The organism is Stenotrophomonas sp. TWI377, assembly GCF_039674525.1.
Classification (GTDB): domain Bacteria; phylum Pseudomonadota; class Gammaproteobacteria; order Xanthomonadales; family Xanthomonadaceae; genus Stenotrophomonas.
Genome location: NZ_JBDJNT010000011.1, coordinates 54353 through 108891 on the forward strand (window position 1 = coordinate 54353; position 54539 = coordinate 108891).

The following is a 54539-nucleotide window of genomic DNA, read 5'->3' on the forward strand; positions in this document are numbered from 1 at the left end:
GCAGAAGGCGTTCGGGGGTCGCCCCGGGTCAGGCGGGGCGTGGGGGTCAGCCGCGGGGCACCGGGGCATCCGAGGCGATCAGCTTCTCCTGCTTGAGCTCGGCCCAGAATGCGGCCGGAATCGCCACGGACATGGAGGCGACATTGGCCAGCACCTGTTCGGGCGTCCGCGCGCCGGGAATGACCGCCGAGACCACCTCCGGCGCATCGGCGAACTGCAGCGCCGCGGTGCGCAGATCCACACCATGGCGCTCGCAGAGGACCTGCACCTTCGCGCGCTTCTCCGGGGCCCACGACGGCACCTTGCCGTCATACAGATAGCGATCACGCCCGGCCAGGTAGCCGGCCAGCAGCGGCGAGCCGACCACGACCGATGCACCGTGTGCGGCGATCCTGGGGAAGGTGTCATGCAACGCCTGCTCGTGGTCCAGCAGCGAGTACTGGCAGGCGAGCAGGAAGATGTCCGGATCCGCCTCGGCCACCGCACGCAGGGCCGGCTCGGGACGGTTCACACCGAAGCCCCACGCCTTGATCAACCCCTCCTCGCGCATGCGGGTCAGCGCCGGCATCGCGCCCTTCGCTGCTTCCGCGAAACGCTGCTCCCAAGGCATGCCCAGGTCTTTCTCGTTGTCCGGCGAGAGGTCATGGATGAAGACCACGTCCAGCTGCGACACACCGAGCCGGTTGAGGCTGTCCTCCACCGAACGCCGCGTGCCGTCGGCGGAGTAGTCGTAACGGTAATGGAATGGCGACGGGTCCTTCCACATCACGTCCTGCAACTCACCGGCGGTCGCCGTCAGCAGGCGCCCGACCTTGGTCGACAGCGTGTACTCGCGCGCCGGGTGGTTGTGCAGATGATGGCCATAACGACGCTCGCTCAGGCCGAGCCCGTACCAGGGTGACGTATCGAAATAGCGCACGCCCGCCGCATAGGCTGCGGCGAGGCTGGCTTCGCTCTGCGCATCGGTCGCGGCCGCAAACCCATTGCCGATCGCGACGCCGCCCAGGCCCAGGCGGGTCTGCGGCCGGTAACGCCCGCCCTGCCGCGCGGGATTGCCGGGCAAGGGCTTCGCTGAAGCCTGGCCGCGGGTGGGCAGGACGCTGCCCGGGCCGGCCGACTGCGCCATCAATGGGGCGGCGGCGAACGCGGCGGTGCCGGCGGCGGCAACGGAAAGGAAGTGGCGACGTGCGTTCACGGCGACTCCTGTTTCTGCGGGGGGGGGAAGCACACACCTTGGCAGAGCAGCGGTGCAGAGCATGCCTGTGCGGCGTCAACGCAGTGGCAACATCCATCCGCCCTGTCCGGTTGCGCGTCGCTCAGCCCGGACGCGCACCCGCTGCCAGAAGCAGCGCCTCCATCTCGCGGTAACCGCGCTGGCGTGCATGCTGCAGCGGGGTCACGCCTTCACCGTCGGGCAGGTTCACATCCGCGCCTGCCGCGATGAGCTGACGGACGATCTCCACATGTCGCGGGCCGCCATCGGCGAGGATGATCGCCTCCAGCAGCGCGGTCCACTGCAGCTTGTTGACGTGATCCACATCGACACCGGCCGCGATCAGCGTCGCCACGGTCTCCACGTGCCCGCGTTCGGCCGCTGGGATGAGTGCGGTGCCGCCGTAGCGGTTGGTGCTCTTGAGGTCGGCGCCAGCACTCAGTGTCGCGCGCAGGATCTCAAGATGCCCTCGCGCACCGGCGTACAGGTAAGGGCTGTCCTGGATCGCATCCTTGGCATTGACGTCAGCACCGGCCTGGATCAGTGCACGTGCGGCCTCCACGTGGTTGTGGTGGGTCGCGACCAGCAACGGTGTCGCCTTCGCCACGCCGCGCGCATCCACGCGGGCGCCCTGCCCCAGCAGCGTACGCACCGCAGTGGCATCGCCCTTCTCCGCCGCCCGATGCAGCCGCTCTTCCAACGAGGCAGCACTGACCGGCATGGCCATGCCCATCAGCATGCTCACGACCACCCAGCCACGCAGTGACCTCCGTCCCATCGACATGTTCCTGCTCCTTCCACGGGGCGCCCGGTGGGACGCCGCAGGACAACGACCGTAGCCGAGCCGCCGCGTCGGCACCAATGATGATTGGGGATCGACTGCATGCGCCATCCGAATGCGTCGGGCGGCGCGCCTTCCGCCTGTTTCATGCGACGCTGCGCGCCACATTCCCCACGGAAGCGCACCACCATGCTGCATCACCTTTCCCTGGGCGTGCGCGATCTCGCGCGTGCCGCCGCCTTCCACGATGCCGCACTCGGTGCGCTGGGCATGCGCCGCGTCTTCGAAGACGACGAGGCGATCGGGTATGGATATGTCGAGGACGAGGATCTGCTGTGCCTGAAACTGCGGGCAGATGCCTCGCCACCCGGCGCCGGATTCCACCTGGCCTTTGGAGCGCCCTCGCGCCAGGCGGTGGACGCGTTCCACCGCGATGCACTGGCGGTTGGCGGCACCTGCAACGGGGCGCCGGGGCTGCGCGAGGATTATGGCGATCACTACTACGCCGCGTTCCTGATCGACCCGGACGGGCATCGGATCGAGGCGGTCTGCAAGTCGGCCATTTGAACCGGATCGCACAAAGAAAAAGGCCTCCGTACTTGCGTACGAAGGCCTTTTCTACAACTGGCGGAGCGGGAGGGATTCGAACCCTCGATAGAGTTTTAAGCCCTATACTCCCTTAGCAGGGGAGCCCCTTCAGCCACTCGGGCACCGCTCCAGTGTTCTTGGTCCGCCGCTGCGATGAATCATCTCAGCGGGGGCGCGAATAATAACGTTTTCCGCGCCCTCAGGTAAAGCCTTAATCCGAAGAATTTTCACTTCCGGATGCATTCGGCTCATCACCGCGCTGGATCCGCTGATAAATCTCTTCGCGGTGCACGGCCACGTCCTTCGGAGCGGTGATACCGATACGCACCTGGTTGCCCTTGACGCCGAGCACGGTCACGCTGACCGAGTCACCGATCATCAGGGTTTCGCCTACACGGCGAGTCAGGATCAACATTTGTTCAAGTCTCCAGGGGAACCGGTGGTGGCATTTCCCCACCGGCTTGGCGCCCCGGCAAGAGCGCCCCACGACAACGGGAAAAGATTCGCCATAGTACCGTCAGGCCTCCCGACCCATCAAGGAGCAGGAGGCTTCAGGCTGTTCAGATACGGGGGGTGACCCAGTCGACGACGGCGGCCAGTGCAGAAGCAAGGGCGGGCCCGTCCTCACCACCACCCTGGGCGAGGTCCGGGCGGCCGCCGCCCTTGCCCCCGATCTGACTGGCGATATGGGCCAACAGTTCCCCGGCCTTGACCTTGCCCATTGCGCTGCCGTTCACACCGGCGACCAGGGCCGCCTTGCCGTCCTGGGTGCCGGCCAGCACGATCACCGCATCGCCGAGCTGCTGCTTGAGCCGGTCGATCGCATCGCGCAGCGCCTTGGCATCGAAGCCTTCCAGACGCGCGGCCAGGATCTTGATGCCGTTGACCTCGACCGCGGCGCCACCAAGATCGGCGGTCGCACCGGCCGCCTGCTTGGCCTTGAGCGCCTCGAGCTCGCGCTCGAGCTTCTTCTGGCGCTCGCCGAGCTGGCGGATCTTGTCGACCACGTCGCCGGCGTTGCCGCCGAGCAGTGCCGCCGCTTCGCTCAGCTGGGCTTCTTCATGGGCCACATAATCCAACGCGCCCTGCCCGGTCACCGCTTCGATACGGCGCACGCCCGAGGACACGCCACCTTCGGACGTGATCTTGAACAGACCAATGTCGCCGGTGCGCGAGACATGCGTACCGCCACACAGTTCGGTGGAGTAGTCGCCCATCTTCAGCACGCGCACGTGCTCGCCGTACTTCTCGCCGAACAGCGCCATCGCGCCGAAGTCGAGCGCTTCCTGCATGCCCATGTTGTGGACTTCAGCGGCGTTGTTGGCGCGCACCTGCTCGTTGACCTTGCGCTCGATGATCGCCAGGTCCTCGGCGCTGATCGGCGCGAAGTGCGAGAAATCGAAGCGCAGGCGATCGGGGGCGACCAGCGAGCCCTTCTGCTGCACATGGGTGCCCAGCACTTCGCGCAGGGCGGCGTGCAGCAGATGGGTGGCCGAGTGGTTGAGGATGGTCGCGCCACGGCGCTGGCCATCGACCTGACCGGACAGCACATCGCCGACCTTCAGGCTGCCCGCGGTGAGCTTGCCCACGTGCCCATGGAACTGGCCCGCGAACTTCTGGGTATCGGTGACGTCCACCTGCACGCCGGCGCCGGACAGGGTGCCGTTGTCACCCACCTGGCCACCGGATTCGGCGTAGAACGGGGTCTGGTGGGTCAGCACGATGACGTCGTCGCCGGCCTTGGCGCTCTCCACCGGGCGGCCGTCCTTGAGGATGGCGACCACGGTGAGATCGTCGGCCTGCAGGCGGTCATACCCGAGGAACACGGTCGGCTTGAGCGTGGCGACCAGATCGGCCGACAGGGTCACGCCGCCGCCGAACTTGCCGGCCGCGCGCGCGGTCTCGCGCTGGGTGTCCATCGCGGCGTTGAAGCCCTCGATGTCCACGATCAGGTCACGCTCGCGCGCGATGTCCTGGGTGAGATCGAGCGGGAAGCCGTAGGTGTCGTAGAGGCGGAACGCATCCACGCCCGGGATCACGCCGTTGCTGACCTTTGCGGCCACGTCGTCGAAGATCTTCATGCCCGAATCCAGCGTTTCCGCGAAACGCTCTTCTTCGGCCTGCAGCGCGCGCACCACCGTGTCTGCCTGCGCCGGCAGTTCCGGATAGGCCACGCCCATCTGCTCGACCAGGGTCGGCACCAGCTTGCTGAAGAACGGCTGGCGCACGCCCAGCATCCAGCCATGGCGCAGGGCGCGGCGGATGATCCGGCGCAGCACGTAGCCGCGGCCTTCGTTGGACGGCAGCACGCCATCGACGATCAGGAACGAGCAGGCGCGGATGTGATCGGCGATCACGCGCAGCGACTTGTTCTCCAGATCGGCCATGCCGGTCAGCTCGCTGGCCTTGCGGATCAGCGCCTGGAACAGGTCGATTTCGTAATTGGTGTGGACGTGCTGCAGGATCGCGGCCAGACGCTCCAGACCCATGCCGGTATCCACGCACGGGGCCGGCAGCGGCACCAGGGTGCCGTCGGGCTGGCGGTCGAACTGCATGAAAACCAGGTTCCAGATCTCGATGAAGCGGTCGCCGTCTTCATCCGGCGAGCCCGGCGGGCCACCGGCGATATGGTCGCCATGGTCATAGAAGATTTCGGTGCACGGGCCGCACGGGCCGGTCTCGGCCATCTGCCAGAAGTTGTCCGAGGCAAACGGCGCGCCCTTGTTGTCGCCGATGCGCACAATCCGCTCTTCCGGAATGCCCACCATGTCGCGCCACAGCGCGTAGGCCTCGTCATCGGTCTGGTAGACGGTGACGAGCAGGCGGTCGGCCGGCAGCTTCCAGACCTGGGTCAGCAGCTCCCAGGCCCAGGCGATGGCGTCCTTCTTGAAGTAATCGCCGAACGACCAGTTGCCCAGCATTTCAAAGAAGGTGTGGTGCCGCGCGGTGTAACCGACCTGGTCCAGATCGTTGTGCTTGCCACCGGCGCGCAGGCAGCGCTGGACGTCGGCCGCGCGCACGTAGCTGCGCTTCTCGGCGCCAAGGAACACGTCCTTGAACTGCACCATGCCGGAGTTGGTGAACAGCAGGGTCGGATCATTGCCCGGCACCAGCGGCGCCGACGGCACGATCGTGTGGCCTTTGCCCTTGAAGAACTCAAGGAAATCGCTGCGGATCTGGGAGGTAGTGAATTTGACGGATGCGTTCATGGGGGGCTGGCTTTGTGCGGGCCGGTCAGTCCCTGGCACGCAGCCCCAATGGCCGGGTGTCAACTGCAGGACCGCCGAAACCACAAAGGGTATCAGGCCCGGGCCGCTCAGTCCTCAGGGTCGTACCGGGTGGCCTGGCGGATGCTGTCGCCGGGGAACCCCCGGCGGGCCAGAAGATCGGCGGCTTTGCGCCGTGCAGGCAGTTCCTGCGGGCCGGCCTCGCCAAAACGGCGGCAGACCAGGTCGCGGGCATTCTCGGTCCAATCACCTTCGAAGGTGTCCATGGCGGCAGCGATCTGGTCGCTGTCCAGGCCATGCGTGCCCAGTTCGGCGCGGATGTGGATCGGGCCGTAGCCAGTGTTGGCCCGGATCCGGACCAGATTCTCGGCAAAGCGGGTGTCATCCTGCCAGCCGGCCTCGGCCAGCTTGCTGACCGCGGCTTCGGCGGCCTCGTTCTCGATGCCGCGGGCCTGCAGTTTGCGGGTCAGCTCTTTACGCGAGTGTTCGCGGCGCACCAGCAGCCCCAACGCCCGCTGGACCGGCGTCTGTTCCTGGACACGGCGCTTGCGCCGGGGTGCGGGGGCTTCGGAGTCTTGCATGGCAGCGGTCCATTACAGTGCGCCGTCCTTGGCGCCATCCCGTCGGGGATTCTTGAAACTGCAGGACAGGGCGAGCGTCACTGACGGCGCTGCCCTGCCCCGCAGGAAACTCACTCGGCGTCGTCTTCAGCCTCGTCGCCGCCTTCACGCACGGCTTCTTCCGGCTGGAACTTCTCGCGCAGCTCGGCTTCCAGACGCTGGGCGATCTGCGGGTTGTCGCGCAGGTAGCCGCGGGCGTTGTCCTTGCCCTGGCCGATGCGCTCTTCGCCGTAGCTGTACCAGGCGCCGGCCTTCTCGACCAGCTTGGCTTCCACGCCCATGTCGATCAGTTCGCCTTCGCGGCTGATGCCTTCGCCGTACAGGATCTCGGTGATGACCTGCTTGAACGGGGGCGCCAGCTTGTTCTTGACCACCTTGATCTTGGTCTGGTTGCCGATGATCTCGTCGCCCTTCTTGATCGCGCCGATACGGCGGATGTCCAGGCGGACCGAGGCGTAGAACTTCAGCGCGTTGCCGCCGGTGGTCACTTCCGGGCTCTGGCCCGGCATCATCACGCCGATCTTGTGGCGCAGCTGGTTGATGAAGACCACCAGGGTGTTGGAGCGCTTGATGTTGCCGGTCAGCTTGCGCAGCGCCTGGCTCATCAGGCGAGCCTGCAGGCCCGGCAGCTGGTCGCCCATTTCGCCTTCGATTTCGGCCTTCGGGGTCAGCGCGGCGACCGAGTCGACCACCACGATGTCCACCGAGCTGGAGCGCACCAGCATGTCGGCGATTTCCAGCGCCTGCTCACCGGTATCGGGCTGCGAGAGCAGCAGGTCGTCCACGTTGACGCCCAGCTTGGCGGCGTAGATCGGATCCAGCGCGTGCTCGGCATCGATGAAGGCCGCGGTACCGCCCTTCTTCTGGCACTCGGCGATCGCCTGCAGGGTCAGGGTGGTCTTGCCCGAGGATTCCGGACCGTAGATCTCCACGACGCGACCCTTGGGCAGGCCACCGATACCGAGGGCGATATCCAGCATCAGCGAACCGGTGGGGATGACCTCGACCGCTTCGACGACGCGGTCACCCATGCGCATCACGGCGCCCTTGCCGAACTGCTTTTCGATCTGGCTCAGCGCGGCGGTGAGGGCGCGCTTTTTGTTTTCGTCCATCGGAGTGGTCCTTGCAGAGGTCGTATCGGTGGAGGTGCTGTCTTTGGAAGTCTTCTTGGCCATGGGTTCACTTTAAGGCTGGCGTATCGCACGGGCTGAGATTCTGCCCGGCGTTCGGAAAAAAATTATCGGACATCCGTACCAACCTCAGCAAAACCAGAGATGTGCCACAAAAGACCGCGCGTGATTCAAGGGGGAACAGGGTCAGCGGTTGGGCCGCAGCAACCCGCAATAGAGGCCTTCGATGGCGAAGTCCTGGTCGGGCAGCACTTCGATCGGCTTGTAATCGGGGTTGCGCGGCAGCAGGCGGATCCGATCCTTCCCCATCTTCAGAAGCTTGACCGTGATCTCGTCATCGATGCGGGCCACCACGATCTGCCCGGAGCGGGCGTCGCGGGTGCGGTGCACACCGATCAGATCGCCGTCGAAGATGCCCTCGTCGATCATCGAGTCGCCCTGCACCTTCAGCAGGTAGTCCGGCGCGGGCGAGAAGAACACCCGGTCCAGCACCACGAAATCATCCGAGCCGATATCCGCGCCGATCGGCAGACCGGCCGCGACCCGGCCCAGCACCGGCAGGCGCAGAACGTGGTCCGGCAACGCCGAGGCAGGCAGTGATTCGGGCAGGCCGTTCTGCAGCGCCGGCGCCTGGACCAGCCGGATGCCGCGGGCCTGGCCCGGGATGCGGCGGATCGCCCCGGCCTGCTCCAGCGCTTCCAGATGGTACTGGGCTGCGCGGACGCCCTTGAAGCCGAACGCGCGGGCGATTTCCGTCTGCGACGGCGGTGCGCCATCGGTCTCTATACGCTCGGCGATCAACTGCAGGATCGCCTGCTGGGTATCGGTCAGGTCCATGGTTAGTAGTATTACTACTAACGATGCGGGCACGCAAGTGCCCGCAGAGGAAGAGCCGATAGAAGAAGGGCTGTCCCGCAACGGCCGAAGCCTCCAGCAATGCCTGTAGCCACCGACCGTTGGTCGGTGACCGCGCGAACGCGCGGCGTTGTCTGACGGCGCGTGTGCGTATCGCTTGCGGCCAGCTCTCCGGCGTTTAGCCTCTGCAATCTGTTGGGTCAGGCATTCGTGGGGGCCGGACGAGGAGCAGCCACGCATGGCGTGGCTCTACCGGTGGGTGCGGCGGCGGGCTGGAGCAGCCACGCATGGCGTGGCTCTACCGGTGGGTGCGGTGACGGGCTGGAGCAGCCACGCATGGCGTGGCTCTACCGGTGGGTGCGGTGACGGGCTGGAGCAGCCACGCGTGGCGTGGCTCTACCGGTGGAAGCGGCGGCGGGCTGGAGCAGCCACGCATGGCGTGGCTCTACCGGTGGGTGCGGCGGCGGGCTGGAGCAGCCACGCATGGCGTGGCTCTACCGGTGGGCAAATAGTGACGGGTCGTCAGGCAGGAGCGTCCGACCAACGGTCGGACCTACACGTAATCCCCCGCTTACGCGGGAGATTCCGGGGATCCTGCGGATCCCAGCGGTAAGAACCCTACGGGTTCTTGCCGCTGCGCCAGATCGAGAACAGTATCCACACGCCGCAGAAGCCGGCACCGATGAACCCGGCTACGCCCAGCGCCAGCAGCCAGCGGCTGGAGATGCCGCCGACACTGTGCATGACGATCGAGGAGCCGATGATCAGCGCGGCGGTCACGATGCCCATCACCAGCCGGTTCGCCGCGCGGTTGACCTGGTCGCCGAAGCCCTGCAGCGCCGTGGTTTCAATCTTGAGCTGGAGCCGGCCGCGGCGCGCCATCTGCAGCAGGCGGCGGACATCGCGCGGCAGATCGCCGACCAGATCCATCACCCCGACCAGGCTGCGCTTGCCGCGCTTGAGCATCGCGCCGGGCGAGTAGCGTTGCCACATCACCCGCTCCAGATACGGGCGCGCGGCGCTGGCCATATCGAACTGCGGGTCCAGCTGGCGGCCCATGCCTTCCAGGGTGAGGAAGGTCTTGATCATCAGCGCCAGATCGGCCGGCAGGGTCAGCGCGTACTGGCGCAGCAGCTGGGTGATGTTGCCCAGCATCAGGCCCATGTGCAGGTCCTTCAGCGGGACCCCGCGGTACTGGTCCACGAAGGTGCTGATGTCCTGCTGCAGGCGCGACTCGTCCACTTCCACGCCACCGGCCCAGTCCAGCAGCACGTCGGCCACCTGCTCCGGCTCCTGGGCGACCAGGCCATGCAGGAGCTGGGCAACCTGGAAGCGGCGCTGCTCGGAGATCGCCCCGACCATGCCGAAATCAATCACGCCGATGCGGCCATCCCGCAGGTAGATGATGTTGCCCGGGTGCGGATCAGCGTGGAAACAGCCGTCCTCCAGCACCATCTTCAGCACGATGCGCGCGCCGGTGCGGGCCAGCTGCACGCGGTCCAGACCGGCCGCATCGACGCCGACCAGATCGCGGCCGGGAATGCCGTCCACGAAGTCCTGCACGTTGAGGCTCTCGCAGGTCCACTGCCAGTGCACGTTGGGGATCAGGATGTCGTCGCGGCCCTGGAAATTGCGCGCGATGCGCTCGGCATTGCGGCATTCGGCGGCAAAATCCAGCTCGCGGCGCAGCGACACCTGGAACTGCTGCACCACCTCGGCCGGGCGATACCGCTGCAGATCGGGCAGGCGCGCCTCCACGATCTCGGCCAGCCGCGCCAGCAGGCGCAGGTCGGCTTCGATGACGTCACGGATGCCCGGACGACGGATCTTCAGCACCACGGCGGTGCCGTCATGCAGCGTTGCGCGATGCGCCTGTGCCAGCGAGGCCGCGGCCATGGGCGTTTCATCGAGCCACGCGAACACCTCGGTGGCCGGTGCGCCGAGATCACGTTCGAGCTGCTCACGCACCTGCGCATACGGCAGCGCGGGCACGGCGTTCTGCAGTTCGGAGAACTCGGCGATCCAATCCGGCGGGAACAGGTCCACGCGGGTGGCCAGCACCTGGCCGAGTTTGACGAAGGTGGGGCCCAGGTCTTCCATCGCGCGGCGCACGCGCACAGGCGCGGTCATCCGCAGCATCTGCTGGGTATCGTTCCAGTGCAGCAGGCGGCCAGCGCGTTCGAGCACATCGGCCAGGCCGATGCGGCGCACGAGGTCGCCGAAGCCATAGCGGATCAGGACCGACGCGATTTCCTGCAATCGCCCCAGGTCACGCACGGTACCCAGCGTTTCCCACATCGGCCCACTCTCCTGTCAGCACACCCGGTCAGGATGTCACAACAGCGGGAAGATTCCCGTCAGCGCCTGCTGCACGGTCTGCCTCCGTATGGCTTCGCGGTCGCCATCGAACTGGAACAGCTGCGCACGCGCGTAGCCGCCACGGCCCTTCCAACCGATCCAGACGCTGCCGACCGGCTTGTCCTCGCTGCCACCGCCCGGCCCGGCAATGCCGGTCACCGCCACGGCGATGCCGGCACCGGAATTGATCAGCGCACCGGAGACCATTTCCAGCACGGTCTCGCGGCTGACCGCGCCGAACTGTTCCAGCGTCTGCGCGCGCACGCCCAGCAGGCGTTGCTTGGCTTCGTAGCTGTAGACCACCATGCCGCAATCGAAGAACGCCGAGGAGCCGGCGATATCGGTCATCGCCTTGGCGATCCAGCCGCCACTGCAGCTTTCGGCAGTCACCAGCTGCAGCGAGGCCTGCTGCAGGCGCTGGCCCACGTCACTGGCGAGGGCGCCCAGCTCGGCGTCGGAAGGAACAGTCATGGGGAGTCCTGGATCAACGGGGGGACGAACGCCCCCTGTTTTAGCCGAAATCGTGAGTGATGTCGTGTGTTGCCGGGTGCGACGGAGGGCGAAGCCCCGCCGGGAGAATCATGGGCGCCAGCCAGCGGCCGGCACCCGCATCACCATTCCGGAAGCTTTTCCGGAAGCATCGCGCGGATCGGTTCGCCGCCCTCGCCAGCCGCCAGCTTCTCGGCCTCGGCGATCGGGATCTCGACCTGCAGCAGCCAACCGTCTTCGTCGGTGGCTTCGCTGCGCACGACCTCCAGCTGATGCAGGCGCGAACGCAGGCGACCGGCACTCGGCGGCAGCCGCAGCTCGCCACTGACGTGCTGCAGGCCCAGGCGCTTGCCCAGCACGGACTGCAGCAGCGGCAGGCCAACGTTGTCGCGGGCGGAAATCCAGACCCGCTCGCGGCGCGCGTTGTCGGGGATGCCGTCCTGGGCATCGTGACGCACGTCGGCCCCGTCGATGCGGTCGATCTTGTTGAACACCAGCAACTGCGGCAGATCGCCCGCGCCGATGGCGGTCAGCACTTCATCCACCTGTGCGATGCGCTCCTCACGGTGCGGATCGGCCGCATCGACGAGGTGCAGCAGGAAGTCCGCTTCGCGGGCTTCGGACAGGGTCGACCGGAACGCGGCCACCAGATCATGCGGCAGGTCGCGGACGAAGCCGACGGTATCGGCGAGCACCACGCTGCCGCCCGGCAGCGCGATGCGGCGCACGGTCGGGTCCAACGTCGCGAACAACTGGTCCGCGGCGAAGGCCTCGGCGCCAGTCAATGCGTTGAACAGGGTCGACTTGCCGGCGTTGGTGTAGCCCACCAGCGCCACGCGCGGCAGCTCGCTGCGCAGGCGGGCACGACGCATCTGGGTGCGCTGCACTTCCACCTTTTCCAGCTTCTTCTGCAGCTGCTCCACCCGCTTCTGCAGCAGGCGGCGATCGGTTTCCAGCTGGGTTTCACCCGGGCCGCGCAGGCCGATGGAACCACCACGCTGGCGCTCCAGATGGGTCCAGCCGCGGATCAGCCGCGTGGACATGTGGCGCAGCTGCGCCAGCTCCACCTGCAGCTTGCCTTCGTGGCTGCGCGCACGCTGGGCGAAGATATCCAGGATCAGCCCGGTGCGGTCGATCACGCGCCGTTCCAGGAACCGCTCCAGGTTGCGCTCCTGCCCCGGCGACAGCGCATGGTTGACCAGGATCAGGTCGGCGCCGGTGGCATCGGCCGCGGCCTTGACCTCGTCCAGCTTGCCGCTGCCGATCAGGATCGACGGATTGGGCCGATCGATGCGCGCGGTCAGCGTGGCCGCGATGCTGGCCCCGGCGGAGCGGGCCAGATCGGTGAACTCTTCAAGCACGTCATCTTCGAGCCGGCCGGCATGCGGCTGGATCAGGAGTGCGTGTTCGCCTCGCTTGGAACGGTCAAACACGCAGTTCTCCAGAATTCTTCACGCAGTCACTCAACGTCGTCATCACCTTGGACGCCATCGGCGCCATCATTGGATTGCACATAACCACCTCCGGGCCCGACCTTCACGTTGCGCGCCGGCACCACGGTCGAGATGGCGTGCTTGTACACCATCTGGCTCACCGTATTGCGCAGCAGCACCACGAACTGGTCGAACGATTCAATCGTTCCCTGCAGCTTGATGCCATTGACCAGATACACCGACACCGGCACGCGTTCGCGCCGAAGTGCATTCAGAAACGGATCCTGCAGCGATTGCCCCTTGGACATTGCACACTCCTGATTATTGTTTTTATGGTCTTCCGGCAGTTACCACGGCCCCCGCCGCCCGCCGGAACCCTTGATGGTACACGGGGTGGGCGGGTGAAGGCGTGGACTCAGCGTGCGACGAAGGTCGACACCGCATCCGCCAGGGAAGCCCTGTCTAGATGGGGATCGAACCAGCGCGCATCAAGCTCCCCGCGCAGCCAGGTCAGCTGGCGCTTGGCGAGCTGGCGGGTGGCCTGGATGCCGCGCTCACGGAACGCCTCGGCCGTGCCCTGCCCGTCCAGATACTCCCAGGCCTGCCGGTAGCCCACCGCCCGCACGGCCGGCAGATCCAACGGCGCGGCCACCTCGGCCATCGCCGGCAGGGCCCGCAGGGCGTGGACTTCGTCCAGGAAGCCGTGATCCAGCATCGCGTCGAAACGGGTTTCGATGCGCTGGTGCAGCACCGTGCGCTCGCGCGGCGCGAGAATCAGTTTGAGCGCCCGTACCGGCAGCCGGTCGACGCCGGGCAGCTTCTGCCATTCGCTGATCGGGGTACCGGTCAGCCGATGGACTTCCAGTGCCCGCTGGATGCGCTGCGGGTCGGTGGCGTGAATGCGCTTTGCCGCGGCCGGATCGATGCCGGCCAGTTGGGCATGCATTGCCGCCCAGCCCTGCTCGGCCGCCTCGGCGGCAATCTGTGCGCGCACCGCCGGATCGGCCTCGGGCATCGGCGACAGGCCCTGTAGCAACGCGCGGAAATACAGCCCGGTGCCACCGGCGAGGATCGGCATGCGACCGCGCGCGATGATGTCGCGGACGGCCCGCGCCGCGTCGCTGGCGAACTCCGCCGCCGAATAGGTCTGCCACGGGTCGCGCACATCGAGCAGATGGTGCGGCGCCTGTGCGCGCTCGGCCGCATCGGGCTTGGCCGAGCCGATATCCAGCCCGCGATAGACCAGCGCCGAATCGACGCTGACGATCTCACCGTCCAGCTGCTGGGCCAGTGCGATCGCGGTGGCGGTCTTGCCTGACGCGGTCGGGCCCATCACCGCGATCGCCAGCGGGCGCTGATCGACGGCCATCAGTCCTCGTCCGGCCAGCGCGGCATCGCCGGGGCGGCGGACACCCGCGGCATCGGCACGGCATCGACCGCGGCCCACACCTTCAGCGCATCGACCGTGGCGGCGACATCGTGCACACGCAGCAGCATCGCGCCACGCTGGGCCGCGATCAGGTGCGCGGCGACCGAACCGGCCACGCGGTCACGCGGCTGCTCACGACCGGTCAGTTCACCGATGCTGCGCTTGCGCGACAGGCCGGCCAGCATTGGCACGCCCAGCTCGAGGAAGCGCTCCGAACGCGCGAGCAGGATCATGTTGTGTTCGGTGGTCTTGCCGAAGCCGAAGCCCAGATCGATGATCAGATGCTTCTTGGCCACGCCGGCCATCTCGGCCTGGAACATGCGCTCGGTCAGGAAGCGATGCACCTCGGCGACCACGTCATCGTAGTGCGGGGTGTCCTGCATGCTGCCCGGCTCGCCCTGCATGTGCATCAGCACCACCGGCACGCCGAGTTCGGCTGCGGCGTCCAGCGCACCGGGCTGGCGCAACGCATGGATGTCATTGATCAGGCCGGCACCGGCCGCGACCGCTGCGCGCATCACCTCGGGCTTGAAGGTGTCGATGCTGATCGGCACGCTGGTTTCGCGTGCCAACCGCTCGATCACCGGGATGACCCGGCGCAGTTCTTCATCCAACGGCACCGGCGCACTGCCTGGCCGGGTCGATTCGCCGCCGATGTCGAGCAGATCCGCGCCCTCGGCCACCAGTTGCAGGCCGTGCGCGACCGCAGCCTCCACGCTGTCGTGGTCACCGCCGTCGGAGAACGAATCCGGGGTGACGTTGACGATGCCCATGACCCGCGGGCGATCCAGCCGCAGCAGCCGGCCGCCGCAATCGAGCTGGGGGGAGATATCGAACATGGGCAGATCCACGAAGTACGCCAGCGCGTAGTTTACGCTGGCGCACCGGACCGGCTGTCAGAGGTCGCCGAGGCGGGCCCCATCGACCGGCTTGGCCAGCCAGATCGCCAGATCGTTGCCGATCGCATTGACGGTGCGTTCAAGCACGTCGCAGGAGCCCTTGAAGCCGGCAAACGCGCCACCGCGCGACACGCGGCGTGCGGTGACCGTGGCCACCTGCTGGCCGTTCTCGAACAGCACGCCGCGCACGGCCGCCGACTTGAAGTGGCCGGTGAACGCATTGCCTGCGCTCTGCGCTTCCACCAGCTCCAGCTTCAACGCGTGCCCGCTGCCGGTGTTCACCGGATCACTGCCGAAGACGATGGTGTTGCCATGCGCCGGGGCATTCTTGCCCAGCGCGGTCGCCAGCTGCGCGCCCATCCGGCACTCGGCCTTGATGTTCTCGGCAATGATCGCCGACTCGTTGAACGGCACCGGATCCTGCACGTGGATCTCGGCCGCCATGACCGGCGTGGCACAGCACAGCAGCGCAGCAACGGCTGCGCGCATCGAATGACGCATGAACATCCCCCTGGAAAGTGTGTCGGCCGATCCCCCGGCCATGCCCGACCGCGGCATGCGGCGCGGGCACGCGCATCGTGCCCACTGCCGGCCGCGCACGCAAGCATTCAGCGCTGGCGGCGCTTGCGCTCCACGTAGACGGTCTTGGCGATGCTCATCAACACGCCAACCGCGATGCCGATGCCGGCGCCGAGCAGGAAGTTGTCGCGGGTCAGGCCGATGGCCACGCCAATGATCGTGGCGATCACCATTTCAGTGGTGTGCGAGATCGGCTGCGGCGGGGGTGCGGACATGACGACTCCAGAACGAGGGGCGAAAACGGACCGTGATTATGACCTGCCCGAAACGACGAAGGCCGGGTTTCCCCGGCCTTCGTCACTTACGTGGGCAACACCCTCAGATCTGCTCGGCAGGACCGGCGATCGGCGACACGGGACGGGCATCGCCCCCCTTGTCGTTGTTGTTGCCGCCATCCTTGTTGCTGGCGGACTTGTCCCAGCCCATCGGCGGCGGCGGATCACGGCCTTCCATCACGGCATTGATCTGCGGCGCATCGATGGTCTCGTACTGCAGCAGCAGCTGCGACATCGTGTGCAGCTTGTCGAGATTGGCCGTCAGCAGTTCGGTGGTACGGGCGTACGCCTTGTCCAGGATGCTGCGGACCACTTCGTCGATGCGGCGCGCGGTGTCATCCGACACGCTCTTGTGCTGCGTCACCGAACGGCCGAGGAACACTTCATCGTCCTCTTCACCGTAGGCGATCGGGCCGAGTTCATCGGACAGGCCCCACTTGGTGACCATGTTGCGGGCCATCTTGGTAGCGCGCTCGATGTCGTTGGAGGCACCGGTGGTGACCTTGTCGGTGCCGAAGATCAGCTCTTCGGCCACACGACCGCCGTACAGCGAGCACAACTGCGATTCGATCGCCACCCGGTTCATCGAGTACTTGTCGCCTTCCGGCAGGTACATCGTCACGCCCAGCGCACGACCGCGGGGAATGATGGTGACCTTGTAGACCGGATCGTGCTCGGGCACCAGGCGACCGACGATGGCGTGGCCAGCTTCGTGATAGGCGGTGAGCGTCTTTTCTTCTTCGCTCATCGCCATTGAACGACGTTCGGCACCCATCAGGATCTTGTCGCGGGCACGGTCGAAGTGGTCCATGCGGACTTCCTTCTCACCGCCGCGCGCGGCGAACAGTGCTGCTTCGTTGGCCAGGTTGGCCAGGTCCGCACCAGAGAAGCCCGGGGTACCGCGCGCGATCACCATCGGCTCGACATCGTCGGCCAGCGGCAGCTTGCGCATATGCACCTTGAGGATCTGCTCGCGGCCCTTGACGTCCGGCAGGCCGACCACGACCTGGCGGTCGAAACGGCCCGGGCGCAGCAGCGCCGGATCCAGCACGTCGGGACGGTTGGTGGCGGCGATGACGATCACGCCCTCGCCTCCCTCGAAGCCGTCCATCTCGACCAGCAGCTGGTTCAGGGTCTGCTCGCGCTCGTCATGACCGCCGCCGAGACCGGCGCCACGGTGGCGACCGACGGCGTCGATTTCATCGATGAAGATGATGCACGGCGCCTGCTTCTTGGCCTGCTCGAACATGTCGCGCACGCGGCTTGCGCCGACGCCGACGAACATTTCCACGAAGTCCGAACCGGAGATCGAGAAGAACGGGACCTTGGCTTCACCGGCGATCGCGCGGGCCAGCAGCGTCTTGCCGGTACCCGGCGGACCCACCATCAGCACGCCGCGCGGAATCTTGCCGCCCAGCTTGGTGAACTTGGTCGGGTCGCGCAGGAAATCGACCAGTTCGCCGACTTCTTCCTTGGCCTCGTCGCACCCGGCAACGTCGGCGAAGGTGACCTTGATCTGGTCCTCGCCCTGCAGCTTGGCCCGCGACTTGCCGAAGGACATTGCGCCCTTGGCCCCGCCGCCACCGCCCTGCATCTGGCGCATGATGAATATCCAGAAGCCGATGATCAGGATCACCGGGAGGAAGTTCATCAGGATCGCGCCCAGCGAGATGCCACTGGAGGGCTCCTCCTGGACGATTTCCACGTTCTTGCCGCGCAGCACGTTGATCAGGTCGCGATCGAACGGGGCGGTGATGGTGGCCGACTGGCCGCCACGGGTGGTGTAGGAAATCTGATTGGTGCCGCCACGCATGTCACCGCTGAAGGTCACCTTCTGGACGTTGCCGCTGTCCACCTGGTCCAGGAACTGCGAGTACGTCGCGCCCTGTGCGCCGGCTCCGCTGCTCTTCGGCGAGAAGCTCTGGAAGACCACCATCAGCACGACGGCGACGACCACCCATAGCAGGAGGTTCTTGGTCAAGTCGTTCATCCTCATTGGCTCCGGTGTTCCTCTAATTCCTGACGCGATTCGTATGGTTGAGCTTACTTGATCTGCGCGCGTTTTCCCTGCCCCAAGGCGTACACCTCGGGCGAGCGCTTCCGGGAGGCTTCAGGCTTGCGGATCACTACTTTGTCGTACCGGCGGCGCATTTCGCGCACGTAGTCGTCAAAGCCCACGCCCTGGAACAGCTTGATCAGGAACGCGCCACCCGGCTTGAGATGGTTGTCGGCAAAATCCAACGCCAACTCCGCCAGGTGCATCATCCGCGGTTGGTCCACCGCATCCATTCCACTCTTATTGGGGGCCATATCCGAGAGCACAAGGTCTACCGGCTGATCCCCCAGCATGGCTTCGAACTCCGATAGGACGGCTTGCTCCCTGAAGTCACCGTGAAGGAACTCCACGCCGGCCAGCGGCGGCATCTCCAGGATGTCCAGCGCCAGCACCCGGCCGGTATCGCCGATCTGGCGGCGGACCTGCTGGGACCAGCCACCCGGGGCGGCGCCCAGATCGACCACGACCATGTGCGGCTTCAGCAGCCGATCGCGCTGCAGCAACTCCTCCAGCTTGTAGGCCGCGCGCGAGCGCATGCCCTCGGCCTGGGCCTTCTTCACGAAGGGGTCGGCGAAGTGCTCTTTCAACCAGCGTTGACTGCTTTTGCTACGGGTTGCCATTGAGATGCAGGTCGGATGGGGAGGTCATGATACCCTGATCGCCCCAGTTAACCGCTTGTTCCTGAATGGCTATCGCCCTGACTTCTTCCCAAACCCGTTTCCTCCGCGGCCACGCGCATGATCTGAAAGCCCTGCTCCAGATCGGCGGCAAGGGGGTGACACCGGCCTTCCTGGCTGAACTGGAAGAGGTGCTGGAGCGCCACGAGCTGATCAAGGTCAAGGTTGCCGCCGAAGACCGCGAGGCCCGCGACGCCCTCATCGCCGAGCTGGTCAGTGCCAGCGAAAGCGCGCTGGTGCAGCGTATCGGCCACGTGGCCGTGCTGTACCGCCCGAGCAAGGAACAGCGCCAGATCGTCCTGCCGCGCGGCTGATCCCGGAACGCCCATGCAGCTGAGCCACGAAATCCCCGACTACGCCTACGCCCTGCGTGCCGCCGATGGCCGCAGTGCGAAAGTGAATGACCGGACCCTGGCCGCGAGTTTCATCCTCGCCCCGGACACGTTGATCGAAGCGTGGCCGGTGGCCGATATCGCCCAGTTGACCCCGGAAGACCTGCAGCCGGTGCTGGCACTGAACCCCGCGCTGGTGGTGCTGGGCACGGGCGATACCCAGGTGTTCCCGCCGGCCGCGGTCATGGCCGCGTGCCTGACCCGCGGGATCGGCCTGGAAGTGATGAACAACCCGGCGGCGGCACGGACTTTCAACATCCTTGCCAGCGAGGGCCGCAAGGTGGCCGCGGCGTTCATCCTGAAGGGGTGAGACCGGGATTTCCGTTCAGAAAAGGCCGCCCTTGAGGCGGCCTTTTTCGTGCTTACTTCGGCGGCAGGTACAGCAGCGGGTCGACCGGCTTGCCGTTGTAGCGGATCTCGAAGTGCAGCATGTCGCGTGCGGCGCCGGTGCGGCCCATCTCCGCGATCTGCTCGCCGGCCTTCACGCTCTGGCCTTCGTTGACCAGGCGCTTGCGGTTGTGACCATACGCTGACAGCCACTGATCGCTGTGCTTGATGATGATCAGCTCACCGAAACCGACCAGGCCGGCACCGGAGTACACCACCACGCCGGCGGCGGTCGCGCGGACCGGCTGGCCACTGGTGCCGGCAATGTCCACGCCCTGCTTGGTCGCTTCACCGGCGACGAAACGGCCGACGATCGCGCCATCGGCCGGCCAGCGCCAGCTGATGTTGCTCTTGATCGCGGTGGTCGGCGACGGGGTGGCGGCCGGCGCGGTGCTGCCCGGCCGCGGCGCGGTGACCACGGTGGTCGGCGCGCGGGCCGGACTGCCACCACTGCCGCCCGGGAACAGCCGCAGCGACTGCCCCGGATAGATCGTGTACGGCTCGGCCAGCCCGTTCCAGGCGGCCAGATCGCGCGGGGTGATGTTGTGGATGCGCGCGAGTGCATACAACGTGTCGCCACGACGGACGACAGCGGTCTGGCCGGGCTTGGCCACCGAGGTCTGCGGGGTGCTGTGGGCCACACCGCCCGAGCCCGAAGGCCGCACCACGGTGGCGGTGCCACAGGCGCTCAGCGCCGACACCACCAGCAGCAGCGCGCCGGTGCGCACTCCCTTGCTCAAACGATCAGCACTCATGCGAACTTCGCTCTCCATACAAGCCAGGCCACCAGCACGACCACCAGCGCGGTCGCGATCCAGCCCAGCGGTTCAATCCAACGGCGCAGCGCAGCTTCCGCGCGCGGCCCGCCAATACGAATGACCGCCGCCAGCACGTACACGCGCTTGCCACGGCCGATCAACATGCTCAGGAAATACTGCGGCAACGGCACGCCGACGATACCCGATGCCCATGTGAAGACCTTCATCGGGATCGGCATGAAGCCGCCCAGCACCAGGAAGGTGAACACCGCCCAGGGCGACTCGGCCATCTTGGCCTGCACGATGGCGATGCCGCCTTCGATGCTGGTCAACATGCCCAGCGCGGCGAACACCGGCTTGAGCGCTTCAAAGGCGAAGTGGCCCAGCGCATAGCCGACCAGCGCACCGGCCATCGAACCGGCCAGGCTGAGCGTGGCGAACCACCAGCCGCGCTTGGGCTGGGCCACGCACATCGGGGCGAGCATCACCTCGGGCATCACCGGGAAGATGATCGCCTCGATGAAGCTCAACACCGTCAGATAGGTCGGCGCGCGCTCGTGCGCGGCCCACTTCATTGCCCGCTCGTACAGCGGACCAAAAATCTTCATGACGCAACGCTCCTTGGAATCAGTCCAGCATGCCAGACAGCAGCGGTACGAACGTGACCGGCGCCAGTACCTGCTGTTCAACACTGCCGTCATCGCGACGGGTCAACTGGATCAGCGACTGCGCGCCCGGGCCGCCGACCGGCGCGACCAGGCGGCCACCCACGGCAAGCTGTTCGACCAGCGCATCGACCAGCGCCGGTGCGGCCGCGGTCACCACGATCGCATCGTAAGGACCGTGCTCGGCCCAGCCGATGCGGCCATCGTCATGTTTGCTGCGGATGTTCATGCCCAGCGCACGGAAGCGCTTGCGCGCCTGGCGCAGCAGATCACCGATACGCTCGACCGTGTAGACCTCCAGCCCGATCGCGCCCAGCACAGCGGCCTGGTAGCCCGAGCCGGTGCCGACTTCCAGCACCTTCTTCGGCGCCGACTGCAGCACCGCTTCGGTCATGCGCGCGACCACCCAGGGCTGGGAAATGGTCTGCCCGTGCCCGATCGGCAGCGCGGTGTCTTCGTAGGCACGCGACGCCAGCGCTTCATCGATGAACAGATGGCGCGGCACCACGCGGATGGCATTGAGGGTGGCTTCGTCGGCGATGCCGGCATCGCGCAGGCGATCCACCAGGCGATCACGGACCCGCTGCGAGGTCATGCCGATGCCGACGGCTTCGGGCTGCAGGCGCAGGCGCGGGGTCATGCCGGCCGGTCCAGCGCGTCGGTCAGCCCCGCCACCCAGCTGGCCACTTTCTCCAAGGCCTGGTAACGGGTGAGATCGACCTGGATCGGGGTGATCGAGATGTAGCCGTTGCGGACCGCGTGGAAATCGGTACCGGGGCCGGAATCCTGCTCGCGCCCGGCCGGGCCGATCCAGAACACCTCATTGCCGCGCGGATCGCGCTGGGCAATGCAGCCTTCGGCGCGGTGGCGGTTGCCCAGGCGGGTCACTTCAAAGCCACGGACCTCGCTCCACGGCAGGTCCGGCACGTTGACGTTGAGGATGGTGTCGGCGGGCAGCGGGTCGGCCTTGAGCCGGGTGACGATCTCGACCGCGGCGCGGGCGGCGGTGTCGAAGTTACGCGGCTCGTGGTTGTGCGTGACCAGTGACATCGCCACGGCGGGCAGGCCGAGGAATCGCCCTTCCATCGCCGCCGAGACGGTGCCGGAGTAGATGACGTCGTCGCCGAGGTTGGCGGCGTTGTTGATACCCGATACCACCATGTCCGGTTCGTACTCGAGCATGCCGGTCAGGGCCAGATGCACGCAATCGGTCGGGGTGCCGGCCACCGAGCAGGTGTAGTGGTCGATGCGCTTCATGCGGATCGGCAGGTCCAGGGTCAGCGAATTGCTGGCGCCTGAGCGATCACGATCGGGGGCGACCACGGTCACTTCATGACCGGCGTCACGTAAAACCGTGGCGAGCATCTTGATGCCCGGTGCATCGACACCGTCATCGTTGCTGACCAGAATCCGCATCTGCGATTTAACCGCTTGATTTTTCAAGACTTCGATTCCATCACTTCCCACTGTTGGCGGCGGTGGCCGTGCCCCCTTGGGAGCATGACGACCGCGCAAGTGCGTCCGCTATTGTGCCGCAAGCGGACAGATCGTCCTACCCCGATAACGGTAGGCATCGCCCTCCCCGCCCATTAGGCTGTACGCATGTCACATCCTGAAGACGAAGATCCTGCCGCGTTGTTCCGCGCCGCTATCGGCGAGGTCAAACCGCTGCGCAAGGTGGTCACCCCGCCGCCGGCCGCGCCGCGGCCGAAGCCGCGTGCACGGATGGCCGAGCAGGATGAACACGACGCACGCGGGGAATTCGCCCGGCTGCTGCGCGACAGCAGCCCCCTGGAGGCTGGCGATACGGCCAGCTACCGGCGCGAGAACCTGCCGCCACGAATGTTCCAGCGACTCAAGCGCGGCCAGTACTCCGTGCAGGACGAACTGGACCTGCATGGAGCGACCGTGGCCCAGGCCGAGGCGCTGGTGCGGCAGTTCCTGGTGGAAGCGCATGCGCATGAGTACGGCTGCGTGCGCATCATCCACGGCAAGGGGCTGCAGTCCGATGGCGGCGCACCGGTGCTGAAGAATCTGGTCGATCGGCTGCTGCGCCTGCGCAACGATGTGCTGGCGTTTCATTCCGCGCCCGCCGGTCAAGGCGGGACGGGTGCGGTACTGGTGCTGCTGGCGAACCGGTAACGACGGGCCCGGAATCACCGCCATGCACCGCGCGCGGTAGAGCCGACCGTTGGTCGGCTGAGGTAGAGCCGACCGTTGGTCGGCTGAGCGGTGCAGGTTTTCCGGTGCAGGGACGGAGGGCAGCCGACCAACGGTCGGCTCTACACGATTTCCGGTGCCGGACGGAAGGCAGCCGACCAACGGTCGGCTCTACACGATTTCCGGTGCCGGACGGAAGGCAGCCGACCAACGGTCGGCTCTACGCGGCTCAGGTATCGGACTGGCTGGCGTCTTCCACCGGTCCAAGCTCATGCAGCACCGCGGTGGCATAGCAGCCCGGCGGCAGCGCGAAGCTCAGTTCCAGCACATCTGCGGCCAGCCACTGATGCTGCAGCATGGCCGGACGCAGGCGCAGCGCACGGCGCTCCTGCTTCAGGCGGGCGCCTTCCAGGCCGGCGCGCAGCGCGAGCGATTGCTCGTCCGCGACCGCGCCCAGTTCCAGTTCGGCGGCGGCACCGGTGCTGCGCAGCTCGCCTTCGCCCCACAACGGGCCGCTGGGGTGGATGTCGAAGCGGCCAAGGCGGTCGGCCAGCAGATCCGTCCACGGCTCCGGGCCGAAGACACTGCGGCTGCCATCGAGCATCCAGACCTCGCCGTCCAGCGGCGTGTCCCAGTTGCCCTGCTCCACGCGCGCCGCCAGCACCTGGTTGAACAGTGCCGAGCGCGCGGCCGAGAGCAGCAGCGAGCGCTGGTCCGGGCGCATGCGGCGGCCGCCGAACATGGCCAGCGCAGCCGGCACGTTGCCGCCGTCGCGGCCGAAGCGCTGCTCACCGAACCAGTTCGGCAGGCCGCGCGAGGCGATATGGGACAGGCGCTCTTCGATGGCCGCGGCATCGCCGCGCACATCGCGCAGTACCAGCTTGAAGCGGTTGCCAGCCAGAGCACCGCGCTGCAGCTTGCGGTTGTGCCAGGTCGACTCGACCACCTCGATCTCGTCCGAGGCCAGCAGCGCCGGATCCGGCGCCACGCGCTTGGGCAGGTGCACGCTGAAGCGCTGCGTGGTGACCGCGTGCCGATCTTTCATGCCCGCGTAGCTGACCGCCATGTCCGGCAGGCCAGCCCACCTGGCCAGCACCTTGGCCACGTGCACGGTGTTCGCCCCGCGCTTGCGGATCGTCAGCAGCAGGTGCTCGCCCTCACCGCTCGGCTCGAACGCCGGCAGTTCGTCGACCTGGAAATCCTCGGGCGTGGTGCGGATCTTCGCGCTGAGCAGCGGCGCACCGAACGCCAGCGGCAACGGGATCACAGGGCCACCAACAGCACGCTGGCCTGGGCGGCGATGCCCTCGCTGCGGCCGGTGAAGCCCAGCTTCTCCGACGTGGTGGCCTTCACGCTCACGCAGTCCAATGCAATGCCGAGCACGCCAGCGATGCGCTCACGCATGGCCAGCGCGTGCGGACCGACCTTGGGCCGCTCGCAGATCACGGTGATGTCGGTATTCCCGACCTGCCAGCCGCGCTCGCGCAGCAGCCCGTTGCAATGATCCAGCAGGTGCGCGCTGTCCGCGCCTTTCCAGCGCATGTCGGTCGGCGGGAAATGCACGCCGATATCGCCCAGTGCCAGCGCACCAAGCATGGCATCGCACAGGGCGTGCAGGATCACATCGCCATCGCTGTGCGCGAGCACGCCGCAGCTGTGCGCGACGCGGATGCCGCCGAGCATGATGTGATCGCCCTCGCCAAAGGCATGGACGTCGTAGCCCTGTCCGATGCGGAAGGGAGGAAACTGGGGGGTGGTCATTGCAAGAACCTGCGGTTGGGTGTGGCGCGTGCGGACGTCAGGGTTCGCGACGCGACAACACGAATTCGAAACGGGACAGATCAGCCGGGGTGGTGACCTTGAAGTTGTCTTCGCTGCCTTCCACCAGCAGCGGGCGCAGCCCCTGGCGCTCCATGGCCATGGCCTCGTCGGTGACCTCCACGCCGGCGTCAGCCGCCTCCTGCAGCGCGCGCGCCAACTGGTGGCGGCGGAACAGCTGCGGGGTCAGCGCACGCCACAGCCGTTCGCGCGGCTCGGTGGCATCGATACCGCCGTCATCGCCGGCACGCTTGAGCGTGTCGCGCACGGGCGCGGCCAGGATCGCGCCGACCGGGTCGGCACGGCCGACTTCCAGCAGGCGACCGAGATCGGCAGCGGCCAGGTTCGGGCGTGCGGCGTCGTGCACCAGCACGAAATCGTCCGCGCGCACGTCATCGGGCAACGCATGCAGGCCGGCCAGCACCGAGCCGGCGCGGGTGGCACCGCCGATGCAGGTCAGAATGGGTTTGTCCGCCAGTGACTGCCAGCCCGGCCAGTCGGCGTCGTTCTCGGCGACCACCACCATCACTCCGGCCACGACCGGGTGCGAGAGCAGCGCCTCAAGGGTATGGGCCAGCAACACGCGGTCGCCGGCCAGCAGATACTGCTTGGGTGTGGGCCCACCGAAGCGGGTGCCACGGCCAGCAGCGGGAACCACCGCCCAGATGCCCGCCATCAGGGCACATCCTGGTGCGGCGCATCCGGATCGGTGACGGCCGTCGGCGCGCGCGGTGGCGGCACCGGCGCGTCTTCGACCACGCGGTAGAACTTCTCGCCGGGCTTGATCATGCCCAGCTCGCTGCGCGCGCGTTCTTCGATGGCGGCCTCGCCTTCCTTGAGGTCCTTGACCTCGGCAGCAAGCGCATCATTGCGCTGCTGCAGGCCGGCGTTGTCCCGCTTCTGGTTCTCGACCTGGGCCTCAAGCATCATCACTTCGCCCGAGTTGCCCGGCCCAAACCAGAAGCGGTACTGCAGCCATCCGAGCAGCAGCGCGAGCACCAGCAGCAGCCAGCGCCAGTCGCGCATGGGATCAGCGCTTCAGCGACACGAACGCGTCACGACCGGCGTAACGCGCGCCGGCACCGAGGGCTTCCTCGATACGCAGCAGCTGGTTGTACTTGGCCACGCGATCACTGCGGCACAGCGAGCCGGTCTTGATCTGGGTGGCGGTGGTGGCCACGGCGATGTCGGCGATGGTGGTGTCTTCGGTTTCGCCCGAACGGTGCGAGACGATCGAGGCATAGTTGGCCGCGTGCGCCATGGCGATCGCTTCCAGGGTCTCGGTCAGGGTGCCGATCTGGTTGACCTTGATCAGGATCGCGTTGGCGGTGCCGGACTCGATGCCTTCCTTGAAGATCTTCGGGTTGGTGACGAACAGATCGTCGCCCACCAGCTGGACCTTGTTGCCGATGCGGTCGGTCAGCAGCTTCCAGCCGGCCCAGTCGTTCTCGGCCAGGCCGTCTTCGATGGTCACGATCGGGTACTGCGCGGCCCAGTCGGCCAGGAAATCGACGAACTGCTCGGAGGTCAGGCGCTTGTTCTCGCCGACCAGGTTGTACTTGCCGTTCTCGTAGAACTCGCTGGAGGCCACGTCCAGGCCCAGCAGCACGTCTTCACCGGCGGTGTAGCCGGCCTTGCCGATGGCTTCCAGGATGGTGTCCAGTGCTTCGACGTTGCTGCGGAAGTCCGGCGCGAAGCCGCCTTCGTCGCCCACCGCCGTGCTCAGGCCGTGGCCCTTGAGCACCGACTTGAGCGAATGGAAGATTTCGGTGCCGGCACGCAGCGACTCGGAGAACGAGGTGAAGCCGACCGGCAGCACCATGAATTCCTGGAAATCGACGTTGTTGTCGGCATGCGCGCCGCCGTTGATGATGTTCATCATCGGCACCGGCAGGGTGACGTCGCGGCCGTTGGCCAGGTGCTGCCACAGCGCCTGCTTCTTCGAGGCGGCCACGGCGTGGGCATTGGCCAGCGAAACCCCCAGCAGCGCGTTCGCGCCCAGGCGGCCCTTGTTCTCGGTGCCGTCCAGATCGATCAGGCGGCGGTCGAGGCCTTCCTGGTCGGCGGCGTCGAAGCCCTTCAGCGCCGTGGCAATCGTGGTGTTGACGTTGGACACGGCGTTGCGCACGCCCTTGCCCAGGTAACGGGTCTTGTCGCCGTCACGCAGTTCCACGGCTTCCTTGGTGCCGGTCGAGGCGCCGGACGGCACCGCGGCACGACCGAACGAGCCGTCCTCGAGGATGACTTCGGCTTCCAGCGTGGGGTTGCCACGGCTGTCGAGGATTTCACGGGCGTGGATGCTGCGGATCGTGGTCATAGCGGGCCGGTTACCAGTCAGAGAGGGGGAGGCGCCGCCAACGCAGCGCCAAAAAAAACATGCCGCGTGATTATCCCTGCACACCCGTCACTTGCCAAATCGGCAGGGTGGCGGGCGGCACCCCGGCCACGCTGGCGTGGCGCGAGGTCAGCGACGGGATCAACAACACCAGCATCAACAACGCCAGCAGGGCCAGCGCCACGCCGCCGCCGGCGGGTTGCCGGCGCAGCCGGAACGCGAGCACGCTGGCGGTCACGCAGGCCAGTGCGGCGGTGCCGGTCAGCGACAGCGTCGCCAACAGCATGGGCATCACCGCGCGCAGTGCGTTGTCGCCATCACCGGGCGAGCCCATGCTGGTGAACATCAGCACCACCAGCAGGAACACCCCGCACCAGGTGGCGATCGCCGCGCCCAGCGCGATCCAGCCCCAGGTCCAGCCGCGCCAGCCGCGGCGCACCGCGGGGGACGCCGGAACGTCGGCCATCATGCGAAGCGCGAGAACCCGTGCTTCTTGGTGACCGCGTCGAGTTCCATCAGGGTTTCGAGCAGTTCTTCCATGCGGTCCAGCGGCCACGCGTTGGGGCCGTCGGACAGCGCCTTGGACGGATCCGGGTGGGTCTCGGCGAACAGGCCCGACACACCGACAGCGACCGCCGCACGCGCCAGCACCGGCACGAACTCGCGCTGGCCGCCGGAGCTGTTGCCCTGCCCGCCCGGCAGCTGCACCGAATGGGTGGCGTCGAACACGACCGGGCACCCGGTATCGCGCATCACCGACAGCGAGCGCATGTCGCTGACCAGGTTGTTGTAGCCGAAGCTGGCACCGCGCTCGCAGACCATGATGTCCTGGTTGCCGGTGGCCTTGGCCTTCTCCACGACAGGTTTCATGTCCCACGGGGACAGGAACTGACCCTTCTTGATGTTGACCGGCTTGCCGGTCGCGCACACCTTGGTGATGAAATCGGTCTGGCGGACCAGGAACGCCGGGGTCTGCAGCACGTCCACCACCGAGGCCACTTCGTCCATCGGGGTGTATTCGTGCACGTCGGTCAGCACCGGCACGCCGATCTGCTTCTTCACTTCGGCCAGGACCTTCAGGCCCTCCTCCATGCCCGGGCCGCGGAAGGCGGTGCCCGAGGTGCGGTTGGCCTTGTCGAAGCTCGACTTGAAGATGAAGTTGATGCCGAGGCGATCAGTGATTTCCTTCAACTTGCCAGCCACGTCCAGCTGCAGCTGCATCGACTCGATCACACACGGGCCGGCGATCAGGAACAGGGGCTGGTCCAGCCCGACGTCGAATCCACACAGTTTCATGGCGTTTCCTTGTTGTCCGGCGAACACTGGCCAGGCCAGCCGCCGTGGGTGATTAGCGCTCTGCAATGGGGGCACGCGGCCCCCACTGCAAGTGCGGCATGCCGATCAGGCGGCTGCGTCCTGTGCCAGCTTGCCACCGGCCTTGCGCTCGCGCGCGGCACGGATGAAGCCGATGAACAGCGGGTGGCCTTCGCGCGGCGTGGACAGGAACTCCGGGTGCGCCTGGCAGGCCAGGAACCACGGGTGCTGGTCACGCGGCAGCTCGATGACTTCCACCAGGGTGTCATCCATCGACTTGCCGGCGATCACCAGGCCCGCATCTTCCAGCTGGGTGCGGTAGCGGTTGTTGAACTCGTAGCGGTGACGGTGACGCTCGGAGACCACGTCCTTGCCGTACAGCTCGCGGGCCAGCGTGCCCGGCTTCAGGCGCTGTTCCTGCAGGCCCAGGCGCATGGTGCCGCCCAGATCGCTCTTGTCGTCGCGCTTTTCCACATCGCCGGTGGCGGTGCGCCATTCGGTGATCAGGCCGATCACCGGGTTCGGCGACTGGCGGTCGTTCTCGGTGCTGTTGGCACCTTCCAGGCCGGCCACATGGCGGGCGAAATCGACCACTGCGGCCTGCATGCCGTAGCAGATGCCGAAGTACGGCACATTCTGCTCACGGGCGAACTGCGAGGTCAGCACCTTGCCTTCGAAGCCACGGTCGCCGAAGCCGCCCGGCACCAGGATGCCGTCGACATCCTTCAGCGCGGCCAGGTCACTGTCTTCCAGCTCCTGCGCTTCGAGCCACTTCAGGTTGACCTTGGTGCGCTGGCGCAGGCCACCGTGCTTGAGCGCCTCGCCGACCGACTTGTAGGCGTCCTGGTGATCGACGTACTTGCCGACCACCGCGATGGTGACCTCGTCCAGCGGGTGCAGCGTGGCATCCACCGCCGCTTCCCACTCGGCCAGATCGACCGGGCCGGCCTTGTCGCCGAGCTTGAGCTGGTTGACCACGATGTCGTCCAGACCCTGCGCGTGCAGGCCCATCGGGATGCGGTACAGCACGTCCACGTCCGGCACGCTGATCACGGCGCGCTCGGAGACGTTGGTGAACTGGGCGATCTTGCGGCGCTCCGAATCCGGCACCACCTGCTCGGAACGGCACAGCAGCACGTCCGGCTGGATGCCGATCGAGCGCAGTTCCTTGACCGAGTGCTGGGTCGGCTTGGTCTTCAGCTCGCCGGCCGCAGCAATGTACGGCACCAGGGTCAGGTGCATGAACAGCGCCTTCTCCGGGCCGCGCTCGGTGCGCACCTGGCGGATCGCCTCCAGGAACGGCAGCGACTCGATATCGCCCACGGTGCCACCGATCTCCACCAGCGCCACGTCGAAGCCTTCGGTGGCCTCGTCCATGCAGCGGCGGATTTCATCGGTGATGTGCGGAATGACCTGCACGGTGGCGCCCAGGTAGTCGCCGCGGCGCTCCTTGCGGATCACGTTCTCGTAGATGCGGCCGGTGGTGACCGAGTTCTTGCGGCTCAGGCGGGTGCGCACGAAGCGCTCGTAATGGCCCAGGTCCAGGTCGGTCTCGGCGCCGTCATCGGTGACGTAGACCTCACCGTGCTGGAACGGGCTCATGGTGCCCGGGTCGACGTTGATGTACGGATCAAGCTTCATCATCGTCACCCGCAGGCCGCGGGCCTCGAGGATGGCGGCAAGCGACGCGGCGGCAATGCCTTTGCCGAGCGAGGACACTACGCCGCCGGTTACGAAGATCAAGGGAGTCATGGCTGGGGGTGTCCTGTCAGGAAGGGGGAAACGGCGCCGGCGCGCAGGGCGACGGACGACGTAAAGGGGGAAATCGAGGCGATCCGGCTGGCGGCGGCGTCTTCACGCGCCAGGACGGGGATCAGGGGGGATGCGGTGCGGGAGTGGGTCAGCGACGTCGGGTCAGCCGTGCCGGCCGCTGTCTGGACCGTCACCTCCTGCCTACCCTGCTGGCGATCGCGCACGATCAGGCCAGTCCATTCGCTGATGGATGACACGCACTACTCCCGGAAAGCCATAGTTTACAGATTGACGGCCTCCAGCCCAAGAGGCGGATGACGGTCTTCACATAAAAAGAAGAGCCCCGGCGCGATACCGGGGCTCATGTTGCGTACTTTTTCAGATCCCCAGGTCTCTCTCGTGGAGAGCCCCCTTGGCGTTCAAGGGGGCGCGCCGACAGGCGCGGGGATGTGGAAGAGAGGGTGAGCGGGGCCCACGGTTTGCCGCGCAAACCGTGGGGAAGCGTCAGCGCGAAGCGCTTATCGCTTCTTCCGCGCTTCTTCTTCCTCTTCCTTCTGCGGGGCCTGCTCGCCCTTGGCCTTCATTTCGGCCGTGGCGGCGGCGCGGCGCTTGGCCTTGGCGTCCGCTTCCGCCTGGGCCCTGTCGGCCTGTTCGCCCTGCTGCGGCGTGGGCTGGCCCTGTCCGGCGTTCTGGGCCAGTGCCATGGGCACGGCCACGACGGCGGCGGCGATGGCAACGATGGTCAGCAACTTCTTCATGGGGTGCTCCTCGCGGTATGGCATGGAATGGGGCGCCGGAGGCTCCGGTTTCCCATCCAGCACAGTCTATCGCGCCCCGGTCGGCCGCCCCCTGAACGTGTGGCGTGCAAAAAACCCGTCCAGACCGCAAACTTCGCCGTCGCATTGCGCTTTATGAAGACAGATGAACGCCCGCTATAACGCCGCCGATATTGAAGTCCTGTCCGGCCTGGACCCGGTCAAGCGCCGCCCCGGCATGTACACCGACACCGCGCGCCCGAACCATCTGGCGCAGGAAGTCATCGACAATGCCGTCGACGAAGCCTTGGCCGGACATGCCCACACGGTCGAAGTCACGCTGTTCAAGGACGGCAGCTGCGAAGTCAGCGATGACGGCCGCGGCATGCCCGTGGACATCCACCCCGAGGAGAAGATCCCCGGCGTCGAACTGATCCTGACCCGCCTGCACGCGGGCGGCAAGTTCAACAACAAGAACTACACCTTCTCCGGCGGCCTGCATGGCGTGGGCGTCAGCGTGGTCAACGCGTTGTCCACCCTGGTCGAAGTGCACATCAAGCGCGAGGGGAGCGAACACCGCATCACCTTCCGCAACGGCGACCGCGCCACCCCGCTGGAAGTGGTCGGCAGCGTCGGCAAGAAGAACACCGGTACCCGCGTGCGCTTCTGGGCCGACCCGAAGTACTTCGATACGCCCAAGTACAACCTGCGTGCGCTGCGCCACCTGCTGCGCGCCAAGGCCGTGCTGTGCCCCGGCCTGACCGTGAAGCTGCACGATGAAGCCACCGGCGAGCAGGACACCTGGTACTACGAAGATGGCCTGAGCGATTACCTCAAGGCCGAGCTCGGCGAGCGCGAGATGCTGCCGGCCGACCTGTTCGTGGGCCACCTGAAGAAAGAAAACGAGATTGTGGACTGGGCCCTGGCCTGGATTCCCGAAGGCGAGCTGGTCCAGGAAAGCTACGTCAACCTGATCCCGACCGCCCAGCACGGCACCCACGCCAACGGCCTGCGCACCGGCCTGACCGAGGCGCTGCGCGAGTTCTGCGACTTCCGCAACCTGCTGCCACGTGGCGTCAAGCTGGCCCCGGAAGACGTCTGGGACCGCGTGTCGTTCGTGCTGTCGCTGAAGATGACCGATCCGCAGTTCAGCGGCCAGACCAAGGAACGCCTGTCTTCGCGCCAGGCCGCAGGCTTCGTCGAGGGCGCAGCGCATGATGCCTTCAGCCTGCTGCTGAACCAGAACGTCGCATTGGGCGAACAGATCGCCCAGCTGGCCATCGAGCGCGCCAGTGCGCGCCTGAAGACCGAGAAGCTGGTGACCCGCAAGAAGGTCACCCAGGGCCCCGCCCTGCCCGGCAAGCTGGCCGACTGCATCAGCCAGGACCTGTCGCGCACCGAGCTGTTCCTGGTCGAAGGCGACTCCGCGGGCGGCAGTGCCAAGCAGGCCCGCGACAAGGACTTCCAGGCGATCCTGCCGCTGCGCGGCAAGATCCTCAACACCTGGGAAGTGTCCTCGGGCAGCGTGCTGGCCTCCGAAGAAGTGCACAACCTGGCCATCGCGATCGGCTGCGACCCTGGCAAGGACGACATCGCCGGCCTGCGCTACGGCAAGGTGGTCATCCTGGCCGACGCCGACTCGGACGGCCTGCACATCGCGACCCTGCTGACCGCGCTGTTCCTCAAGCACTTCCCGGCGCTGGTCGATGCCGGCCACGTGTTCGTGGCGATGCCGCCGCTGTTCCGTGTCGACGTGGGCAAGCAGGTGTTCTACGCCCTGGACGAGGAAGAAAAGCGCACGATGCTGGACAAGATCGAGCGCGAGAAGATCAAGGGCCAGATCAGCGTGACCCGCTTCAAGGGCCTGGGTGAAATGAACCCGCAGCAGCTGCGCGAGTCCACCATCCATCCCGATACCCGCCGTCTGGTACAGCTGACCATCGATGACGGCGAGCAGACCCATTCGCTGATGGACATGCTGCTGGCCAAGAAGCGCGCCAGCGACCGCAAGGGCTGGCTGGAGAAGAAGGGCGATCTGGCCTCGCTGGAAGTCTGATCGGCCGGTCGTGACATTCCGGTCTGTTGTGAAAAACCCGCCTTCGGGCGGGTTTTTTCTTGGGTTGCGCGGTGCGTGATGGCACGCAAGGCGTGCGACACAGCGCGCGAGCCGCTACCTTGGCCGCAGCTCGATCACAGGAACCCACATGCCGTTCGACGCGACCCTGCAGCTGGACAGCGCGCGCCTGGTGCTGAGCCCGATCGGCGCGACGGACGCGCAGGCGATGTTCGCAATCCAGTCCGACCGTGCCGGCATGCGCTACTGGAACCATCCGGCGTGGACCGACCTCAAGCAGGCCTATGTGCAGATCCTCGACGATCTGGCCGCGCTCGATGCGGGCACGCAGTTGAAGCTGGCGATCCGGGAGCGTGTGGACGGGCCGCTGCTGGGGATCGTGGTGGTGTTCGCGATCGACGAGACGTACCGGCGTGCGGAGATCGGGTATCACCTGGCGCCGTCGGCGCAGGGCAAGGGCTACATGCACGAGGCGCTGTCACGGTTCGTGGCGTATCTGTTCGATGTGCTGCGCCTGCGTCGCCTGGAAGCGGAGATTGATCCGCGCAACGTGTCCTCGGCGAAGGTGCTGGCGCGGCTCGGCTTCCAGCGCGAGGGACTGCTGCGGGAGCGCTGGCGGGTCGCCGGCGAAGTATCGGATTCGGCGGTGTATGGGTTGCTGGCACGGGAGTGGCAGAGGCCAGGCAGCGCAGTGTCGGGGTGACCGTCGCACGAAACACCCCCGGCCATTCCGGCCACTGCATCCGCGGTGCCCCACGAAAAAGCCCGCCTTCCGGCGGGCTTTTCGATGTTCAAGCGCGTGGACCGATCAGGCCCAGCCGAACAGTTCGAACAGACGCAGGATCAGGTACGCACAGCCGCCGGCGGCCGGGATCGTCAGGATCCACGCCCACACGATCCGCTCGATCACGCCGAAGCGCAGCGAACGCGGGTTCTTGGCGAAGCCCACGCCCATGATCGCGGTGGAGATGCTGTGGGTGGTCGAGACCGGCATGCCGAAATGTGCCGCCACGGTCAGGATCGTGGCCGAGCTCGTTTCCGCGGCGAAGCCGTGGATCGGGTGCAGCTTGACCATCTTGTGGCCCAGGGTCTTGATGATCTTCCAGCCACCCGAAGCAGTACCGGCCGCCATCACCACGGCGCAGGTCAGTACGATCCACATCGCGATGCCGTCACCGGCGCTTGCGTCCGGGTGCATGAAGGCCAGCCAGGACGGCAGGTCGTTCAGCGCACCGGTCGCCTCGGCACCGATCAGGGTCATGGCAATGATGCCCATGGTCTTCTGCGCATCGTTGTGGCCGTGGGCGAAGCCCATGTAGGCCGCCGATACGATCTGCGCCTTGCCGAAGAACGCATTGACGATGCGCGGGCGGGCCAGGCGGCCCAGGAAGCCGCCGATCTTGGCCATGCCCGCGATCATGCCCCACAGCAGCAGCATCACCGCGATGCCCAGCAGGAAGCCGGCGATCGGCGAGGTGATCATCGGCAGGAACACCTTCCACAGCAGGCCCTTGTTCTGGGCCCAGGTGCCGATGCGCTCGGACCAGATCAGCGCGTCCCAGTTGTTATGGGCCGCGGCCAGGCCGGCGCCGCACAGGCCACCGATCAGGGCGTGCGAGGACGAGGACGGCAGCCCCTTCCACCACGTGATCAGGTTCCAGATGATGCCGCCCAGCAGCGCGCACAGGATCACCTGCGGGGTCACATCGACCACGTTGGTGTTGAGCAGGCCCGAAGCGATGGTCAGCGCGACCGCAGTACCGGTGAGCGCGCCGATGAGGTTCATGAACGCGGCGAGCATCACCGCCCAGCCGGGCGAGAGCACTTTGGTCGCCACCACGGTGGCGATGGAGTTGGCGGTATCGTGGAAGCCGTTGATGAACTCGAAGACGAGCGCGGCCAGGATCACCACCAGAACAAGGGTCAGCATGCTGTGGCGTCCGTCAGCTGTTCTTCAAGACGATCTGGTACGCCACCACGCCGGCCTCGCGGCAACGATCGATGGCCTTTTCCAGGATCTCGAAGAATTCCTTGAGCAGGAACATCTGCAGGCTGTCCAGGCGGCCGGAGTAGATGTCGCGGTACAGCTCGAGCATCAGCCGGTCGGCTTCGTTTTCCAGCGAACGCAGCTTCTCGTTGAGCGCGGTCATCCGGTCCAGGTTCATGTGGCGCAGGTCGTTGACCATCTCCACCACCACGCTGGCGGCCTGTTCGAGCATCGCCGCGCGCGGCGCGAAATCGATGTGTTCCAGATGCTGGGTGGCCAGCGAATAGCGATCGGCGAACTTCTCGATCTGCTTGGGAATCTTGTACAGCGCCGAGCCCAGCGCTTCGATGTCTTCGCGCTCGATCGGGGTCATGAAGCTGTCAACCAGCGCCTGGCTGATCTTGTCCGAAGCCGCGCGCTCGCGCAGGCGGGCCAGCTTGAAGGCGTCCAGCGCCGGCTGGCGGTCCGCTTCGCGCAGCATCGAGTGCAGCGCCTTGGAACTGTCCTGGGCGGCCTGGGCAGCCTCGTCCAGCAGGGTATAGAACTGTTTGCCGGAGCCAAAAATGGTCTGCAGAGAGAACATTGAGAAACCTATTCGCCGTCGAGGAAGGACGGCACCGGGCGGAATTATGACGGTTTGATGTCTGTTCCGGGTACTCCCCCCCTTCTTCACACTGGGACGGCCTCGTCTGAACGACTCTGTTTGCACCCCTGCCCCGGCCTTTTGTTAAGATGCGCGGGCACCTTCGGGTGCACTCTATGGACGACGACCCTTACCCCCCGCCGCACCGCCGCGCTCACGCGCCCTCCGGTAGCCGACATCGCTTGAACACGCCCTCCCTGCCACCAACCGGGGACGACGCCCGTGTTTGAACTGATCCTGCTTGTTTTCGCCCTGATCCTGCTCAACGGGTTCTTCGCCATGTCCGAGATGTCGGTCATGACCTCGCGCAAGAGCCGGCTGAAGCAGATGGCCGGGACCTCCAAGCGCGCCGCCAAGGCGCTGGAGCTGTCCGAGAAGCCTGAGAGCTTCCTGTCCACCGTGCAGATCGGCATCACCGTCATCGGCGTGTTGACCGGCCTGCTGGGTGGCGATGCGATCGGCGAAGCCATCGCCATCTGGATCAAGGAACTGATGCCAGGATTCGGTTACGCCGAGCTGGTTGGCAAGGGCCTCGCCGTCACGCTGATCACCTTTGTCACGCTGATCTTCGGCGAACTGGTCCCCAAACGCCTTGCGCTGACCCGCTCGGAGGACATTGCCGGGCTGGTGGCCCTGCCGATGAGCTTCCTTGCCAAGCTGGCCTTCCCGTTCGTCTGGCTGTTGTCCAAGACCACCCGGCTGGTACTGCGGGTCCTGGGCCTGGGCAAGGACGAGGCGGCCTCGGTCACGGAAGAAGAAATCCGCATGCTGGTCGCCGAAAGCCACGAGGCCGGCGTGATCGACGCCCATGAGCGCGACATGATGAACCGCGTCATGCGCCTGGGCGACCGCACCGCCGACAGCCTGATGACCCCGCGCAACCGGATCGCCTGGCTGGATACGCTGGCCGAGCCGGAAAAGAACATCGCGACCATGCGCGAGAACGAATTCTCGCGTTATCCGGTGTTCCGCGGCAACGATCAGGACATCGTCGGTGTGCTGGAGGTCAAGAGCCTGGTGACGCGCCTGGTGCGCGATGACCATTCGCTGTTCCAGAACCTGCGCGAGCCGCTGTACGTCTCGGAGTCCACCCATGCGATGAAGCTGCTGGAGATCTTCCGCGAGGAACAGCAGTCGATGGCGCTGGTGGTGGACGAGTACGGCGAGATCCAGGGCCTGGTGACCATCAGCGACCTGATGGGCGCGGTGGTCGGCCGCCTGCAGTCGGTGGAGAACGTGGACGAGGACGCCCTGGTGGTGACCCGTGAGGACGGCTCCTACCTGGTCGATGGCTCGCTCTCGATCGAAGACCTGCGCGAACTGATGGGCAACGCCGAGCTGCCCGATGCCGATGATGGCGACTACTACACGCTGGCCGGCATGTGCATCCACTATTTCGGCCGCATCCCGCATGCGGGCGAGTACTTCGATTGGGCCGGCTGGCGCATCGAGATCGTCGATCTCGACGGTGCCCGTGTCGACAAGCTGCTGCTGCGCACCCTGAGCGAAGACGAAACCGATGACATCACCGGCTGAGCCGACGCCGCCGGATCCGACGCGGCCGCAGTACCGCAACGAGGGTATCCGTACCCTGCTGGCGATGTTCGACCACGGTGACCCGGAGCAACGGCTGCTGCTGGGCCAGATCCTGCAGGATCTGCAGCAGAGCGCGTTCGGTGTGTTCCTGTTCGTGGCGATCCTGCCGGCCTTCATCCCGATCCCCGGGCTGGGCGGTGCGGTCAGTGGACCGCTGGTGGTGCTGATCGGCGCGCAGATGCTGTGCGGCATGCGCCGCCCCTGGCTGCCCGGCTTCATCCGCAACCGCGGACCCAAGCGGGGCACCATGCATCGGTTCCTGGAGCGCATCGACCGTCCGCTGCGGCGGCTGGACCGCCTGCTCAAGCCGCGGATGCCCGGGCTGCTGGTACCGCTGCCCGCGCATGCCTTCAGTGGCCTGCTGCTGATCCTGATCGGCGTGCTGCTCTCGCTGCCGATCCCGCTCACCAATTATCTGTTCGGCTTCCAGCTGCTGTTGTTTGCGTTGGCCCTGCTTGAACGCGATGGGGTGCTGATGCTGCTCAACTGGATCGGTGCGGTGGCTGCCGTGCTGTTCTTCGGCTTCAGTTCGGGGCAGCTGGTGGGCTATACGGTGGATCTGTTCCAGCGCTGGTTCGGCTGAGACCGCCCCACCCCGTCACGCGTCGCGCCATGAAAAAGCCGACCCTGCGGCCGGCTTGAGTACAACAATGACCGGCGCAAGGCCGGCCGTGTGAACCCGGTTACACGCCTGGCTTGAGATCCACCGTGCCGGTGTCGGACATCGCGCCCGGGTTGTCGGTGACCGCCGACAGCACGAAATACAGCGCCTTGCCGAGCAGGCCACCCGGGCCATCCCAGTACTCGGCCGATTCGGCGCTGACGTGGATCAGGCGCAGGTTCGGGTCGTCCTTGCCGCCGGGGAAGAAGATCTTCATCGCCGGGGACCAGAGCTCGTCGATCTTTGCCCGGTCATTGACCACGCGCGCGGTGCCGGAGACCGAGACATAGGTGTTACCCGACGGCGAGGCGTACGCCACATTGACGCGCGGGTTGGCGGTGATTTCCGCGACCTTGGGGCTGTCGGCCTCGGTGGCGAACCAGAGGTCGCCGTCGAATTCGACTTCCTGCGTGCCCAGCGGACGGCTGAACAAGCGCCCGTCCACACCGACCGTCGTAAACATCGCGATGTCCACATCGCGGATCAGCTCGGCCAGTTGTTTGATGTGCTGCTGGCGATCGTGTTCGGCCATGAGGTGGCTCCTGTAAGGGGAGCCCCCATCACAGCCGATCGGCGGCTACGGCGACGTGAACCGCGCGGTCACGCCTTCTTCGCATGCCTGCCGAGCTCAGATCTGCAGTGCGCGCCAGGCCTGCATCGCCAGACCGAACGAGCGCTTGCGCGCAGCGTGATCGTAGATGTTGGCGGTGACCAGCACTTCATCCGGCTTATGCCGCGCCACGAACGCGGCAAGGCCTTCCTGCACCTGCTGCACGTCGCCGACCACCGCACAGGCTAGCGCGCTCTGCACGCCAGCCTTCTCGTGCGGCTGCCAGAAGGCTTCGATGTCGTCGATCGGCGGCGGAATCAGGCCCGGCAGACCACGGCGCAGATTGACGAAGCTCTGCTGCTGGGTGGTGAACAGGCGCTTGGCCTCGGCTTCGGAATCGCTGGCAACCACGTTCAAGCCCAGCACCGCGTACGGCGCCTGCAGATACTGCGAGGCGCGGAACTCGCGACGGTACACCGCCAGCGCTTCATCCATCGCGTCCGGCGCAAAGTGCGAGGCGAACGCGAACGGCAGGCCCATCGCCGCCGACAGCCGCGCACTGAACAGGCTGGAGCCCAGCAGCCACACCGGCACCGGGATGCCCGCACCGGGCACGGCGCGCACGGCCTGGCCCTTCTGGGCCGGCTCGAAGTAATGCAGCAGCTCGCGTACGTCCTGCGGGAACTGGTCGGCGCTGTCGAAGTAGCGGCGCAGTGCGCGGGCGGTCGGCTGGTCGGTGCCGGGCGCGCGGCCCAGGCCGAGGTCGATGCGGTCCGGGTACAGCGAGGCCAGCGTGCCGAACTGCTCGGCCACCTGCAGCGGCGAGTGATTGGGCAGCATGATGCCGCCGGCACCGACGCGGATGCGCTTCGTGCCCCCGGCCACATGACCGATCAGCACCGCCGTAGCGGCGCTGGCGATGCCGGGCATGTTGTGGTGCTCCGCCAGCCAATAGCGGTGGAAGCCCCAACCTTCGGCGTGCTGGGCCAGGTCCAGCATGTTGGCGAAGGCCTGCGTGGTGTCGCTGCCTTCGCAGACCGGCGCCAGATCAAGAATCGACAGCTGCATCATGAATGCTCGTTCCAACCAGGAGATATCCCACTGAGATGGGGCTGGCCGGCCGGTTTGCCACCGCCCACAAGGCGCAGGTGGCAAGACGCTGATTTCCGTCTCGCGACGATTCAGGACAATCGAGGCCGTGAAGCGGCTCAGGCGGTGCCGGCGTCCTGATCGACCAGTGGCTGCAGGGCCGCATCCAGCGCCACGCGCTCGTCGAAGACGAAGCAGCGGCCGTCATAGCCCTCACCGCCCACGGCCTCGAAATAGCCCAGGATGCCGCCGTCCAGCTGCAGGACGTTGTCCATGCCGTCGTTGCGCATCCACAGCGCCGCCTTCTCGCAGCGGATGCCGCCGGTGCAGAAGCTGACCACGGTGCTGTCCTTGAGCGCTTCGCGGTGTGGGGCCAGGGCCTCGGGCAGATCGGTGAACTTGGTGATCGGCAGCACCAGCGCGTCCTGGAAGGTGCCGTACTCGATCTCCTGGGTGTTGCGGGTGTCCAGCATCACCACCGGCTTGCCGGCGTCATCGTGCCCCTGGCGCAGCCAGCGCTGCACCGTGGCCGGATCGATCGAGGGCGCGCGCGGGTAGGCCAGCGGCTGGCCGTCGTCGATGCGGAAACTGATGATCTCCGGCTTGACCTTGGCCTTGAGCCGGGCGAACGGCTGCATCTGGCTGTAGCTGGTCTTCACGCGCAGCCCGGCAAACCGCGCATCGGCGCGCAGGGCGGCGTAGAAGCCGTCGATCTGCGGCTCGGCACCGGCAAGGAACAGATTGATGCCCTCGCCCGCCACCAGGATCGTGCCGCGCAGCTGCGCGGCGGTCGCCCGCTCCAGCAGGGTCGCGCACAGCGCGTCCGGGTCGGCGACGGGGGTGAAGTGGTAGGCGGCGGTATTGGCGATCATCCCGCCATTTTAGCCGCTGGGCAGGCGCCACGCCTGACCCGCCCTGGAATCAGCCGCGCAGCAGCACGAACGGCAGCAGCACCAGCGCGGTCGCGACGGCCATGCCGAGCAGCACCGCCACCACGAACACCGGGCGCCGGCGGATCAGGCTGCCGAAGGTCTCGGCCGTCCCCTCGCGCAGCGCGGCCTCACGCTCGCCACGCACGCGCTCGCCGCGTGCCTGCTGGTACTCGCCCATCAGCGCCTTGGCCCGAGGATGATCGGCGTCATCGCGGACCCAGATCCCGCCAAAGGAGATCCCCCAGGGGCTGGGCTCGGTGCGGTAGTGGGCGATGCCCGCCTTGTCCAGCAGGGCGGTGACATCCTGGATTTCATCGTCCGCGACATTGCGCAGGTTGAGCAGCAGTTTCGACATGTGCCCATGATAGCGCCCGGCGATGCGCTACCCTTGCGTCCCCGTTTTTTGGATCCGGAGCCCGCCCATGCGCCGTCTGCCGCGTTACCTGCTCGCCCCCCTGATGTTGTCGCTGCTGGCCGCCTGCACCCCGCCCGGCCCGCCGCCCGGCGGCAGCATCGCGCAGTTCGAGAAGATCGATACCCAGCCGGGCACCGGCGCCGAGGCCACACCCGGCAGCAAGGTGACCGTGCACTACACGGGCTGGATCTACGACGAGCGCACCGCCGACAAGCACGGCGCCAAGTTCGACAGCTCGGTCGACCGCGGCGAGCCCTTCACCTTCAATCTCGGCCAGGGCCAGGTCATCAAGGGCTGGGACGAAGGCTTTGCCGGCATGAAGGTGGGTGGCAAGCGCACGCTGATGATTCCGGCCGAGTACGGCTACGGCACGCGTGGCGCCGGCCCGATCGCACCGAATTCCTCGCTGGTGTTCGATGTCGAACTGCTCGACGTCAAGCCGCGTTGATCCTGCCTGCATGAGCATTGCCGTGAACACCCCACGCCGGGTCGCGATCATCGGCGGCGGCCCCGCCGGCCTGATGGCGGCGGAAACCGTGCGCGCTGCCGGCCACACCGTCGATCTGTACGAAGCCAAGGGCTCGCCCGGGCGCAAGTTCCTGATCGCCGGCAAAGGCGGCCTCAATCTGACCCACTCCGATGCGCGTGAGGTGTTCATCTCGCGCTACCGCGAGCGCGCGGACGCGGTGGGCGGCTGGCTGGCCGATTTCGATGGCGAGGCGCTGCGTGCCTGGGCGCTGGCATTCGGCGTGGAGACCTATGTGGGCAGTTCGGGACGTGTGTTCCCGGTCGACCGCAAGGCCGCCCCGCTGCTGCGCGGCTGGGTGCGCCGGCTGAAGGAACAGGGGGTGCGCTTCCACGTGCAGCACCGCTGGACTGGCTGGGATGACGCAGGCGCGCTGCGCCTGGAAACCCCCGAGGGCGCGACCACGATCACGGCCGATGCGGTGGTGTTCGCGCTCGGCGGTGGCAGCTGGCCGGAGCTCGGCTCGGACGGTGCGTGGGTGGCGCCGATGACCGCCAGCGGCATCGACATCGCCCCGCTGAAGCCGGCCAACTGTGGCTTCGACATCGGCTGGACGCCCTACTTCAGCGAGCGCCAGGCGGGTGCCCCGCTCAAGCCGGTGGTGGCGCACTGGACCGACCTGCAGGGTGAGCCGCGCTCGCTGCAGGGTGAATGCGTGATCACCGCGACCGGCATCGAAGGCAGCCTGATCTACGCGCTGTCGGCCGATCTGCGCGACAGCCTGGCCCGCGACGGGCAGGTGACCCTGCAGCTGGACCTGCTGCCGGGCCAGACCGAAGCGCAGGTCGCGGAAAAACTGCGCAAGCCGCGCCAGGGCCGCAGTTTCGGCGAGGTCCTGCGCCGCCAGCTGGGTCTGGGCGGGGTCAAATCCGCGCTGCTGTTCGAGGTACTGGGTCGCGAGGCCGGGCAACTGCCGCTGGACCAGATCGCGCATGCGCTGAAGCGGCTGCCATTGGCTCTGCAGCGAGCCCGTCCTATCGATGAAGTGATCAGCACCGCCGGCGGCGTGCGCCTGGAAGCACTGGATACGCAGCTGATGCTGCGCGGGCGCCCGGGCATCTTCTGTGCCGGCGAGATGCTGGACTGGGAAGCGCCGACCGGCGGCTATCTGCTGACGGCCTGCTATGCCAGCGGGCTGCGCGCCGGGCGTGGCGTGGTGGCGTGGTTGGCGCAGGCGTGAATCACGCGGTGCCGGCCAGCGGCCGGCACTACCGAGGTAGTGCGCACCGTGGCGTGCCGGACCGCCTGTCAGGACATGCAATCGGTAGTGCCGGCCGCTGGCCGGCATCAGCGCCTGCGCTGCATCCGCACCGAAGCGAGCGCTACCCCGCTGGGGTGTGGGTAGCTTTCCTCGCGCAACGCTTCAAAGCCACAGCGACGATAGAACGCGACCGCATTGAGCGAGGCTGAGAGCACCAACGGCCGCGCCGGATCCGACCGTGCTTGCATCGCCTGCATCAAGGTCAGGCCGATGCCACGGCCGCCGCAGTCGGGATCGACGAACAACGCATCGATTTCGTTGCCGGCCAGATCGATCACGCCATAGCCCAACAGCGCGCCGTCGGCATCTTCGGCAATCACGCAGCCACCGGCGGCGAGCAGCGCGCGGTAGTGGTCCGGTGGCGGTGAGGCCGACCACGGGGCGATCACCTCCGGCGGATAGGCCGCACTGCACAGTTCACGTACGCAGCGCGTGCGCAGCAGCCACAGTCTGTCCGCCTCCTCGGCACGGCCAACGCGCAAGCGCAGGTCACGCGCATCGGTCATCGCGATTTGCTTGTCCGCAGCGCCTGGATGCGCGCCGGCGGCTGGAACGAATCACTGCGCGCATCGGCCCAGTAGTCGTGGAAGACCGCATGGTCCGGCACTTTGCGCAGCAGCTCACCCGGGGCCAGATAGCGGTACAGCGAAGCCAGTGAGCGGATTTCCACCGGCGAGACGCGGCGCAGGATGTGCTCCGGGCCCAACTCGGAAGGATCGTTCAAGCCGGCCGCGCACAACAGGTCGCGCAGCGCGCGCAGGGTGTTCTCATGGTAGTTGTGCACGCGCGTGGCCTTGTCAGCGGCGTCCAGGTGACGCCAGCGATGCGGGTTCTGCGTGGCGATGCCGGTGGGGCATTTATCGCTGTGGCAGCTCAGCGACTGGATGCAGCCCAGCGCGAACATGAAGCCACGCCCGGCATTGCACCAGTCCGCGCCCAGCGCGATGGTGCGTGCGATCTCGAAGGCACTGGTGACCTTGCCCGCCGCACCGACGCGGATGCGATCGCGCAGGTCCAGGCCGACCAGCGTGTTGTGCACCAGCAACAGCGCCTCGTGCATCGGCACACCCACGTGATCGATGAACTCGGCCGGCGCCGCACCGGTACCGCCCTCGGCGCCATCGACCACGATGAAATCCGGCAGCAGCCCGGTTTCCTGCATCGCCTTGGCGATACCGAACCACTCCCAGGGGTGGCCGATGGCCAGCTTGAACCCGACCGGCTTGCCGCCGGACAACTCGCGCAGCCGCGCAACGAACTGCAGCAGTTCCACCGGCGTATTGAACGCGCTGTGCCTGGAGGGCGATACGCAATCCACGCCCATCGGCACGCCACGGGTGATCGAAATCTCCTCGCTCACCTTGGCCGCCGGCAGCACGCCGCCGTGGCCGGGCTTGGCGCCCTGCGACAGCTTGATCTCGATCATCTTGACCTGATCATGGGTGGCGTTGGCGACGAATTTCTCTTCGCTGAAACCACCGGCATCGTCACGGCACCCGAAGTAGCCCGAGCCGATTTCCCAGACCAGGTCGCCGCCCATTTCGCGGTGATAGGGCGAAATCGACCCTTCGCCGGTGTCGTGATAGAAGCTGCCACGGCGCGCGCCTTCGTTGAGGGCGCGGATCGCGTTCGCCGACAACGAACCGAAGCTCATCGCGGAGATGTTGAACACACTGGCCGAATACGGCTTGGCGCAGTTCGGGCCGATCTGGATGCGGAAATCGTGGTGGCCGATCTCGGTCGGTGCCAGCGAATGGTTGATCCACTCGTAGTCCACCGCATAGGTGCTGCGCAGCGTACCGAACGGCACCACGTCCATTTCATTCTTGGAGCGCTGGTAGATCAGCGCGCGCTGCTGGCGCGAGAACGGCACATCCTCCAGATCGCTCTGCACGAAGTACTGGCGGATCTCCGGCCCGATCGATTCCAGCCCGTAGCGGAAGTGGGCCATCACCGGATAGTTGCGCCGCAGCGTGCTGCGCTTCTGCAGCAGATCCCAGGTGCCCAGCACCACCAGCAACGCCGTCACGCCGACGCCCCAGTACCAGGCGGGCCAGATCGTGGCCAACCACAGGCAGACCGGGAACAACCCGATGGCGAGCAGGTACGCGAGATAGCGATGCATGGCTTTCCTCAATCAATAGCTGCCCCCGAGTCTACAGGCGGTCGTCCACCACTTCCCGGGGCCACACGGATTTGACGTCGTACACCACACCGCCCGGCGTGAGCAGCGCGCGCACCTGCGCGGCGTCGAAGGCACGGAAACGATCATGCGCCACCGCCAGTACGACGGCGTCATAGCCGGCCGCATCCGGGGCCTCGACCCAGCGCACGCCCGCATCGGCCAGTGCGGCCGGCCCCACCCACGGGTCCTGCACGTCCACCCGGGCGCCACTGACCTGCAGGCGCTGCGCCAGTTCCAACGCGCGGCTGTTGCGCAGGTCCGGGCAGTTCTCCTTGAAGGTCACGCCCAGTACCAGCACGCGTGCCTGCGCGACATCGATGCTGCGCGATGCCAGCAGTGCCAGCACGCGTTGTGCGACATGCTCGCCGACCCGGTTGTTGACCTGTCGCGCGGTGTGGATCAGGTCCGGGTGATACCCCACGCTTTCGGACTTGTGCAGCAGGTAGTACGGGTCCACGCCGATGCAGTGGCCGCCGACCAGGCCCGGGCGGAACGGGAGGAAATTCCACTTGCTGCCGGCCGCATCCAGCACGTCCTGGGTATCGATGCCGAGCCGATCGAAGATCAACGCCAGCTCGTTGACCAACGCAATGTTGACGTCGCGCTGGATGTTCTCGATCACCTTGGCCGCTTCGGCCACGCGGATCGAGGGCGCCGGCCAGGTGCCGGCCGTAATGATGCGCTTGTACAAGGCATCGACCACGGCGGCGACTTCCGGCGTCGAGCCGGAGGTGATCTTGCGGATGTCCGGCAACCGTCGTTCGCGGTCACCCGGATTGATCCGCTCCGGGCTGTAACCGCAATAGAAATCGACGTTGAAGCGCAGCCCCGATCCGGCCTCCAGCAGCGGCACGCAGACTTCTTCTGTCGTGCCCGGGTAGACGGTGGATTCGTAGATCACGATGTCGCCCGGCGTGAGCAGGCCGGCGATCAGGGTGCTGGCACTGCGCAGCGGCCCGAGATCGGGCTGCTCATGCGCATCGATCGGGGTGGGCACGGTCACGATGTAGACGTTGCACCCGGCCAGCTCTGAAGGATCGGCGGTGTAGCGGGCATGCAACGCAGCAGCCAGTTCATCCGCGCCCAGTTCCAGGGTGTGATCCATGCCACGCTGCAGCTCGGCGACCCGCGCCTGATCGATGTCGTAGCCCACCGTGGCCTGGTGCCGGCCAAAGGTCACGGTCAACGGCAGCCCAACGTAGCCGAGCCCGATGACCCCGATGCGCGCGGACACCGCGGCGGAAATGGCGTGCGTCATCGAGCGGCTCCGCACCGCGGAACCGGGCCAGCCATCAGGCGGGGCATCATCAGGGAATACGTCATGCGATACGGAGCCGGGAGACAGGTGGTGCAAGACTAACGCGCCCGACCCTGCCCCACAAAGAACAAAGCCGCCGCCCGCGGAGAGTACGGACGACGGCCAAAGGAATAATGGTCCAGCTGCGGTTACTACCCTTTCAGACAGCCTCCAAGGGCAAACCCCGCAAGACTGGTCACAGCTGGTAGAAAGAGGATAGGCGTGCAACCGTGATCATTGTGTTACGGACAAGGTTGTTTTGCGTTACGACCCCAATGTCACCGCTGCCGGTTCCAACTCGCCGGACACACCGGTCCATGCCTCCAGCAGACGACCAAAACCTGCGGGCATATCGTCTGGCTCGGAACACCGCTGTTGGAACCCCTGCCAGGGCGCCTCGACGATACGCGCAAGCGCATCCGGTTCGACCGCTGCCGATGCCATCGTCCAGCAGGGGAAATGGCGTTTCTCCACGAACCCTCGCGCGAGTTCGCGCAGATTCGTATGGATGCGCGCGTTGAACACGCGCTGGAACACCGAGTCGACACCGTCCTCCGGGCCCTCGAAGTACTGCAGGAAACACCGGCCGTCGAACATCAGCACGCCGGTCACGCCTGCCACTTTGTTGAACCCCATTGCTGCTCGCAGGATCTGATCGATATCAGACGTTTCGATTCCATCGATAGCGTCGCTGACATAAGCGACCGCATGCAGCGGCATGAAGGATTTCCGGAATGAACTGAAGCTGACTATGCCATGAAGTTTTCGCACTGGGTAGACACCGAATGTGCCCACGGTCTCGTTACGAATCGCCCATTACTCACGCCTTATTCCGGTGCCTGGACCTCATAGCCCCGGGCACGCAGTTGATCGGCATAGCCACCGGGCATCAGCAGCGAGGTCACCGGGACGGTCGCAAAGGTGACCGCATTGCGCGCCAACGCCTCGCCGGCCAGGGTCATCCATTTGCGCTGCGCCTGCGCATCGACATCGGTCAAGCCACGCCGCCGCCCGAAATCGCTGTTGGCCACGGCATCCACGCAGGCCAGGTACTGCCCCTTCACCGCCAGCCGCTCCAGCGCCTCGATATCACCGACCGACCAGGCGTTGGCGCGCTCGGCCAGCAGCGGCAGGCCGTGTTCGACCACATCCAGGGTACGGCGGAAGCACTCCACATCCTGCAAGGCGGTGCCACGCACTTCCTTCAACGCCTGCCGCGGATCGGCGATCTTGATCGTGACCTGGGTCGGGACCGGCGTGAGACCGTGCGCCTTGCTGGCCTTCTGCACGATCCTGGACACCGGTGAGGAACGGCCGAGGCCGACATCCTTCAGTGCGGCGGCATACAGCTGGGTCGCGGCCACCAAGGGCCGGTCTTTCTCGATGCCTCCGTCGCGGCCGATGTGGCGTTGCTTGAGCACTTCCCAGCGCGCGTAGAGATCGGGCGGCAACAGCTCGCGCAAGGTGCGTCCGTCGGGATCACGGGCAGCCTTCATCGCCGAGGGCACCAGGGTCAGCCCGCGGAAAAAGCCCACGTCGGCATCCAGTGTCCAGCCCGGCGAGCCGAGCACTTCCTGCGCGCTGGCGATCACCGCCTGCACCTCGTCGGCACGCCACGTCAGCTTGGCTGGCAGCGGCGAAACCGTCCCGAGAATCCACAGTGTGTGGCCCTGGGCATTTCGGACCTGCCACATGCCTGGCCCGGGCTGCTCACCCGAGACCACCACCGGGGCGAGATCGATCACCTCGCCTGCGGCCTGCGCCGGCACCTGCGTCTGGGCCTGCGCATGGGCCACGCCGCCGAACAGCAGCGCCACGCCCCACACCAGTGCTTTCCCTGCACGAACTGCGTTTGCCATGTGGCGTGTCCGAGGTGGGTTGCTGCGCAGCGTACGGTGGCACGCGGCCGGCTGCGTAAAGTTTGCGTTGCGCGGGCAACGCGTGAAACTGGCCGTTGGTGCCCGGGGCCGGAATCGAACCGGCATGGGGTTGCCCCCGGCGGATTTTAAGTCCGATGCGTCTACCAGTTTCGCCACCCGGGCAACGGCGCGCATAGGGTGCCTGATCGCGCCCGGTTTTGGAATGCACGCGTCACTGCGGCCCCGCTCAGATCGCGCGGGAATACCGCACGGGCTGGTCCGGCTACGTCAGATAGCGGTCGAAGCACATCGCCAGCAGCCGCAGCAGTGGGCGCCCGCGCTCGCTCGCACGCACCACGCCCTGCGCGTAATCGGCCAGGCCGTCTGCCTGCAGTGCCGCCAGCGCGCGCAGTCCCTCGGCGAAATACGTCTCGAAGTCCACGCCGTGCCGTGCCGCCACGGCTGCCCCGTCCACTTCTCCCTGGCACATCAACTGGCCGATCACTTCCGCGCGCAGCACATCGTCCTGGTCCAGGGTCAGGCCGCGCCAGACCGGCAACCGCCCTGCATCGACCGCCGCTTCCCAGGCCGGCAGTTCACGCGGGTTCTGGCTGTAGGTCTCGCCGATGTGGCTGATCGCGCTGGCCCCCAGGCCCACCAGATCGGTGTCGGCGTGCGTGGTGTAGCCCATGAAGTTGCGGTGCAGTTGCCCCGCCCGTTGTGCCCGTGACAGGTCTTCCTCCGGCAACGCGAAATGATCCATGCCGATGTACTGATAGCCCGCGTCTGAGAGGCGCTGCACCGCCAAGCCCAGCAAGGCCAGCTTCTGCTCGGGGCTGGGCAGATCCGCATCGGCGATCTGGCGCTGCGCGCGGAACAGGTGCGGCAGGTGCGCGTACCCATACACCGCCAGGCGATCCGGTCGCTCGCGCAGCACGGTTTCCAGCGTCTGCGCGAAACCGGGGAGTGTCTGCTTCGGCAGGCCGTAGATCAGATCGACATTGACCGAGCGCAAGCCATGCTCGCGGCAGGCACGCAGGATATCCAGTGTGTCCTCCACGCCCTGCTCGCGGTTGATGGCCTTCTGTACATCCGGATCGAAATCCTGCACGCCGAGGCTGGCGCGGTTGAAGCCCAGCTCGGCGAGCACCGCGATATCGGCCCGTGTGACGAAGCGCGGGTCGAGCTCGATGGAGAAATCGCGCGCGGCCGCCGTGCTGAAGTTGAAGCGCTGGCGCAGACCATCGATCAACTCGCGCATCTGTGCCGGCGCCAGGAAGTTGGGCGTGCCACCGCCGAGGTGCAGCTGGATCACTTCGCGCGCCGGATCGAACTGCGGCGCCATCAGGTCCGCCTCGCTCAGCACGCGGGCGACGTAGCTGATGCCTTTGCTGTGATCGCGGGTGATGACCCGGTTGCAGCCGCAGTAGAAACACGGGCTGCTGCAGTACGGCACATGCACGTACAGCGACAGCGCGCGGCCCCGGCGGTTGCTGTCCACGATGGCCTCGCGCAGGGCCAGCTCACCGTAGCCGTCATGGAAATGCGGGGCGGTGGGATAGGAGGTGTAGCGCGGGCCCGGCCGGTCGTGGCGACGCAGCAGCTCGGGATCGAAGTGCCAGGCGAGCCCGGCGGCGGCAGGCGAGAAGGTATCCATGCCGCCAGCTTGCGCGTGCGCGGGTGCGCACGCATTGCGTCAGATCAATTCACGCCCGGGCGGCCCGCCATCGGCAGGCTCGGCCAGCGCAGCATCTGGAAGCGACGCCAGAAGGTATCGGCGATCCGCTCGGCGACATCATCGGCCAGCCGCTGCATCGGTGGATTGCCGCATTCGGCGGTGGTCTGCCGGAACAGGGCCAGCCAGCGGTCGAACAGATCGCGATCCAGCTCATCCATGGCCATGTGCTTGGGCATGGGCGCGCCTTTGAAGCGCCGCGTGCCGCGCAGCATCGCCGACCAGAAATCCACCAGCTGCGCCAGATGCGCATCCCAGTCGTGGATCCGCGCCGTGAACACCGGGCCCAGGCGCGGCTCCTCGCGGACACGCGCGTAGAAGTCGTGCACCAGGCGGGTGACGTCCTCTTCGCTGCACAGGTCCAGTGCCGGAAGAGGCAGCACGTTGTCGGTGGGATCGGACATGAACACCCTCGGGCAGCAACGCCCAGCATCGGCGGCAGGGGCTGCCGCTGCCTTGATCAGAATCAATGAAGCCGACGGCGAAGCCTTCTAGTCTGGGAGCTCGACAGGAAGCGCGCACTCGCGGTCCCGGCCCCCGGTCGGCGCGAAGTATAGCCGTGCCCTGCCCCCTCCTCCTGACCGTGGCCGCAATGAACGACCTGCACGACCCGCCCGACGGCAGCCGCCGACGGCTGATCCAGCAATGGGGCGCCATCCTGTGGCCCAGCTTCGTCGCGGCGGGCCTGGCCAGCGTGGTGTTCTTCGCCTTTGTGGACCCGCTGCGCCTGCGCGACATCAGTTTCCCGCAGCACGAGATCAGCCGCGAGCTGGGCTACACGCTGGGGTTCTTCATGTTCTGGGCGGTCACCGCCGCCGCCAGCGCGATCACCTGGTACCTGCTGCGGCCGATGCCCAGCGACGATGACGACCTGCCACTGGGGTGACCATGACAGACCGCCTCACCCTGCATCTGGTCGATCCCTCGCCTCCGTCCCCGGCCCCGGGCCGGCGCGCGCCGCTGCGCTGGCGGCCACTGCTCTCGGTCATCCTGCTGGCCGGCTTCTATCTCCTGCCGTGGCTGCGCTGGGAGGGTCGCCAGGCGCTGTTGTTCGACCTCACCGCGCGCCGCTTCGATCTGTTCGGCTGGACCCTCTGGCCGCACGACGTCGGCATCCTGCTGGGCCTGGCCGCCGTGCTGGCCACCGCGTTGGTACTGCTCACTCACCTGGCCGGCCGGGTGTGGTGCGGCTACGGCTGTCCGCAGACCTTGTGGAGCCGGTTGTTCCGGTGGATGGATCAAGGCACCGCACGCTGGCTGCCGGCCACCGGCGCAGCGCGTGCGGTCAAGCATCTGCTGTGGCTGCTGGTGGCCGCGTGGACGGGCATCACCTTCGTGGGCTTTTTCAGCCCGATCCACGGTCTGGTCGGTACGCCGTGGCCACCGGTCTGGAGTGGCTGGGAAACGTTCTGGATCGTCTTCTATGCGGCAGCCACCTGGGGCAATGCCGGCTTCCTGCGCGAACATGTCTGCCGCGAGCTGTGTCCGTATGCGCGCATCCACGGCATGTTCTGCGACAACGACACGCCGCGCATGCAGTACCACGCACGCCGCGGCGAACCGCGCGGCCCACGCGTGGCTGGGCTGGGCGGTGTCCAGGCGCGGGGACGCGGGCTGCTTGATCCCACCAGCGCCAGCGACTATGCCTTCCGCGCCGCACATGAAGACATCGCTGGCCCGATGCCGCACTTCAGCGCCGATCGCCTCGGCGATTGTCTGGATTGCGGCGCCTGCGCCAACGTGTGCCCGATGGCGCTGGACGTGCGTGCCGGACCGAACGCTGATTGCATCAGTTGTGGCGACTGCCAGGATGCCTGCGATGCACGCATGCGTGCCTGGCAGTTCCCGACCGGGTTGATCCGCTATGCACGTCCATCGGCCATGCAGCACCACCCGACCCGGTGGATTCGTCCGCGCACGCTCGCCGCCGCCGGCACGCTGCTGGCGCTGCTGGCCATCGGTCTTCATCACCTGTAACGGCGCCGCGTTGGCGGTTGTCCCCCGTACCGGTTCCCGGTCCCCCGACCCGGTCTCAGCGCGCGCGCGGGCGTGCGCTGCGCGGCGGCACCAACTGGGCGCGCCGCACGATCCCCAACTGTTCAATGATCAACGCCAGCTCATTGGTGACACGGGTTCGCGCGGTGCCCTGCGCGGGTGGGACCAGACGCTCGAGCACGCGCTGGTAGGTGGACCAGAATTCCGGGCCGCAGCCATGTTTCACGTAGCTGGCTTCCAGCTCGGTTCGCACTCCGTCAGCCAAGTCATGTTCGCCGTATTCCATACGACCTCCGTGGGACTTGCTTGCTTCAGGGACGACAAAACCCCCTCAGGGGCGGATTCACTTCGGGTTCACCTAAAATTTGCACGGTCATCGCATTAAGTCAATTACCCGAAGGGTAAAGGCCACGCCCCTGATGAACCGTTCATACAACGTCCGAACCCGTGCCTGCATCATGCAGGCCGGGTATTGACAGCAATATGTCAGGGCAGCGCTTCGGATACTCCGCGCCTGGCCGCCCCGCCCCGGGAAGCTGCACAGGGGCGCGCCACCTCACTCGGCCGCCGAGCGGCTCTCCTGCATACCCGCGCGCGCGGGCAGGTGCGGCGCGACGAACTGCATCAGACGTTCCATGGCACTGCCTGCCGGCGGTCCGCCCGCGGCGCGATCGGCAAACGCCTCCCATTCTCCGGCAGACAAGATCTCGACCAGGGTCGGCTCCACGCCCAGCCAGCGCATGCTCCAGTAAGGAAAATAGCGCGCAGGCACGCGGGCGTGACCGAGTTTGCGAATGTTCCGATGACTGCGGGCCTGCAGTACGCGCTCGTGTACTGCCGACACCCCATCATCCGGGCCTTCGAAGTACTGCAGGAAACGACTGCCGTCGCAGAGAAGCACACCGGTGACCCCGGCCAGGCTGTTGAAGCGGATGGCATCTTCGACAAGGGCGTCGAGATGCTCCGCAGACAGCGGGCCTGCAACGTCGCTGACATACGCGATCGCGCAAAGGGGCATGGGTAAACTCCGACGATTTCAAAGCACTATGCTGTCACTTTCAGGTATCTAAATAAAGCCGTTGCCTGAAGCGTTCAGAACACTTTCAAAACGAATGCTCCTTGTCGCGCACGCTTTCGCCGGACAGGCACACGCCGGGTGCCGCGGGACTACCGATGTCCCGCCATCGAGCTTCTTACCGCCTCACTGAACGCATCGAGCAGAAACGGCTTGGCGATCATCGCCATGCCGTTGTCGAGGAATGCCGAGCGTTCCTGTGCTTTCTCTGCGTAGCCGGTCATGAACAGCACCGGCAACGACGGCCGCGATTGCCTCGCGATTTCGGCCAGCTGGCGTCCGTTGAGGCCGGGCAATCCAACGTCGGTGATCAGCAGGTCGATCTTCTTCGATGAGCCGAGGATCGGAATGGCGCCATCGGCATCACCCACGACTTCGGCGGTATACCCGAGGTCTTCCAGCACCACGGTGACCAGCATGCGCACCTGCTCGTCATCCTCCACCACCAGGATCGACTGCCCGGCGCCGAGCGACACCGGCTGTGCGCTCGGTGCACCGTCGTCCTCGGCGGCGTCGTGCACCACCGGCATGAACAGCGCTACCGTGGTGCCCTGCCCTGGCGTGGAATCCACCGTGATGTGGCCGCCGGACTGCTGCATGAAGCCGTAGATCATCGACATGCCCAAGCCCGTGCCCTTGCCGATCGGCTTGGTGGTGAAGAACGGCTCGAAGATCCGCTCGACCACCTCCGGTGGCATGCCGGTGCCGGAATCGGAGACCGATACCACGGCGTACTCGCCTGCCGGAATGGTCGGCACTTCGCCCTCGGCCGCAAAGACGTGCGAGGTCCGCAGGATCAACTCACCCCCTTCAGGCATCGCGTCACGTGCATTGATCGCCAGATTCAGCAGCGCGCTTTCGAACTGGTTGCTGTCCAGGTTGGCGCGCAGCGGCGCGTCACTGGTCGCCATCTGGATGCGGATCTTCTCGCCCAGCGTGCTGCGCAGCAGGTGCTGGACCGAGCCCACCAGCGCATTGAGTTCCACGGTCTTCGAATCCAGCGACTGACGTCGCGAAAACGCCAGCAGACGCTGGGTCAAGGCCGCCGCGCGCTGGCTGGAGGCGGTGGCCGCATCCAGGAAGCGCTCCATCCCTTCCATGCGCCCCATGTCCAGGCGCATGCGCATGATGTCCAGCGAGGACAGGATGCCGGTCAGCATGTTGTTGAAGTCGTGCGCGATGCCGCCGGTCAACTGCCCGATCGCATCCATCTTCTGCGACTGGCGCAGGGCCGCTTCGCTGGCCTCGCGCGCGACCATCTGCCGCTCCAGCTCCGCCGTGCGCTCGGCCACCATCGCCTCCAGGTCCGAGGCATGTTGCTGACTCGTTTCCAGGGCCAGCTTGGAGGCAGTGATATCGGTGACGAAGACGTGGAACCCGTCCGGCGCGCCGTCGGCATCGAAGCGCGGCGAATAACGGATCTCACTGTCGCGCCGGCGGCCGTCACTGAACGGCCAGTTGGCCTCGAACACGATGTGCTCGCCCGCCAGCGCACGTTCGATCAACGGGCGGCGGCTGCTCCATACCTCCTGCCCGAATACCTCCGGCACGCGTTTGCCGATCACGGCCGATACCGGACGCTCGAACCAGGCCTCATACGCCTTGTTGGCGAAGCGGTAACACAGGTCGCGGTCGATGAAGGCGATCAGCACCGGCATCGCATCGGCCACCAGGCGCAGCTCTGCTTCGCTGCGCTCCAGTGCGGCACGGCCAT

59 protein-coding genes and 2 tRNA genes (1 of these 61 cut by a window edge) are annotated in these 54539 nt (G+C 66.6%); 12 read left to right on the top strand and 49 right to left on the bottom strand.

Going from position 1 to position 54539, the window contains the following annotated elements:
• Window positions 1-46 precede the first annotated feature (46 nt).
• On the bottom strand, window positions 47-1195 hold the full coding sequence (locus ABE546_RS11105) for an aldo/keto reductase (protein ID WP_313212554.1): 1149 nt from the start codon (window positions 1193-1195) through the stop codon (window positions 47-49).
• A 121-nt stretch (window positions 1196-1316) separates the two neighbouring features.
• Complete coding sequence (locus ABE546_RS11110; protein ID WP_346463764.1) at window positions 1317-1952, bottom strand: ankyrin repeat domain-containing protein; 636 nt, start codon at window positions 1950-1952, stop codon at window positions 1317-1319.
• A gap of 231 nt (window positions 1953-2183) precedes the next feature.
• Here ABE546_RS11110 and ABE546_RS11115 point away from each other — a divergent pair, with 231 nt between their 5' ends.
• The gene (locus tag ABE546_RS11115) at window positions 2184-2561 is read left to right on the top strand and encodes a VOC family protein (RefSeq protein ID WP_313212552.1); all 378 of its coding nucleotides are present in this window, start codon (window positions 2184-2186) and stop codon (window positions 2559-2561) included.
• A 58-nt stretch (window positions 2562-2619) separates the two neighbouring features.
• Here ABE546_RS11115 and ABE546_RS11120 read toward each other — a convergent pair.
• From ABE546_RS11120 to rlmE, 16 genes are all read right to left on the bottom strand, one after another.
• A tRNA-Ser gene (locus ABE546_RS11120) sits at window positions 2620-2712 on the bottom strand.
• 81 nt (window positions 2713-2793) lie between these two features.
• A complete protein-coding gene (csrA, locus tag ABE546_RS11125) occupies window positions 2794-2997 on the bottom strand; it encodes a carbon storage regulator CsrA (protein ID WP_019183311.1) in 204 nt (67 codons plus the stop codon).
• A 145-nt stretch (window positions 2998-3142) separates the two neighbouring features.
• Window positions 3143-5791 (bottom strand): alanine--tRNA ligase, encoded by a 2649-nt coding sequence (alaS, locus tag ABE546_RS11130; protein ID WP_346463709.1) that lies wholly within the window; start codon window positions 5789-5791, stop codon window positions 3143-3145.
• 107 nt (window positions 5792-5898) lie between these two features.
• Window positions 5899-6390 (bottom strand): recombination regulator RecX, encoded by a 492-nt coding sequence (gene recX, locus ABE546_RS11135; RefSeq protein ID WP_123728918.1) that lies wholly within the window; start codon window positions 6388-6390, stop codon window positions 5899-5901.
• A 110-nt stretch (window positions 6391-6500) separates the two neighbouring features.
• Complete coding sequence (recA, locus tag ABE546_RS11140) at window positions 6501-7541, bottom strand: recombinase RecA (protein ID WP_123728917.1); 1041 nt, start codon at window positions 7539-7541, stop codon at window positions 6501-6503.
• Window positions 7542-7745: 204 nt separating this feature from the next.
• Window positions 7746-8396: a transcriptional repressor LexA gene (gene lexA / locus ABE546_RS11145; protein WP_121041795.1), complete on the bottom strand. Its 651-nt coding sequence runs from the start codon at window positions 8394-8396 to the stop codon at window positions 7746-7748.
• A 636-nt stretch (window positions 8397-9032) separates the two neighbouring features.
• Window positions 9033-10712 (bottom strand): 2-polyprenylphenol 6-hydroxylase, encoded by a 1680-nt coding sequence (ubiB, locus tag ABE546_RS11150; RefSeq protein WP_313217883.1) that lies wholly within the window; start codon window positions 10710-10712, stop codon window positions 9033-9035.
• A gap of 36 nt (window positions 10713-10748) precedes the next feature.
• Entirely contained in the window at window positions 10749-11243 is a 495-nt protein-coding gene (locus ABE546_RS11155) for a CinA family protein (protein WP_019183317.1), read from the bottom strand.
• A 140-nt stretch (window positions 11244-11383) separates the two neighbouring features.
• A complete protein-coding gene (gene hflX, locus ABE546_RS11160) occupies window positions 11384-12694 on the bottom strand; it encodes a ribosome rescue GTPase HflX (protein WP_313217881.1) in 1311 nt (436 codons plus the stop codon).
• Window positions 12695-12720: 26 nt separating this feature from the next.
• Entirely contained in the window at window positions 12721-13002 is a 282-nt protein-coding gene (gene hfq / locus ABE546_RS11165; protein ID WP_123728913.1) for an RNA chaperone Hfq, read from the bottom strand.
• A 107-nt stretch (window positions 13003-13109) separates the two neighbouring features.
• Complete coding sequence (gene miaA, locus ABE546_RS11170) at window positions 13110-14063, bottom strand: tRNA (adenosine(37)-N6)-dimethylallyltransferase MiaA (RefSeq protein ID WP_346463711.1); 954 nt, start codon at window positions 14061-14063, stop codon at window positions 13110-13112.
• Window positions 14063-14962, bottom strand: a complete 900-nt coding sequence (gene folP / locus ABE546_RS11175) for a dihydropteroate synthase (protein ID WP_313211992.1) — start codon at window positions 14960-14962, stop codon at window positions 14063-14065. The genes miaA and folP overlap by 1 nt, the downstream gene beginning before the upstream one ends.
• Before the next feature lie 57 nt (window positions 14963-15019).
• Window positions 15020-15511 carry a hypothetical protein gene (locus ABE546_RS11180; protein WP_313217875.1) on the bottom strand — a complete coding sequence of 164 codons (492 nt, stop codon included), beginning with the start codon at window positions 15509-15511 and terminating at the stop codon, window positions 15020-15022.
• 119 nt (window positions 15512-15630) lie between these two features.
• Window positions 15631-15816, bottom strand: coding sequence for a hypothetical protein (locus tag ABE546_RS11185; RefSeq protein WP_019183322.1), 186 nt, complete (start codon window positions 15814-15816; stop codon window positions 15631-15633).
• A gap of 103 nt (window positions 15817-15919) precedes the next feature.
• Entirely contained in the window at window positions 15920-17866 is a 1947-nt protein-coding gene (gene ftsH / locus ABE546_RS11190; RefSeq protein ID WP_313211994.1) for an ATP-dependent zinc metalloprotease FtsH, read from the bottom strand.
• A 53-nt stretch (window positions 17867-17919) separates the two neighbouring features.
• Entirely contained in the window at window positions 17920-18552 is a 633-nt protein-coding gene (rlmE, locus tag ABE546_RS11195; protein WP_121041780.1) for a 23S rRNA (uridine(2552)-2'-O)-methyltransferase RlmE, read from the bottom strand.
• A gap of 65 nt (window positions 18553-18617) precedes the next feature.
• Between rlmE and yhbY the strand changes: the two genes are divergently transcribed.
• Together yhbY and ABE546_RS11205 are read left to right on the top strand one after the other, a co-directional pair.
• Complete coding sequence (yhbY, locus tag ABE546_RS11200; protein ID WP_019183325.1) at window positions 18618-18923, top strand: ribosome assembly RNA-binding protein YhbY; 306 nt, start codon at window positions 18618-18620, stop codon at window positions 18921-18923.
• Window positions 18924-18936: 13 nt separating this feature from the next.
• Window positions 18937-19311 carry an Mth938-like domain-containing protein gene (locus tag ABE546_RS11205; protein ID WP_123728906.1) on the top strand — a complete coding sequence of 125 codons (375 nt, stop codon included), beginning with the start codon at window positions 18937-18939 and terminating at the stop codon, window positions 19309-19311.
• A 52-nt stretch (window positions 19312-19363) separates the two neighbouring features.
• Here the strand turns inward: ABE546_RS11205 and ABE546_RS11210 are convergent, their stop codons facing one another.
• The 4 genes from ABE546_RS11210 to surE are packed head-to-tail and all read right to left on the bottom strand — an operon-like array spanning window position 19364 to window position 22227.
• On the bottom strand, window positions 19364-20143 hold the full coding sequence (locus ABE546_RS11210) for a peptidoglycan DD-metalloendopeptidase family protein (RefSeq protein WP_313211998.1): 780 nt from the start codon (window positions 20141-20143) through the stop codon (window positions 19364-19366).
• Entirely contained in the window at window positions 20140-20754 is a 615-nt protein-coding gene (locus tag ABE546_RS11215; protein WP_121041774.1) for a YqaA family protein, read from the bottom strand. The genes ABE546_RS11210 and ABE546_RS11215 overlap by 4 nt, the downstream gene beginning before the upstream one ends.
• A 19-nt stretch (window positions 20755-20773) precedes the next feature.
• Window positions 20774-21451, bottom strand: coding sequence for a protein-L-isoaspartate(D-aspartate) O-methyltransferase (locus tag ABE546_RS11220; RefSeq protein WP_121041772.1), 678 nt, complete (start codon window positions 21449-21451; stop codon window positions 20774-20776).
• The gene (surE, locus tag ABE546_RS11225) at window positions 21448-22227 is read right to left on the bottom strand and encodes a 5'/3'-nucleotidase SurE (RefSeq protein WP_313217870.1); all 780 of its coding nucleotides are present in this window, start codon (window positions 22225-22227) and stop codon (window positions 21448-21450) included. The genes ABE546_RS11220 and surE overlap by 4 nt, the downstream gene beginning before the upstream one ends.
• 186 nt (window positions 22228-22413) lie before the next feature.
• Here surE and ABE546_RS11230 point away from each other — a divergent pair, with 186 nt between their 5' ends.
• Window positions 22414-22953, top strand: coding sequence for a Smr/MutS family protein (locus tag ABE546_RS11230; protein WP_313212001.1), 540 nt, complete (start codon window positions 22414-22416; stop codon window positions 22951-22953).
• A gap of 247 nt (window positions 22954-23200) precedes the next feature.
• On the opposite strand, the gene truD is transcribed toward ABE546_RS11230, so the two are convergent.
• From truD to ABE546_RS11280, 10 genes are all read right to left on the bottom strand, one after another.
• On the bottom strand, window positions 23201-24238 hold the full coding sequence (gene truD / locus ABE546_RS11235) for a tRNA pseudouridine(13) synthase TruD (RefSeq protein ID WP_346463713.1): 1038 nt from the start codon (window positions 24236-24238) through the stop codon (window positions 23201-23203).
• Window positions 24235-24732: a 2-C-methyl-D-erythritol 2,4-cyclodiphosphate synthase gene (ispF, locus tag ABE546_RS11240; protein ID WP_123728899.1), complete on the bottom strand. Its 498-nt coding sequence runs from the start codon at window positions 24730-24732 to the stop codon at window positions 24235-24237. The genes truD and ispF overlap by 4 nt, the downstream gene beginning before the upstream one ends.
• Before the next feature lie 37 nt (window positions 24733-24769).
• Window positions 24770-25468: a 2-C-methyl-D-erythritol 4-phosphate cytidylyltransferase gene (gene ispD, locus ABE546_RS11245; protein ID WP_313212036.1), complete on the bottom strand. Its 699-nt coding sequence runs from the start codon at window positions 25466-25468 to the stop codon at window positions 24770-24772.
• Complete coding sequence (gene ftsB / locus ABE546_RS11250) at window positions 25465-25815, bottom strand: cell division protein FtsB (protein WP_121041759.1); 351 nt, start codon at window positions 25813-25815, stop codon at window positions 25465-25467. The genes ispD and ftsB overlap by 4 nt, the downstream gene beginning before the upstream one ends.
• A gap of 4 nt (window positions 25816-25819) precedes the next feature.
• Window positions 25820-27106, bottom strand: a complete 1287-nt coding sequence (gene eno, locus ABE546_RS11255) for a phosphopyruvate hydratase (protein WP_121041757.1) — start codon at window positions 27104-27106, stop codon at window positions 25820-25822.
• Between the two features lie 70 nt (window positions 27107-27176).
• Window positions 27177-27590, bottom strand: coding sequence for a hypothetical protein (locus tag ABE546_RS11260; protein WP_313212004.1), 414 nt, complete (start codon window positions 27588-27590; stop codon window positions 27177-27179).
• Window positions 27590-28420 carry a 3-deoxy-8-phosphooctulonate synthase gene (gene kdsA, locus ABE546_RS11265; RefSeq protein ID WP_088433181.1) on the bottom strand — a complete coding sequence of 277 codons (831 nt, stop codon included), beginning with the start codon at window positions 28418-28420 and terminating at the stop codon, window positions 27590-27592. Before kdsA ends, ABE546_RS11260 begins: the two co-directional genes overlap by 1 nt.
• Window positions 28421-28525: 105 nt before the next feature.
• Complete coding sequence (locus tag ABE546_RS11270) at window positions 28526-30190, bottom strand: CTP synthase (protein WP_313212006.1); 1665 nt, start codon at window positions 30188-30190, stop codon at window positions 28526-28528.
• Window positions 30187-30447 carry a hypothetical protein gene (locus tag ABE546_RS11275; RefSeq protein WP_313212007.1) on the bottom strand — a complete coding sequence of 87 codons (261 nt, stop codon included), beginning with the start codon at window positions 30445-30447 and terminating at the stop codon, window positions 30187-30189. The genes ABE546_RS11270 and ABE546_RS11275 overlap by 4 nt, the downstream gene beginning before the upstream one ends.
• 261 nt (window positions 30448-30708) lie before the next feature.
• Window positions 30709-30948, bottom strand: a complete 240-nt coding sequence (locus tag ABE546_RS11280; RefSeq protein ID WP_313217859.1) for a hypothetical protein — start codon at window positions 30946-30948, stop codon at window positions 30709-30711.
• Window positions 30949-31111: 163 nt separating this feature from the next.
• On the opposite strand from ABE546_RS11280, the gene parE reads away from it, so the two are divergent.
• On the top strand, window positions 31112-33001 hold the full coding sequence (gene parE / locus ABE546_RS11285; protein WP_313212009.1) for a DNA topoisomerase IV subunit B: 1890 nt from the start codon (window positions 31112-31114) through the stop codon (window positions 32999-33001).
• Window positions 33002-33149: 148 nt separating this feature from the next.
• Window positions 33150-33722, top strand: a complete 573-nt coding sequence (locus ABE546_RS11290) for a GNAT family protein (RefSeq protein WP_346463715.1) — start codon at window positions 33150-33152, stop codon at window positions 33720-33722.
• Between the two features lie 105 nt (window positions 33723-33827).
• Here the strand turns inward: ABE546_RS11290 and ABE546_RS11295 are convergent, their stop codons facing one another.
• Together ABE546_RS11295 and ABE546_RS11300 are read right to left on the bottom strand one after the other, a co-directional pair.
• A complete protein-coding gene (locus ABE546_RS11295) occupies window positions 33828-34949 on the bottom strand; it encodes an inorganic phosphate transporter (protein ID WP_259260276.1) in 1122 nt (373 codons plus the stop codon).
• A 13-nt stretch (window positions 34950-34962) separates the two neighbouring features.
• Window positions 34963-35589, bottom strand: coding sequence for a DUF47 family protein (locus tag ABE546_RS11300; protein WP_121041743.1), 627 nt, complete (start codon window positions 35587-35589; stop codon window positions 34963-34965).
• Between the two features lie 282 nt (window positions 35590-35871).
• On the opposite strand from ABE546_RS11300, the gene ABE546_RS11305 reads away from it, so the two are divergent.
• On the top strand, window positions 35872-37185 hold the full coding sequence (locus ABE546_RS11305; protein ID WP_346463717.1) for a hemolysin family protein: 1314 nt from the start codon (window positions 35872-35874) through the stop codon (window positions 37183-37185).
• A complete protein-coding gene (locus ABE546_RS11310) occupies window positions 37169-37828 on the top strand; it encodes an exopolysaccharide biosynthesis protein (protein ID WP_346463719.1) in 660 nt (219 codons plus the stop codon). Before ABE546_RS11305 ends, ABE546_RS11310 begins: the two co-directional genes overlap by 17 nt.
• A 100-nt stretch (window positions 37829-37928) precedes the next feature.
• Here ABE546_RS11310 and ABE546_RS11315 read toward each other — a convergent pair whose 3' ends face one another.
• The 4 genes from ABE546_RS11315 to ABE546_RS11330 all read right to left on the bottom strand — a co-directional run bounded on the left by ABE546_RS11315 (window position 37929) and on the right by ABE546_RS11330 (window position 40832).
• Complete coding sequence (locus tag ABE546_RS11315) at window positions 37929-38438, bottom strand: pyridoxamine 5'-phosphate oxidase family protein (protein ID WP_346463721.1); 510 nt, start codon at window positions 38436-38438, stop codon at window positions 37929-37931.
• A 96-nt stretch (window positions 38439-38534) separates the two neighbouring features.
• Window positions 38535-39527, bottom strand: a complete 993-nt coding sequence (locus ABE546_RS11320; protein WP_121041735.1) for an LLM class flavin-dependent oxidoreductase — start codon at window positions 39525-39527, stop codon at window positions 38535-38537.
• 137 nt (window positions 39528-39664) lie between these two features.
• Window positions 39665-40417 (bottom strand): sulfurtransferase, encoded by a 753-nt coding sequence (locus ABE546_RS11325; RefSeq protein ID WP_346463723.1) that lies wholly within the window; start codon window positions 40415-40417, stop codon window positions 39665-39667.
• Window positions 40418-40466: 49 nt separating this feature from the next.
• The gene (locus ABE546_RS11330; RefSeq protein ID WP_313212019.1) at window positions 40467-40832 is read right to left on the bottom strand and encodes a DUF6164 family protein; all 366 of its coding nucleotides are present in this window, start codon (window positions 40830-40832) and stop codon (window positions 40467-40469) included.
• A 67-nt stretch (window positions 40833-40899) separates the two neighbouring features.
• On the opposite strand from ABE546_RS11330, the gene ABE546_RS11335 reads away from it, so the two are divergent.
• Window positions 40900-41340 carry an FKBP-type peptidyl-prolyl cis-trans isomerase gene (locus ABE546_RS11335; RefSeq protein WP_346463725.1) on the top strand — a complete coding sequence of 147 codons (441 nt, stop codon included), beginning with the start codon at window positions 40900-40902 and terminating at the stop codon, window positions 41338-41340.
• A 10-nt stretch (window positions 41341-41350) separates the two neighbouring features.
• Window positions 41351-42598, top strand: a complete 1248-nt coding sequence (locus tag ABE546_RS11340; protein ID WP_346463727.1) for a TIGR03862 family flavoprotein — start codon at window positions 41351-41353, stop codon at window positions 42596-42598.
• Window positions 42599-42705: 107 nt separating this feature from the next.
• Here the strand turns inward: ABE546_RS11340 and ABE546_RS11345 are convergent, their stop codons facing one another.
• The 8 genes from ABE546_RS11345 to ABE546_RS11380 form a co-directional block, all read right to left on the bottom strand.
• The gene (locus ABE546_RS11345) at window positions 42706-43185 is read right to left on the bottom strand and encodes a GNAT family N-acetyltransferase (protein WP_313217848.1); all 480 of its coding nucleotides are present in this window, start codon (window positions 43183-43185) and stop codon (window positions 42706-42708) included.
• On the bottom strand, window positions 43182-44804 hold the full coding sequence (locus ABE546_RS11350) for an FMN-binding glutamate synthase family protein (RefSeq protein ID WP_313212024.1): 1623 nt from the start codon (window positions 44802-44804) through the stop codon (window positions 43182-43184). Before ABE546_RS11350 ends, ABE546_RS11345 begins: the two co-directional genes overlap by 4 nt.
• Window positions 44805-44835: 31 nt before the next feature.
• On the bottom strand, window positions 44836-46122 hold the full coding sequence (locus ABE546_RS11355) for a nucleotide sugar dehydrogenase (RefSeq protein WP_346463729.1): 1287 nt from the start codon (window positions 46120-46122) through the stop codon (window positions 44836-44838).
• 303 nt (window positions 46123-46425) lie between these two features.
• Window positions 46426-46881 (bottom strand): BLUF domain-containing protein, encoded by a 456-nt coding sequence (locus ABE546_RS11360; protein WP_313212027.1) that lies wholly within the window; start codon window positions 46879-46881, stop codon window positions 46426-46428.
• A 107-nt stretch (window positions 46882-46988) separates the two neighbouring features.
• Window positions 46989-48020, bottom strand: coding sequence for a TraB/GumN family protein (locus tag ABE546_RS11365; protein ID WP_346463731.1), 1032 nt, complete (start codon window positions 48018-48020; stop codon window positions 46989-46991).
• Between the two features lie 96 nt (window positions 48021-48116).
• Window positions 48117-48203, bottom strand: a tRNA-Leu gene (locus ABE546_RS11370).
• A 100-nt stretch (window positions 48204-48303) separates the two neighbouring features.
• Window positions 48304-49677 (bottom strand): oxygen-independent coproporphyrinogen III oxidase, encoded by a 1374-nt coding sequence (hemN, locus tag ABE546_RS11375; protein WP_346463733.1) that lies wholly within the window; start codon window positions 49675-49677, stop codon window positions 48304-48306.
• Between the two features lie 44 nt (window positions 49678-49721).
• A complete protein-coding gene (locus ABE546_RS11380; protein WP_313212030.1) occupies window positions 49722-50159 on the bottom strand; it encodes a group III truncated hemoglobin in 438 nt (145 codons plus the stop codon).
• A gap of 188 nt (window positions 50160-50347) precedes the next feature.
• Here ABE546_RS11380 and ABE546_RS11385 point away from each other — a divergent pair, with 188 nt between their 5' ends.
• Together ABE546_RS11385 and ABE546_RS11390 are read left to right on the top strand one after the other, a co-directional pair.
• The gene (locus ABE546_RS11385; protein ID WP_121041710.1) at window positions 50348-50641 is read left to right on the top strand and encodes a hypothetical protein; all 294 of its coding nucleotides are present in this window, start codon (window positions 50348-50350) and stop codon (window positions 50639-50641) included.
• 2 nt (window positions 50642-50643) lie between these two features.
• Complete coding sequence (locus ABE546_RS11390) at window positions 50644-51732, top strand: 4Fe-4S dicluster domain-containing protein (protein ID WP_346463735.1); 1089 nt, start codon at window positions 50644-50646, stop codon at window positions 51730-51732.
• 55 nt (window positions 51733-51787) lie between these two features.
• Here the strand turns inward: ABE546_RS11390 and ABE546_RS11395 are convergent, their stop codons facing one another.
• The 3 genes from ABE546_RS11395 to ABE546_RS11405 form a co-directional block, all read right to left on the bottom strand.
• Window positions 51788-52036, bottom strand: coding sequence for a hypothetical protein (locus tag ABE546_RS11395; protein WP_019183363.1), 249 nt, complete (start codon window positions 52034-52036; stop codon window positions 51788-51790).
• A 270-nt stretch (window positions 52037-52306) separates the two neighbouring features.
• Complete coding sequence (locus ABE546_RS11400; RefSeq protein ID WP_313217838.1) at window positions 52307-52768, bottom strand: BLUF domain-containing protein; 462 nt, start codon at window positions 52766-52768, stop codon at window positions 52307-52309.
• 149 nt (window positions 52769-52917) lie between these two features.
• A protein-coding gene (locus ABE546_RS11405; RefSeq protein ID WP_346463737.1) for an ATP-binding protein crosses the window boundary here: on the bottom strand, window positions 52918-54539 show its 3' portion. 433 nt of this gene lie beyond the right edge of the window; 1622 of the gene's 2055 nt are visible here — the last part of the coding sequence; the start codon falls outside the window, past its right edge; the stop codon is at window positions 52918-52920.

Bases quoted from the DNA above. Each gene is read 5' to 3' on its own strand.
- ftsB (WP_121041759.1), bottom strand. From the start codon at position 25,815: ATGCGCGACTGGCGCTGGCTGCTGCTGGTGCTCGCGCTGCTGCTCGGA.
- ABE546_RS11320 (WP_121041735.1), bottom strand. From the start codon at position 39,527: ATGATGCAGCTGTCGATTCTTGATCTGGCGCCGGTCTGCGAAGGCAGC.
- ABE546_RS11335 (WP_346463725.1), top strand. From the start codon at position 40,900: ATGCGCCGTCTGCCGCGTTACCTGCTCGCCCCCCTGATGTTGTCGCTG.
- folP (WP_313211992.1), bottom strand. From the start codon at position 14,962: ATGTTCGATATCTCCCCCCAGCTCGATTGCGGCGGCCGGCTGCTGCGG.
- ispF (WP_123728899.1), bottom strand. From the start codon at position 24,732: ATGACCACCCCCCAGTTTCCTCCCTTCCGCATCGGACAGGGCTACGAC.
- ABE546_RS11205 (WP_123728906.1), top strand. From the start codon at position 18,937: ATGCAGCTGAGCCACGAAATCCCCGACTACGCCTACGCCCTGCGTGCC.
- ABE546_RS11360 (WP_313212027.1), bottom strand. From the start codon at position 46,881: ATGCCGCTGCATGCGGTCGCTTATGTCAGCGACGCTATCGATGGAATC.
- ABE546_RS11300 (WP_121041743.1), bottom strand. From the start codon at position 35,589: ATGTTCTCTCTGCAGACCATTTTTGGCTCCGGCAAACAGTTCTATACC.
- ABE546_RS11230 (WP_313212001.1), top strand. From the start codon at position 22,414: ATGTCACATCCTGAAGACGAAGATCCTGCCGCGTTGTTCCGCGCCGCT.
- ABE546_RS11185 (WP_019183322.1), bottom strand. From the start codon at position 15,816: ATGTCCGCACCCCCGCCGCAGCCGATCTCGCACACCACTGAAATGGTG.
- ABE546_RS11400 (WP_313217838.1), bottom strand. From the start codon at position 52,768: ATGCCCCTTTGCGCGATCGCGTATGTCAGCGACGTTGCAGGCCCGCTG.
- ABE546_RS11270 (WP_313212006.1), bottom strand. From the start codon at position 30,190: ATGACTCCCTTGATCTTCGTAACCGGCGGCGTAGTGTCCTCGCTCGGC.
- recX (WP_123728918.1), bottom strand. From the start codon at position 6,390: ATGCAAGACTCCGAAGCCCCCGCACCCCGGCGCAAGCGCCGTGTCCAG.
- ABE546_RS11315 (WP_346463721.1), bottom strand. From the start codon at position 38,438: ATGGCCGAACACGATCGCCAGCAGCACATCAAACAACTGGCCGAGCTG.
- ABE546_RS11115 (WP_313212552.1), top strand. From the start codon at position 2,184: ATGCTGCATCACCTTTCCCTGGGCGTGCGCGATCTCGCGCGTGCCGCC.
- yhbY (WP_019183325.1), top strand. From the start codon at position 18,618: ATGGCTATCGCCCTGACTTCTTCCCAAACCCGTTTCCTCCGCGGCCAC.
- ABE546_RS11110 (WP_346463764.1), bottom strand. From the start codon at position 1,952: ATGCTGATGGGCATGGCCATGCCGGTCAGTGCTGCCTCGTTGGAAGAG.
- ABE546_RS11325 (WP_346463723.1), bottom strand. From the start codon at position 40,417: ATGATCGCCAATACCGCCGCCTACCACTTCACCCCCGTCGCCGACCCG.
- csrA (WP_019183311.1), bottom strand. From the start codon at position 2,997: ATGTTGATCCTGACTCGCCGTGTAGGCGAAACCCTGATGATCGGTGAC.
- hfq (WP_123728913.1), bottom strand. From the start codon at position 13,002: ATGTCCAAGGGGCAATCGCTGCAGGATCCGTTTCTGAATGCACTTCGG.
- ABE546_RS11355 (WP_346463729.1), bottom strand. From the start codon at position 46,122: ATGACGCACGCCATTTCCGCCGCGGTGTCCGCGCGCATCGGGGTCATC.
- ABE546_RS11260 (WP_313212004.1), bottom strand. From the start codon at position 27,590: ATGGCCGACGTTCCGGCGTCCCCCGCGGTGCGCCGCGGCTGGCGCGGC.
- lexA (WP_121041795.1), bottom strand. From the start codon at position 8,396: ATGGACCTGACCGATACCCAGCAGGCGATCCTGCAGTTGATCGCCGAG.
- ABE546_RS11390 (WP_346463735.1), top strand. From the start codon at position 50,644: ATGACAGACCGCCTCACCCTGCATCTGGTCGATCCCTCGCCTCCGTCC.
- kdsA (WP_088433181.1), bottom strand. From the start codon at position 28,420: ATGAAACTGTGTGGATTCGACGTCGGGCTGGACCAGCCCCTGTTCCTG.
- ABE546_RS11295 (WP_259260276.1), bottom strand. From the start codon at position 34,949: ATGCTGACCCTTGTTCTGGTGGTGATCCTGGCCGCGCTCGTCTTCGAG.
- rlmE (WP_121041780.1), bottom strand. From the start codon at position 18,552: ATGGCAACCCGTAGCAAAAGCAGTCAACGCTGGTTGAAAGAGCACTTC.
- hemN (WP_346463733.1), bottom strand. From the start codon at position 49,677: ATGGATACCTTCTCGCCTGCCGCCGCCGGGCTCGCCTGGCACTTCGAT.
- ABE546_RS11340 (WP_346463727.1), top strand. From the start codon at position 41,351: ATGAGCATTGCCGTGAACACCCCACGCCGGGTCGCGATCATCGGCGGC.
- ABE546_RS11155 (WP_019183317.1), bottom strand. From the start codon at position 11,243: ATGACTGTTCCTTCCGACGCCGAGCTGGGCGCCCTCGCCAGTGACGTG.
- surE (WP_313217870.1), bottom strand. From the start codon at position 22,227: ATGCGGATTCTGGTCAGCAACGATGACGGTGTCGATGCACCGGGCATC.
- alaS (WP_346463709.1), bottom strand. From the start codon at position 5,791: ATGAACGCATCCGTCAAATTCACTACCTCCCAGATCCGCAGCGATTTC.
- ABE546_RS11210 (WP_313211998.1), bottom strand. From the start codon at position 20,143: ATGAGTGCTGATCGTTTGAGCAAGGGAGTGCGCACCGGCGCGCTGCTG.
- ftsH (WP_313211994.1), bottom strand. From the start codon at position 17,866: ATGAACGACTTGACCAAGAACCTCCTGCTATGGGTGGTCGTCGCCGTC.
- ABE546_RS11350 (WP_313212024.1), bottom strand. From the start codon at position 44,804: ATGCATCGCTATCTCGCGTACCTGCTCGCCATCGGGTTGTTCCCGGTC.
- ABE546_RS11365 (WP_346463731.1), bottom strand. From the start codon at position 48,020: ATGGCAAACGCAGTTCGTGCAGGGAAAGCACTGGTGTGGGGCGTGGCG.
- ABE546_RS11310 (WP_346463719.1), top strand. From the start codon at position 37,169: ATGACATCACCGGCTGAGCCGACGCCGCCGGATCCGACGCGGCCGCAG.
- ABE546_RS11345 (WP_313217848.1), bottom strand. From the start codon at position 43,185: ATGACCGATGCGCGTGACCTGCGCTTGCGCGTTGGCCGTGCCGAGGAG.
- miaA (WP_346463711.1), bottom strand. From the start codon at position 14,063: ATGGCCGTCGATCAGCGCCCGCTGGCGATCGCGGTGATGGGCCCGACC.
- ABE546_RS11215 (WP_121041774.1), bottom strand. From the start codon at position 20,754: ATGAAGATTTTTGGTCCGCTGTACGAGCGGGCAATGAAGTGGGCCGCG.
- ABE546_RS11220 (WP_121041772.1), bottom strand. From the start codon at position 21,451: ATGACCCCGCGCCTGCGCCTGCAGCCCGAAGCCGTCGGCATCGGCATG.
- ABE546_RS11180 (WP_313217875.1), bottom strand. From the start codon at position 15,511: ATGCGCGCAGCCGTTGCTGCGCTGCTGTGCTGTGCCACGCCGGTCATG.
- ABE546_RS11330 (WP_313212019.1), bottom strand. From the start codon at position 40,832: ATGTCGAAACTGCTGCTCAACCTGCGCAATGTCGCGGACGATGAAATC.
- eno (WP_121041757.1), bottom strand. From the start codon at position 27,106: ATGACCACGATCCGCAGCATCCACGCCCGTGAAATCCTCGACAGCCGT.
- parE (WP_313212009.1), top strand. From the start codon at position 31,112: ATGAACGCCCGCTATAACGCCGCCGATATTGAAGTCCTGTCCGGCCTG.
- ABE546_RS11380 (WP_313212030.1), bottom strand. From the start codon at position 50,159: ATGTCCGATCCCACCGACAACGTGCTGCCTCTTCCGGCACTGGACCTG.
- ubiB (WP_313217883.1), bottom strand. From the start codon at position 10,712: ATGTGGGAAACGCTGGGTACCGTGCGTGACCTGGGGCGATTGCAGGAA.
- recA (WP_123728917.1), bottom strand. From the start codon at position 7,541: ATGGACGAAAACAAAAAGCGCGCCCTCACCGCCGCGCTGAGCCAGATC.
- ABE546_RS11385 (WP_121041710.1), top strand. From the start codon at position 50,348: ATGAACGACCTGCACGACCCGCCCGACGGCAGCCGCCGACGGCTGATC.
- ABE546_RS11280 (WP_313217859.1), bottom strand. From the start codon at position 30,948: ATGAAGAAGTTGCTGACCATCGTTGCCATCGCCGCCGCCGTCGTGGCC.
- ABE546_RS11290 (WP_346463715.1), top strand. From the start codon at position 33,150: ATGCCGTTCGACGCGACCCTGCAGCTGGACAGCGCGCGCCTGGTGCTG.
- ABE546_RS11395 (WP_019183363.1), bottom strand. From the start codon at position 52,036: ATGGAATACGGCGAACATGACTTGGCTGACGGAGTGCGAACCGAGCTG.